Source organism: Granulicatella sp. zg-ZJ (assembly GCF_010892355.1).
In the GTDB taxonomy this organism is placed as follows: domain Bacteria; phylum Bacillota; class Bacilli; order Lactobacillales; family Aerococcaceae; genus WM01.
In genome coordinates this window covers 1-42617 of record NZ_WNJY01000016.1, presented here as the reverse complement: position 1 = coordinate 42617, position 42617 = coordinate 1, and the positions used below count along the sequence as shown (strand labels likewise).

The following is a 42617-nucleotide window of genomic DNA, read 5'->3' as shown; positions in this document are numbered from 1 at the left end:
AGACGTTATGGTACGAATGGCTTCGTTCTCACACGTAGTAGAGAACGAGCGATGTATCGTGTACATCGTGGTAAGCCGTACAACTTAACGTCTGATACGAAAAAAGACTGTCGACATTTTAATTTGTGCTATTGATTATAGAGCAATTCGTATATAAGAATAGCTGAATTTATGATACAATATCAACAATATGGAAGAGTAGGTGAGAAAGTGCAAAAAGTATTATCAAAGATTCGTAAAGGACAATTAGAACCGGTATACTTTGTTCAAGGTACAGAAACATATTTGATGAATTTAGTCAAACAAACATTTTTAAATGATGTGTTAACGCAAGAGGAAAGAGAGCTAAATATTTCCATTTATAATGCACAAGATACAAGTTTAGAATATGTTGTGGAAGATGCATTGAGCATGCCTTTTTTTGGAGAAAAGAAAGTTATTCTATTAGAGCAACCTACCTTTTTATTACAAGAAAAAACAAAATCTGTTACAGACGGAGCGTTAGAAACTTTTTTAACTTATTTAGAAGAACCAAATCAAGATACAATTTTAGTTGTTTTGGCTCCTTTTGATACAGTTGATAATCGTAAGAAAGTCGTAAAACAATTAAAAAAAGTTGCAGAATACATTGATGTTAATCCACTGTCTGAAAAAGAAACGTCACATTTTATACAAGATGTTATTTTAGCAGAAGGATATGCTATTGATAAACAGGTTTTGACGTTGTTGTTAGAGAGAGTCGATTATCAATTATCTTTAGCAATGAATGAAGTGGATAAACTATTTTTAGCAACAATGGATACAAAGAAAATCACAAAAGATAGTGTATTATCCCTAGTGCCCAAACATTTGGAAAGTAATGTCTTTACACTTGTTGAGGCTGTTTTGAAAAAAAATGTGGAACAGGCATTATTGATTTATCGAGAACTGATTTTACAAAAAGAAGAACCGATTAAGTTACTTGCTTTATTATTAGGGCAGTTTCGATTATTGATGCAAGTCACAATTTTAGAAAAAAAAGGCTATCAACAACAAGATATTATTAAACAATTAAAGCAGCATCCATATCGTGTTCAACTAGCGATGAAACAGTCGAATGCTTATCATTTAAAGGATATGATTGTTTATTATCAAATATTATCAGAAACGGATTATGCATTAAAAACAAACACAACGGATAAACACCTATTACTTGAATTAGCGTTGTTAAAAACAATGATACAGGAGTCAGAAAATGAAACAGAGAATTTTACAAAAACAATTACAAGGTCTTTTTAAACAAGCAACATTTGGTATTGAAAAAGAAGGGCAACGTGTAACAAGTTCAGGACATATTGCCAAAACATTGCATCCTAAAAACTTTGGAGATAGAGCATATCATCCATATATTCAAACGGATTTTGCAGAATCACAACTTGAATTGATTACAGCAACAACCCAATCAGAAACAGATGCATTGAGATATTTAAGTGCCATTCATGAAGTGACATTACGACAATTACCAGAGGATGAGTATATTTGGCCTTTAAGTATGCCGATGTTGCTGCCACATGAAACAGATATTTTAGAAGCACAATTAAATGAAACGGATACTGCCTATCGTGAGTATTTATCTAAAAAATATGGTAAATATAAACAAATGGTATCAGGCATACATTTTAATATGGGGTTTTCAACAGCCTTTTTAGAACAACTCAAACAAGATACCGAAACCCTTTCAGATATTCAAAATAATGTTTATATGACAGTCGCTCGACGGTTTATGCGTTATCAATGGGTATTGGTTTATCTATTGGGAGCGTCCTCTTTAGTAGATGAAAAATATTACGACCATCATGAGCATTTAAACAAACCCGTAAAAAGTATTCGAGCAAGCCGATATGGCTACGTGAATAGTGACGATATTCAAGTATCTTTTGATAGCTTGACAGACTATGTGACGTCGCTTAGACAACTTGTAGATACGAAAAAACTAATTGCCGAAAAAGAATTTTACTCAAGCGTTCGCTTTAGAGGAGCATCGTCTGTTGTTGAATTTTTAGAAAAAGGCATTCAATATGTCGAATATCGCTTGTTTGATTTAAATCCTTTTGCACCTTACGGTATTTTGGAAAAAGATGCACGTTTTATTCATCTATTTATTATGTTAATGTTGTGGTTAGAAGAAAGCGATGAAAATATAATGCTAGGTAAAGAAAAAAGTGAAAAAACAGCATTATCACATCCACTTGATTTACCACTTTATATCGAAGAAGGACAATGGTTATTTGAACAATTTTTAGATATGGCACAGTACTGTCAGTTTTCTCAAAAAGATATTGATATTATTTGTGAAAAACAGCATCAACTTCTATATCCAGAGGAAACAGTCGGAGGAAAATTATGGATGTTGTATGAAGAAAAAGGAGATATGCTCGAAGTAGGTTTGTCATTGGCAAAACAATACAAAAAAGAGGCAGTTGAAAAACCATTTGGATTGAGTGCTTTTTCAAATATGGAACTATCTACACAAGCCTTTATGGCAGATGCAATTCAACAAGGTATACATGTTGAGTTGTTAGATGAACATGATCAGTTTTTAAAACTAACATACAGAAATCATGATGAATATGTTAAAAATGGGAATATGACAAGTAAGGATAGTTATATTTCACCATTGATTATGGAAAACAAAGTTGTGACAAAAAAAGTTCTTGAAAAAGCAGGTTTTAAAGTTCCGCACAGCATTCAATGTCAAACGGTTGATGAAGCAATGGAACAATTTCCACTTGTGTCTGGAAAACCGATTGTTATTAAACCTAAATCAACAAACTATGGCTTAGGTATCACTATTTTCCAAAATGGGACGCGTGATAAAGAAGATTTTAAACAAGCTGTCACGATTGCCTTGAAAGAAGATAAAGAAATCATGATTGAAGACTTTATAGCGGGTACAGAATATCGTTTCTTTGTCATTGATGGTAAAACGAAAGCTGTTTTATTACGTGTACCAGCTAATGTAATTGGAGATGGGCTACATTCGATTAAAGAGTTAGTCGATATGAAAAATCAATCTATTTTACGAGGTGATGGGAAAACAACACCTCTGAAACAAATTGAATTATCAGATATTGAGCAACTTCAATTAAAAGAACAAGGGTTTACTGTGAATACTGTTTTAAATCAAGGTGAAATAGCGTATTTAAGAGCAAATTCAAATATTAGTACGGGTGGAGATTCTATTGATATGACAGATGAGGTGGATAGTAGTTATAAAGATATTGCACAGAATATTACAAAAGCGATGTTTGCAAGAGTGTGTGGTGTCGATTTAATTATTCCGGATATAAAAGTACCGGCTTCTTCTAACTCTAATTATGGCATTATTGAAGCAAACTTTAATCCAATGATGATGATGCATATTTTTCCAGCTAAAGGCCAATCAAGACGATTGACAACAGATGTGTTAAAAATGTTATTTACAGAAAAGGACGATTGGTATGAATAAGAAATATAAAACAGGATTTATGATTGTTCTAACAATTTTATTTTTTTTAACAGCTTTTTTAACAGGTTTTATTGCTGCTTCTTTAAAAGAATTACCTTTAGTTATCTTATATTTTTGTGTGTATCTTATAAGTTTAAATGTGTTTTATATCATACATGAATTAGGACATACTTTTTTTGGAAAAGTAACAGGTTATCGTACTCTAGTCATAGGAATAGGTTCATTTCAGTGGTTTAAAAAAGGTGGAGAATGGCATTTCATAAAAAAACCATCCATTTTTAGTGGTGCTGCACAATATGCAGGTATCGCAAAAGATAGACAGAACCACTCTTTATGGATGCTTCGTGGAGGACTAATCACACATATTTGTTTTTGTATTCTCTTTTTTGGCTTAGCCTACGTTCGTCAAAGTTTGTTATATGTTCCTTTTGCAATGATGCATGTCTTTTTATTTCTTATGAATAGTTTTCCAATGGGTATTACAGACGGTGCTCGTATTCAGGAGTTAAAAAAACATCCTGAACGTTTTGATTTATTCTATGAAAATAATCGACTATATGAAGCAGAATTAAACAGTGAAAAATTAACAAATTTTGAATTGGTATTACCCGAATTAGAAAAAGGGATTTTAGTAGAAGCAGCCTATATTCAGTATTATACTCAAGCGTTTTATAAAAAAGAATTTGATGAAGTAAAAACAGCTTTGGAATACTACGGTTCATTTACAGAAAATGATATTTTAAGAGCGATGTCCAATGCTATCTTACTAGAAACATATATCATAACAGGTGATATAGAAAAAGCAACAAATTTATATAAAGACAAAACATTGATGAAGTATTTGGCACAAAAACCATTGCTTCATGCAATGTATGTATTGTATATACAAAAAGATTTAAAAAAAGGCAAGAAATATGTACAACAAGCAAAAAAATTGTTGTCGCCTAATATGGAATTTTCTGATGTCTTTGAACATGATAAACAAAATCTCGAAAATTTAGAACAGTTATTAACACTTGATGTGTCATGGAAATAGGTGAAAAATATGATTTATTTAGACAATGCAGCAACAACAATACCACTACCAGACGTTATTAGTGCTATGACAGATACCATGATGAATGTTTATGGAAATCCGTCTAGTACATATCAAGCGGGCAGACAAGCAAAAAAAATATTAGATGAATCTAGAACGAGTTTGGCGATATCCATTGGTGCAACATCTGATGAACTCATTTTTACAAGTGGTGGAACAGAATCAAATAATTTTGCTTTGCATAGTTTGGCGTATCGTGATGTGACAAAAAAACATATTATTACAAGCATAATTGAGCATCCGTCGGTTTTAAATACAGTGGAAGAATTAGAAAAAAAAGGATTTGATGTGACGTATTTGCCAGTCGATAAATCGGGAGTTATTTCTATTCAAGATGTCAAAAATGCGATTCGACCAGATACAAGTTTTATTAGTGTCATGTACGTAAATAATGAAGTTGGGACAGTGCAGCCTATCGAACAAATTGCTGAATTATTAAAAGATAAAGATATTTTATTGCATACAGATGCTGTTCAAGCTTATGGTATTTTACCCATAGATGTTAAAAAATTAGGCGCAGATATGCTAAGTGTATCGTCGCATAAAGTACATGGGCCACGAGGTACTGGATTTGTATTTGTGAAAAAAGGTGTTCGTGTACAACCATTGCTACATGGTGGTGGACAAGAGCAGGGCGTTCGGTCTGGTACAGAAAATGTCGCAAGTATCGCTGGATTTGCTAAAGCTATATCACAACTGCATTTGACAGACAAACAAAAGCACATAGTACAACTTCAAGAAACGCTATTAAGTGAATTATCCAAAACAGAGATTGATTATGAAGTAAACGGTTCTATGGAAGAAACAAGAAAAGTCCCAACCATTGTGAATGTGTGGTTTAAAGGTATTCCTGCAAGTAAATTGTTGATTCAGCTTGATTTATCGGGTATTATGGTATCTGCAGGCTCAGCTTGCTCTGCAGGAAGTTTAAAACCAAGTAGAATTTTATTGAGCATGTTTCAAGATGAAAAAAGAGCAAGTGAATCTTTACGTATTTCTTTTTCAGAAATGAATACTTTAGAAGAAATAAAAACTTTAGTTGAAACATTGAAGAAATATGCAGTATAATAACACTAAAATAGGAAAAAAGGAGTTACTATGTCTTATAATAAAAGTGATTTAGAAAGACAAACACGAACGAGAAAGCAAAGATACGATCGTGAAAACCGTATTTCAAGAAAAATTGTCTTTATTATTGTAACGATTGTTTTATGTGTGCTAACGATAGGGGCTATTACAGCATACGGGGCTATTCAGTACAATTTACAGCCGTATGATACAAATAATAAAGAAAAAATTGAAGTAAATGTATCTGTTGGTTCTTCTATGAAAGATTTAGCTAAAACATTGGAAGAAATGAAAATTATTCGCAATGCAACAGTGTTTAATTTTTATTTAAAAACAAAAGATGTGGGGACTTTAAAAGCAGGAAATTATGCTTTATCTCCATCTATGACGCTTGACGATATTATCGGTGTATTGAAAAGTGGAGGAACATCTGACCATGCTGTTTTAGCAACGGTACTTGTACGTGAGGGAGATCAAATTTCACAAATTGCTGAAACGATTGGCAAATCTACACCTATTACAAAAGATGAGTTTTTAGAAGCCATTAAAGACGATACTTTTGTAAATGAATTAGTCCAAAAATATCCAAAATTATTGACAAGTATGTCTAAAATGACAGATTTAAAATACAAATTAGAAGGATACTTATTCCCTGCAACGTATGATTATGTTAAAGATGATACAGCAAAATCAATGATTGAAAAAATGGTCAAAAAAATGGATAGTGTGATGCAACATTATTATCAAGTGATGATTGATAGTAGTAAAGATGTGCATCAAGTCTTAACGATTGCCTCTCTAGCAGAAAAAGAGGGTGTTAAAACAGATGACCGTAAAAAAATTGTAAGTGTCTTTGATAATCGTTTACAACAAGATATGCCATTACAATCAGATATTAGTGTGTTGTATGCTTTAGGAGAGCATAAAGAATTGGTTACATTTAAAGATTTAGAAGTAGATTCACCATATAACCTATATAAATATAAAGGATATGGACCAGGACCATTTAACTCGCCAAGTGAAGATGCGATTTCTGCAACACTAAATCCAGATAAAACAGAGTATTTTTATTTTGTAGCGGATGTCAAAACAGGTATTGTGTATTTTGCGAAAACATTACAAGAACACGAAGCTTTAGTTGAAAAATATGTGAATAATAAATAATAAATTGCTTTTGACAAATCATATTTGTCAAAAGCTGTTTTTTAGAAAGGAATAACTTATGAATAAAAAGCCTATTGTCATTGGTGTAACAGGTGGATCTGGTAGTGGAAAAACATCTGTGAGCCGTAAGATTTTAGAATCATTTCCCGGATTGTCGATTTTATTATTAGAACAAGATTCTTATTATAAAAATCAAGATCACTTAACATTTGAAGAAAGATTAAAAACAAATTACGATCATCCAAATGCTTTTGACGGAGATTTATTAGTTCAAGATTTACAAAAACTAATCAATTTTGAATCTATTTCAAAACCAGTATACGATTATGTGAACCATACAAGAAGTTCGGAAGTGATTTTACAAGCACCGAAAGACGTCATTATTTTAGAAGGGCTATTTGTTTTAGAGGACGAGCGTTTACGTCATTTAATGGATATTAAAATATATGTAGATACAGATGATGATTTGCGTATTATTCGTCGTATTAAGAGAGATATTGAAGAAAGAGGACGTTCATTAGACTCTATTATTCAACAATATTTAGAAGTTGTTAAACCAATGCATCATCAATTTATCGAACCAACAAAACGACTAGCAGATGTGATTATTCCAGAAGGTGTTTCTAACCAAGTTGCACTTGATTTAATTATGACAAAGATTGCTAGTATTTTAGAAGGCTAGATGTGATGTAAACATAAGATATTCCAGTGGTGAAAGTCGTTTGCCGCTTATGAAAAATGATGTTGGTGGTCCCCGCCAACATCATTTTTTTGTATTATTAGAAAGAGATTTTAATATATTTTACTAGATTTTTTATAAAGAAATCTGTAACATAGAGTAGACGAGAAAAAAGGAGATATATATGATTATATTTGTATTTGCACAAGATAAAAATGGACTAATCGGAAATAAAGGAACATTGCCGTGGCATTTGCCTAATGATTTAGCATTTTTTAAAAAAACAACATTGCATCAAACCATTGTAATGGGTCGAAAAACATTTGAAGGTATGGGAAAACGATTATTACCTTATAGACATACCATTATTTTAACTACCGATAAATCTTATCAAGTAGAAGGTGCAGAGGTTTGTCATTGTGTGCAAGATATTATGGATTTAAGTCAGCAACAAAATATTTATATTGTAGGTGGTGCAAAAGTATTTAGTATGTTTGCTGATAATGTGGATATGATTTATCAAACAATTATTGATGAAACATTTGACGGTGATGCTTATATGCCTAAATTGGATATGACAAAATTTGAATTGATCGAACGCATAGAAGGGGTTATTGATGAAAAAAATGCCTATCCACATTACTTTTTAATTTATAAGCGTCATTCTAATAAGTGCTAATTTAGGTAAAATATGATAAACTAGATATATCAATAGTAGTAGGTGACGTATGAAAAAACGAATACAAAAAACAAATATATCGCAAGATACATTAAGACTTATTTTTAGCGTCTTTTTATTATCATTGCTACTCATCGTATCATCGTTATTAGATGCAAAACATGTTGAGAGTGTTAAAAACACATCAATGAAAAGCGAACAAATACAACCAGTAAAAAAATAAAGATATAAGGAGATCGTTATGGCATTTCAACAAACAGTAACCGTATCAGGATTAAACAAAACATATTCTATTAGTGATAAATGTAAAAAATATACATTACGTGATAATGGCTTTGAAGAAACAAAAGCAGGAAACTTTCAATTACAACGTTCACTTGATGTTATTGGAGCAGAAAAGAAGAACTTCAAATTAAAAATTACTGTTTCAAAAGATTTAAAAGAATTAAAAATCTCTACGACAACAGGCAATGGTTTAAATGCTGTTGATTTATACAAATTAAAAAATAACGAGATGATTATTGAAAAATTTGAATTTACATTGGACGGTTTAGTTGATCGTGATGTCTTAGTTGAAGTAAACAATTAATAGGATGCATTCATCTTTGATGAGTGCATTTTCAATATAGTAGGTGTAGAAAGAGGTAAGAAAATGCCGACGAAACATGAACTTATTATTCAATTTATCGATAGTTTGGCTGTAGGGGAAAAAGTATCTGTACGCTCCATTGCCAAAAATATGAAAATTAGCGAAGGAACAGCGTATAGAGCGATAAAAGAGGCTGAAAAATTAGGGTTAGTTTCTACGATTGAACGTGTTGGAACGATTCGTGTCGAAAGAAAAACAAAACGTAATTTTGAAAGTTTGACGTATGAAGCCGTCGAAAAAATTGTTGAAGGACAAATTTTAGGCGGACATAGTGGTATCACAAAACAATTAAATAAATTTATTATTGGTGCCATGCAAGAAGATGCCATGCTTCGTTACATTACACCTGATTCTTTAATGATTGTCGGAAATAGAACGAGTGTGCAACGCTTAGCATTAGAAAGTGGTGCAGCAGTTTTAATCACGGGTGGTTTTGAAACGACTCCAGATATTATTTCTCTAGCCAATCAAGTAGGTTTACCAATTATTACAACATCGTACGATACCTTTACTGTAGCAACGATAATTAATCGTGCTATGTCGGATCAACTTATTAAAAAAGAAATTGTCCTTGTTGAAAATATTTATACAGAATTACATAATAGTGTTTATTTAACAACAGATGATACCGTAGCAAAATATCGTGAATTAACACAAACAACAAACCATACACGTTTTCCTGTTATTACACCACAAGGACGACTAGTAGGTATTGTTGCTGCAGCAGATGTTATGAGAAGACCCGATTATATGAGCATTGAAAAAGTAATGACCAAATCGCCCGTTGTTGCTAAAACATATATGAGTATTGCGAGTGTGTCCCATATTATGATTTGGGACGGGTTAGATGTATTGCCTGTTGTTGAAGATAATATGCAATTTATTGGCATTATTTCACGGCGAGATGTTATGAAAGCTATCCAACTATCTCAACGACAACCACAAGTAGGCAATACCATTGAGGATCAAATTGTTTCCAATTTAAATAGTGTTGATGAAAGTGGATTTGAACAAAAAGAATATATTTTTCAAGTTGAACCACAAATGTTAAACAGTGTCGGAACAATTTCTTACGGTGTTTTAGCAGAAATTATTACAGAAAGCTCCCAAAGAATGATTTATGAAATGTATCAACAAGGAGCTATTTTAGAACAACTCCAACTTTATTATTTTAAACTTATACAAAATGAAAATAAATTACATATTTTATGTGATGTTTTAGATGCTAATAGACGTTCTACAAAAATAGATGTCGGTGTCTATAATGAAAATAGACTTGTGGCAAAAGCGGTTGTTTCTTATCAAGTCATTAGTAAAACATAAAGGAGATAGGCATGTTTTTTAAACAATTATCCACATATATTCATGAACATGACACGATTATTATTCATAGACATACAAATCCGGATCCAGATGCTCTTGGTTCACAATTAGGATTAGCAGGTATTATTACTGAAAATTTTAAAGACAAACACGTTTATTGTGTGGGTCGAGATATAGATAGCTTAGCTTTTATGGGACAAATGGATCAGATTGACGACTCATGTTACAAAAACGCATTGGTTATTGTGACAGATACAGCTAATACACCTAGAATTGATGATAAACGATTTACGCTTGGGAAAACTCTCGTAAAAATTGATCACCATCCTGATATTGAACCTTATGGTGACATCTCTTATGTGGATACAAAAGCAAGTAGTACGAGTGAAATGATTACACAATGGGTTTATGAAGAACGTTTGATGATAACATCTGAAACTGCAAGGCACTTATACGCGGGTATTGTAGGTGATACAGGACGATTTTTATATGAATCAACATCTAGAAAAACAATGCAATTAGCAAGTTTTCTAAGAAATTATGATTTTTCAGCGACAGATATTCAATATGCGATGATAACGCAGTCTATCCAAACAGCAAAATTATCCGGCTATGTATTACAACATTTAAAATATACAAAACAAGGCGTCGCATATATTGTCCTATCTCAAAAATTATTAACCAAATATGGACTATCAGATGAAGACACAGCCGGGATAGTATCTTTACCGGGTACTATTGAAAATGTGTGTTGTTGGGGCATTTTTGTAGAACAGCCAAGCGGAAAATACAGATGCCGCTTACGCTCTAAAGGACCTGCGATTAACAGTATTGCACAAGAACATGATGGTGGAGGACATCCATTGGCGAGCGGAGCGAATGCACAGCATTTAGATGAAGTGAAAATTATTATTTCCAAATTAAAAAAAGCAGCTGAACACTATCAAAAATAAGAAAGGATTATCCAATGAGTGAACAAACAGAAACAATGACACCTATGATGGCACAATATTTTTCTGTTAAAGAAAACTATAAGGATTGTCTATTGTTTTATCGCCTAGGCGATTTTTATGAACTTTTTTATGATGATGCTAAAATTGCATCAGAAGTATTAGAAATTACATTAACATCACGCAATAAAAATGCACAAAATCCGGTGCCTATGTGCGGGGTGCCTCATCATGCCGCACAAGAATATATAAAAACACTCGTCGACAAAGGTTACAAAATTGCAATTTGTGAACAATTAGAAGACGCTAAGTTAACAAAAGGTATGGTCAAACGTGATGTGGTACAAGTTATTACACCGGGGACAGTGTTAGATCCTAAAAATAAAGATGATAAAAAAAATCATTATTTAGCATCGCTTATCTATGCACAAGGGTATCATTTGGCGTATGTAGACATTGCCACGGGTGAAATAAAAGTGACAAGCACCTCAAATGATGAGAGTTTATTGAATGAATTACGCAGTTTGGATATTTTTGAAATTGTCTACTATAACTTGCCAGATGCGATCATCAAACAATTGCAACAACATTTCTCTTATGTTCTTTCTAAGCAAGAGCAGAATATGGATAGTACAGCGTTTGAAACAATTTTGGAGCCAGTTTATCATAAACAACAATTAGAAGCTGTACAATTATTATTAGCTTATGTGAATAGAACGCAAAAAAGAAGTTTAGTTCATTTACAACCTGTTCAAGTATATGAAATCAATCATTTTTTGAAACTTGATTATAATGCTAAATACAATTTAGAATTAACGGAAAGTATTCGCACAAAGACTAAAAAAGGAAGTCTTTTATGGCTTTTAGATGAAACCAAAACAGCAATGGGTGGACGTATGCTTCGTCAATGGATGGAGAAGCCGTTGATTGATAAAAGTAAGATAGAAAGTCGTCAACAAAAAGTGGCGAATTTAATGAATCACTATTTTGAGCGAATGGATTTAGTTCAAGCCTTAAAATCGGTTTACGACTTAGAACGATTAGTAGCACGTGTGTCTTTTGGTAGTGTAAATGCAAGAGATTTGATACAACTCAAAACGTCATTAGAGCAAATTCCAATGATCAAAGAATATTTATTATTGATGAATGAAACAGGTGAATGGACAGATACGCTTGAACAAATGGATTCTTTAGATCATATTACTCATTTAATTGAAAATGCCATTATAGACGAACCACCGATTTCTACAAAAGAAGGGGGCGTTATAAAAAATGGATATGATGAGTTATTAGATAAATATCGTGATGCAATGGTTAATGGCAAACAATGGATTGCGAACTTACAACAGCAAGAACGTGAAAAAACTGGTATTAAAACATTAAAAATTGGGTATAATAGAGTATTTGGTTACTATATCGAAGTGACGAAAGGAAGTTTACATTTACTGCCCGAAGGACAATACGATCGTAAACAAACACTAGCGAATGCAGAAAGGTTTATAACTCCCGAATTAAAAGAAAAAGAACGTATTATTTTAGAAGCTGAAGAAAAATCTGTTCAATTAGAATACGAATTATTTGTATCTATTCGTGAACAAATCAAACAATACAGTGCTGCTTTACAATTATTGGCAAAACAAGTAGCCAGCATTGATGTGTTACAATCTTTTGCGTATGTCAGCGAACAATATCATTATGTGAAGCCAATCTTACATCAACATCAACAAACCATTTTTATTAAAAATGGACGTCATCCAGTCGTTGAAAAAGTTATTGGCATCCATAAATATGTTCCAAATGATTTAGTCATGTCAGACGATAATACATTATTATTGATAACAGGTCCAAATATGTCTGGGAAAAGTACCTTTATGCGTCAACTAGCACTGACGGTCATTATGGCACAAATGGGTTGCTTTGTTCCTGCTGATACAGCAGAATTACCAATTTTTGACCGTATTTTTACACGAATTGGTGCAGCAGACGACTTGATTTCTGGACAAAGCACATTTATGGTTGAAATGCTTGAAACAAATCAAGCTATACAATATGCCACAGAAAAAAGTTTGTTATTATTCGACGAAATTGGGCGAGGAACGGCAACATACGACGGTATGGCACTAGCAGAAGCTATTTTACGATATGTTCATCATCATGTGCACGCCATAGCATTATTTTCAACTCACTATCATGAATTAACTGTTTTAGATAAAGAACTAAAAGGATTAAGAAATGTTCATGTAGGTGCGATTGAAGAAAATGGAGAGCTTATTTTCTTGCATAAACTAATGGAAGGCCCAGCAGATAAAAGTTATGGATTACATGTTGCACAATTAGCCGGATTACCTAAGGAATTGTTATTGGAAGCAACACATATTTTAGAGCGATTAGAAGTGGGTCAAAAAGATGTACCGATTTCAAAAGAACCGATACAAGAACAAGTATCTTTATTTGAAGAGTTGGAGTTAAAAGAAAAAGATGTCCTACAAGAACTACGTACAATGGATATGTCACATTTAACTCCAATGGATGTGATGATAAAGATGAATGAATTACAAAAGAAATTGATGTGATAGTAACCCCCCTAGACGAACCAACATAATGGCAGTTCGTCTAGGGGGATTTTACGATATGCTTAATGTTTTTGGAAATTACTGTTTGCCCAATGGATAACACTTGATAGTAAAAATAAACTAATGATTGTCCCTTCTCTTACATATAAAGGAAGATGATAATAAAAAGATAATCCTAATGAGAGAATAACGGATACGACATCAATACTATATCTGTAAAAAGAAAAAGATAGTTTTGTCTTTGCTTCAAGTAATTGACATAGTGTTTCAATTGGAAATTTTAGTGTGCCGTAATATAAAACACGACCCGTTCCAATACCGCCAATAATTGTTCCTAGTATAAAAGTCAGAATTTGTAAAGGGTATATCGTTATATGAACATTCGCTAAAATCGAATAGAGTATGATATTAACGACATTCCCAAAACAGATTAAGGACACAATCATTAACACATATTTTTTAATTGTACGCTGTTTATCAAGAAAAACACACATACTTAAAAAGAAAAAGTTAATACCTGTCGTGACTGTTCCAACTTTAATCTGTGTCACATCTGACACAGCAACATTTAATGCATTGAAACTACTAACACCTATATTGGCTTTAATAGTCAAACTAATACCGAGTGCGGAGATAAGATAAAAAATAAGCGATTTAGCGAGCTGTTTATACATAGTTCCCTCCATGATGAGTTCTTACTTTACATAGTATGCTATTTATTATAAATAGGTCAAGTGAAAACGTATCAATCTTGCTTAATATCAAGGAATATAATAAAATATAAATAACAAAAATAAAACGTTTTAATGACAAAAAATAGAAAGAGGTTTTACTGTATGAGTTGGGAAACAACCTATGAACAATGGAAAAATTTTGATAATTTAGATGAGAAAGTAAAAGAAAGTTTAAATTGTTATGATGATAAACAAGCAGAAGATGCTTTTTATGAACCGCTTAGTTTTGGGACGGCAGGTATGCGTGGTGTTCTAGGTGCAGGTATTAACCGAATGAATATTTACACAGTTCGACAAGCAACAAAAGGGTTAGCCTTATTTATAGAAAGTGTTGGGGAAGAAGCAAAACAACGTGGTGTTGCCATTGCCTACGATTCTAGACATCAATCAAAAGAATTTGCGATTGAATCGGCTCGTGTATTAGGCACGCACGGTATTCCGGCTTATGTTTTTGAAGAATTAAGACCAACACCAGAATTATCCTTTGCGGTACGTGAATTAAAAACCTTTGCCGGTATTATGATAACAGCAAGTCATAACCCAGCTAATTACAATGGTTATAAAGTATATGGACAAGACGGTGGACAAATGCCACCACAAGATGCCGATGCATTAACAACATTTATTCGTTCTATTGATAATCCATTGACGATTGATGTGTTATCAGAAGAAGCATTACTGGAACAAAATCTATTACACTGGCAATCAGATGCACTGGATAATCGTTATTTAGAACATGTAGACACTGTGACAATCAATAAAGAGCTTGTAAAAGAAATGAGTCAAAAAATGACACTTGTCTTTACACCACTTCATGGAGCAGGACAAATGCTTGGTGAAAAAGCATTAAAACAAGCAGGTTTTGAATCTGTCTATCTTGTACCAGAACAAGCCGTAGCTGATGCTGATTTTTCAACAGTACGCTTACCAAACCCAGAAGATGCTGATGCGTTTGATTATGCTATTGCACTAGGAAAAGAAAAACAAGCGGATGTTTTAGTGGCAACTGATCCAGATGCAGACCGTTTGGGTGCGGCCGTTTTACTACCAAATGGCGAATACCAAGTAATAACAGGAAATCAAATTGCCGCTTTAATGGTCGATTACATTTTAAATGCACATCAACAAGCAGGTACTTTAAAAGAAAATAGTGTTATTGCAAAATCTATTGTATCTAGTGAATTACCAACAGCAATTGCAACATCTTATGGTGCAGAAATGGTTAATGTATTAACAGGCTTTAAGTTTATTGCTGATAAAATTAAACAATATGAAGCAGACGGAAGTAAAACTTTTATGTTTGGTTTTGAAGAAAGCTATGGTTATTTAGTCAAATCATTTGTTCGTGATAAAGACGCCATTCAAGCATTAGTATTGATTGCAGAAGTAGCTGCATACTATAAAAAACAAGGCAAAACATTATATGACGGTTTACAAGCATTATATGAAAAACACGGTTACTTCTTAGAAAAAACAATTTCTGTGACACTTGCTGGCATTGAAGGTATTGCTAGAATCAAAGCCTTAATGACACAATTCAGACAAGAACCTCTCCAAACATTTGGAGGTATTCAAATTGTCGAAACACAAGATTTTTCCACATCGGCAATCACGTTGGAAAATGGAGATGTGAAACCATTAGATATGCCAAAATCAGACGTTTTAAAATATCTTTTAGCCGACGGGACATGGGTTGCTATTCGCCCAAGTGGAACAGAACCAAAAATCAAATTTTATATTGGTGTAAAAGCACAAGATTTACAAACAGCAGAAACGACTTTGTTTACCATTAAACAAGACATTGATACATTGGTGAAATAATAGCGTGAAGTCAGATAAAATACAGTATTGGTATGTTTATCTGGCTTTTGCGTACAGTGATAATGAAATATAAAGTTAGAGGTAGGGGAATAAAATGAAAGTGGGAACAAAATGAAAAAAAGGTCTATGCAATAGTTTTAGTGATGTGTTTATGCGATATTTTCGCATTTATGAACGTTCAAATGTATCATCACTATATACCGTATTTATATATACTGGCTATTGTATCCAGTGTTGTATTGGCGATGAGTGCCTTGAGATGAAAACATCATCGCACGATATGTATATGTGGAGCATTTCTGTTTTTAGTCGTTCATATTGCATACTTTACATTTTTATATTCCTTCGTGTTTGCGACATAAAATACACCTAAAGTACGATTATTCACCTCCGTTTTATGCTATACTTATAGTGTAGAAAGTACGGGGTGAAGAAAATGAGAAAATATACAAAATGGGTTTTTATCTTTAGTTTATTTTTGTTTATAGTACCTTTTCAAGTGAGTTATGCAAGAGAACTAACGATAAAAGATTATCAAATTGATGCACAAATACAGGAAAATGGTGATGTCGATATAACGGAAAGTATTCTTTATGATGCTTATGGAAAATATAATGGTGTATTTTATAATTTAGATAAACGAGAAGATGGGTCAAATAAAACACAAATAGAAGATATATCCGTATCATTACTTGAAAATAATGAATTGATACCATTGACACAAAATAAGTCTGAAAATCCACAAACGTATTTATTAGATAATAACGGTGATTATTTGAAATTTAAAATCTTTCTACCAATGGAAGATACACAAAAACGTCTTGTTTTTAAATATAGATTAAAGCATTATATTATCAATTATTTAGATGCAGCCGAATTTAATCGAAAATTGATTGGGAAAAGATTTGAAATTCCTCAAGAAAACATACATATTCATATAACATTGCCACAGTCTTTAACGAAAGAAACTTTACGTGCATGGGCGCATGGTGGAAGTGGTAATGGAGAAGTGAAAATTGATGATGACTATAAAGGTGTCACAATAACGACAAGCCATAATTCAAGTGGGCAGTTTGTTGAAGCACATGTCTTATTTCCGCCTAGTGTTACAGCTAGCAATCTCCATTTAATAAATGAAAATAAATGGGACAAAATCATTGCTGAGGAAGCCTATTTAGCACAAGAGCCAATGAGAAGAGAAGCAGAGCGTCTTAAAAACAAACAAATGGCTGAAACGGTTTCACCTTATATTGCAGGTTTTTTAGGACTAACATTGATAGGTGTCTATCCTTTTGTGATTAGACCATATAAAAAATGGAAAGAAAGCATCCCTTATGTACCAAATCATCTATATGATATTCCAAAAGATATTACACCTGCTATTATGACAGATAAAATTTATCATGATTATATAGCAAGTGAAGATGTTGGGGCAACTCTATTAGATTTAGTTCGTAAAAAATGTGTTCGCATTATAGATGGTAGAAATGGTTATGGATTTACCTTAGTGAAAGAACCAGATACATTGTACGAACATGAAGAAGTGTTGATTGATTTTATTTTTAATGATATTGGTAGAGGGAAATCCGTTGTTTATTTAGAAGATATTCAAGACTATGCCGATGAACATCCAGAATTTTATAATGACTCTATGGATTTATTTGAAGATGCTGTACAAGAATATCCATTCGAATATACAGATACAAAGACACGTTTTAGCTCTGCATACACAGTTATTTCCAATGCCATTGTTGTCTGTGTATTAGCTGCAACACTTTTTATTAGTCTTAAATATTTGCTCTTTGGTTTTGTAGGCTTTGTGTTATTGGCAAGTGCTGGTGTTGTTTTGTTAAATCGTACATTTAGTGTAAAACGAACAAAACAGCAAGAATATGAACTTGCACAATGGAATGCTTTTAAACAGATGCTTCTTGATATTAGTTCATTAAATCGTGCTGAGATTGAATCCATTGTCATTTGGGATCATATTTTAGTATATGCAACGTCTTTAGGCGTAGCTACAGAAGTTATTGCTCATTTAAATAGAGTGTTTCCAGAGGGCATACCTAGTACGATTGGTAACCCTAGCACAACACCACTTTTCTATGATCATATTTTTATGAATGATTTTACATCATCTATAAATGAAGCAAATACAACTGCAGCATCTATCAATTCACACGGAGAAGGTGGCAGCTTTAGTAGTGGTTCATCAGGTGGATTTGGTGGTGGATCTAGTATGGGTGGGTTCTAATTCAAAATAAATAAACATCAATAAAGCAGTAAATGAAGTGGTAAATTGACATCTTAGCGAGTCGATTTACCACTTTTTATTGGTTCTTTACTAAATTGTATTGATAGATTTTACTTCTGCTAACACAATTTATTATAGGCACAAGGTAGCGAAATGGTTTGCTCTAGTATTTTATATGAAAATTTAGTAAAATAAGGCGAAAGTGAGTAAATGAGTAAGGAGGTTATGATGCATAAATACGCAGTTGTTGACCTAGAAGCAACAGGTATTTCTTCTGGGCAAGTAGGACATATTATTCAAGTCGGTATAACGCTTGTCGAAGAACATAAAATTGAACAAGCATTATGTTTTGACGTACAACCTCCAGTATCCATTCAATCTCATATTACGGAATTAACGGGTATTACAAATAAACAAGTGAAAGATGCGCCTTTATTTAGTGATATTGCGGATTATTTATATACATTACTTGAAGGATGTATTTTTGTAGCACATAATGTTCATTTTGATTATGGCTTATTAAAAAAAGAATTTGAACGAGTAGGTATTATGAATTTTTCAATGCCTCGTATTGATACAATTGAACTTGCAAAAATTATTTATCCAATGGAAAAATCGTATGGGTTGAAGCGATTGACGACAGTACATGGTATTTTATTAGAGCATGAGCATAATGCTGGTGAGGATGCATTCGCAACGGCACAGTTATTTGTAAAAATGCAAAGCGATTTTGGAAGATTAGATGATAAAACCCGTACAACAATTTCCGATTTACTAAAAAGAAAACAAGACACCATGTCTTTGTTTTTTGACGATATAAAAGACCATGAAGCAGATAGTTTCTTTCCGCAGACTGATGTGATAAAGCCAGAATCTCATACAATACTTACAGAAAATACAGTATTAAAACAACAGCTATTGGACTATTTATTAGATGAAACAGACAATAAACATAAATTATTAGAACAACATGAAGCAAATCGCATGTGGGACGATGTATTTTCGATTTTATCATCTTTAAATAAAAAAACCTTTGTTTTGGTACATCACAAAGAATTGGCTCAAAGTATTTCACAACTTTATCAGGTGCCTTATTTTAAAACAAAAGAATATTACCTAGACTTAAATGCTTTAGAATATTTATTGACGATACCACAAGACTTGACTTTTCAAGAAGTACGCTATTTATGTTGTGTGTTAGTGTGGTTAACTCAAACACAAACAGGTGATTTAGAAGAACTGGATTTTCCCAATAAATTTCTTTATCGATTAACGCACGCTTATCCTGAAAATACTTATTTTTTTGATAGAGCAGTACAAAAAATAAAACAATCGACATGTGTCGTGTCGACGCATCTTGATTTTCTGGCGTATCTTGATACTTTAAAAGAAATTGAAAAAGTAAATGTATTTATTGACGATGTGCAATATTTTAATGATACATTAACACAGTATTTTAAAACCAAACTATATGACACACGTTATTATCAAGAAGTAAGACGCTATATGCATACATATCAACATGAATTAGACGCTGGTAAACAAGAAGCAATGGATATTGTGCTTATGCTCGATAAAGTGCTCGCTGGTTTCCGATCATTCATGACATTACTAAAAAAACAATATCCAGTTATGCCTTATCCAGAAGATGATATGATTAAAACCGTTTATATTGATAAACTAAGTCAAATAAAGAAAGAAATTTTGTATTCTTTAAAAGAAAGTTTTGATACATTAAAACAAGTCATTGCTAATGCAAAAATAAAACAAGGTTCGGGGCTAATGAAAATTGTTGAAGGAGCACAATATCTTGAATCTGTTCTAGAAACTGAAATATCCGATGACTATATGACGATGTTGATAAAAAAACAAGATATATATATGCACTATGAATGCATTTGTCAAAAATATACGAGTGCTCACTTTATGCAAGAGCATGTGTATCCCTTTGTTGATAAGTTGATTTATACAAGTATTAGCATGGATAATAAAGCGACATTTGATTATTTAGAAAAACAGCTTGGCGATACTCAGCTGGATAAAAATGTCATGAAAACAGCACATACAAATCCATTAGTTCCTTTACATGTCCTAACTGATTATGTGCCTAAAATATATGTGAAAGAAAATTTATTAGTGCGTAAAACCATACGTCTTTTAGAAAAATTATCCATCAAAAATACAGTTATCATCGTCCCTTCAACGAGCTTTTTAGAAAAAGTAAAAGAGATGGAAACACAGGCTTTAATCATTGAGCATGCCAATTCTAAAAAAGTATGGCTACAATTAGGTGAAACATCTCATGCTGTTTATGTCACATGGCATCAATGGCAACTCATTCAACCAAAATACGACTTGATTGAACGTGCGATTATTGTTAGATTACCATTCGAAGCACCAGATTCTATACAGGCACAAGTTAGCAAACATTTTTTATTAAATGGAACAGAGCATTATTTTAAAACAATAGCATTACCAAAAATGATTATGACGATGCGTTATTTTATTCGACAAATGGCACAGAGCACTGGAGAGATGATTGTGCTAGATGAACGTATGATAAATAGTCCTTATCAAGATGAAATTAAAGAAAATTTAGTGCAAGATTGTCAAATCACAGCTGCAACGCTAGAAACATTGTTAAATCAATGATAGAATAGATGTAGCACATATATTAAAGAGGATATGATATGAAAAAAATATTGATAGGTGTAAGTATTGTTTTTGTTGTCGGGCTGATTTTAACAGTATCTACCATAGAAACATTATTATCACCGTATAATAAAGCCAAACAAGAAGCAGCTCAGCTTGTTTTCAATGATGGTATTATGAAAAAAATTGATGATTTTTATTTGTATCAGTTTGATAAAACGGTATACGGTTTATACGGTGATAGTCAAGATAATAAAAAAATATATGTTGTCATTGACGTAGAAAGTAGTCAAGCACAAATTTACGAAACATCTGAATTAATTGATAAAGACAAAGCAAAAGAAGTGGCAATGAACGAAGAAAATACCATTCAAATCTTAAATGTCACATTAGGCTTGATGAAAAATGAACCTATTTGGGAAGTGTCATATAAATCTAGTCAAGTGTCACTTGGTTATATGCGTATATCTGCAAAAACTGGACAGATTATCCAACATATTAAAACAATATAAAGGGAGATATTCATGGTTATATCAAATCGAGCAAAAAATATCCAAGAATCTGCAACTCTAGCAAGTGCACAACGTGCTAGAGAGTTGATTGCACAAGGGATAGATGTCATTCAATTAACGCTAGGAGAACCTGATTTTAGTACACCACAACATATTAAACAAGCTGCTATTCAAGCGATTAAAGAAGGTAACTCAGATCATTATACGAATGCTACTGGTATTTTACCTCTAAAGCAAGCCATTGTTGATTTTCATAAACAGTATGACGGTGTTACATATCAACCACAAGACGTTGTGGTAGGTACAGGTGCAAAACATATTTTATTTGTTTTGTGCCAAGCACTGCTAAACAAAGATGATAAAGTGATTATTCCAACACCGTACTGGGTAAGTTATAGTGAACAAGTTAAATTAGCAGGTGGTGTTCCATTATTTGTAGAAACAACTTTTGAACAACAGTATAAAGTAACAGTGGAACAACTAAATGCCTTAGACTTAACGCATGTAAAAGCTATCATTATCAATTCTCCAAATAATCCAACAGGTAGTGTTTATACAAAAGAAGAGTTATTGCAAATTGGAGAATGGGCTGTTCAACATGATTTATTCATTATTTCTGATGAAATTTATTATCGTTTAGTTTATGGGGATACTCAGGCTATTTCTATGGCAACTCTGTCAGAAAGCATAAAAAGTCGAACGATTATTGTAAATGGAGTCGCAAAAAGTTATGCGATGACAGGTTGGCGTATCGGTTATGCATTGTCAACAAATAAAGATATTATTGGTGCAATGGGACAAATTATTAGTCATGAAACGAGTAATTTAACGGCTGTTAGCCAATATGCAGGTGTTGCAGCTTACTCAGGTACACAAGAACCTGTGGAAGAGATGAGAAAAGTATTTGAAGAACGTTTGCATTTGTTTTATAATTTGATTAGCCAAATCGAAGGGTTTAAATTAACAAAACCACAAGGTGCTTTTTATTTGTTTCCAAATGTAAAAGAAGCAGCACGTTTAACAGGATATGACTCTGTTAAAGAGTTTGCAGATGCATTATTAACGAAGGCTCATGTTGCGGTAGTATCGGGTGATGCATTCGGTATGGATGACTGTATTCGTTTGAGTTATGCAGGAGATAGTGAACAACTCATCGAAGCAGCACGCCGTATAGCACGTTTTATAGATGAACATAAAAGAAACATATAAGAAAGCAATGTTAGAAGGAGTATACAATGGAAAGAATTACAATGAATCATGCCAAAGATTTCGTCGGTCAAACCGTTGAAATAGGTGCATGGGTAACGAATAAACGTAGTAGTGGGAAAATAGCGTTTTTACAATTACGTGATGGAAAAACATATTTTCAAGGGATTGTTGTAAAACAAGATGTCGGTGAAGAGGTTTTTGACATCGCAAAAAACTTAGCACAAGAAACATCGGTTTTAGTAACAGGAATTGTCCAAGAAGATACACGCTCAAAATTGGGGTATGAATTATTAGTGACCGGATTAACTGTTGTTGGTGAAAGTGGAGATTACCCAATCACACCGAAAGAGCATGGAACAGATTTCTTAATGGATCATCGCCATTTATGGTTACGTTCAAGTAAACAACACGCTGTGATGCAAATTAGAAATGAAATCATTCGTGCAACATACGAATTTTTCAATAAAGAAGGTTTTATTAAAATTGATCCACCAATTTTAACAGGAAGTTCACCAGAAGGCACAACAGAATTATTTGAAACAGATTATTTTGATCAAAAAGCATATTTATCACAAAGTGGTCAATTATATATGGAAGCTGCAGCTATGGCATTTGGTAAAGTATTCTCATTCGGACCAACATTCCGTGCAGAAAAATCAAAAACACGTCGTCATTTAATTGAATTTTGGATGATGGAACCAGAAATGGCATTTACAACACATGAAGAAAGTTTAGTTATTCAAGAACGCTATGTTGCTTTCTTAGTTGAAAATGTCTTAGAAAATTGTCAGTTAGCTTTACACACATTAGAACGTGATGTAGAAGTATTGAAAAAATATACACAATTACCTTATCCACGTATTTCTTATGATGAAGCTATTACTTTATTAAATGATAATGGTTTTGATGATATCACATGGGGAGAAGATTTTGGTTCACCTCATGAAACATTTATTGCTAATCATTTTGAAAAACCAGTCTTTATTTTAAATTATCCAAAAGGTATTAAACCATTCTACATGAAACTACATGAAGAACGTGACGATGTAGTGATCAATGCAGATATGATTGCTCCAGAAGGATATGGTGAGATTATTGGTGGTAGCGAACGTAATATTGACTATGATAGTTTAAAAGAAAAAATTCAAGAATTTGGTTTAAGTTTAGAAGAATATGGTTGGTACTTAGATTTACGCAAATACGGAACAGTACCACATTCTGGTTTTGGATTAGGTTTAGAGCGTATGGTAACATGGATTAGTGGAACAGAACATATCCGTGAAGCCAGCCCATTCCCAAGATTATTAAATCGTTTATACCCATGATGAAAAGAGAGTAGATTTTACTCTCTTTTTTCTTACACATTGACAAATATCTTAAAAAAAGATATACTTCAACTCATGCGACGGGTCGAGGCGTAACCGTGATAGGCATATCACAAAAAGGTTACAAATCAAAGTAGCGTGCACGTGAGGCAACTCACACTGTCGGATACAGGCACGAGTTAAGGAGTATGTGAACTGCTCTTTAACGTCTACTAGCTGATTAGAGTTTTTCTAATCGGCTTTTTTTGTTATACTAGTTTTATAAATAGAGTTGAATGTTATATGAGAAAAAGATAAGATAAATAGGCATAAAAAGAGGTGGATAATGAAAGTCATTGGGTTAACAGGAGGTATTGCGACAGGGAAGTCAACAGTCACTAACATACTTTTGGCACGAGGTGTTCCTGTGTGTGATACGGATAAAATTGCTAGAGAAGTCGTAGAAAAAGGTACACCGGCATTACAAGCATTGACAACTGCTTTTGGTACAGAAATTTTAACGCCTGAGAAAACACTAAATCGTCAAGTACTAGCGACGATTATTTTTCAAGATGAACAGAAAAGACATCTTGTTAATAGTATTGTTCATCCCTATGTGTTTGAGGCTATTTTAAATTGGAAAAAAGAGCAAATAGCATCGGTTGTCTTTATTGATATGCCTTTATTGTATGAAGTCGGTTATGATACACAAGTGGATTCTGTTTTAGTCGTCTATATACCAAAAGAAAAACAATTAGAACGATTGATGAAGCGAAATGGGTATACGTTAGAGGAGGCATCTATTCGGATTGAAGCGCAAATGCCTATCGAGAAAAAAAGAGTATGTGCGGATGATGTGATTGATAATTCTGGAACAATCGAAGAAACAGAAAAACAAGTCATTGCATATTTAGAAAAACAGAAAATGTGATATAATAGACATAATATTAGTCATTTATAAGGAGAAAATTCATGCAATGTCCACGTTGTAAATATACAGGTTCTAGAGTAATTGATAGTCGTCCGGCTGAGGATAATACGGTCATTAGACGTCGTAGAGAATGTGAGGAATGTAAACATCGTTTTACAACATTTGAACGACTTGAAAGAACGCCACTACTCGTTGTGAAACGTGATGGGAACCGTGAAGATTTTAATCGTGAAAAATTGTTACGAGGATTGGTACGTTCGTGCGAAAAACGTCCGGTTTCATTGGAAGTTTTGGAAAAAATTGTGAGTGAAGTTGAGTTTGAAGTGTATAATGTTGGTGAAAGTGAAGTATCTACGACTGAAATAGGTGAATTGGTAATGGATAGATTAGCGAAGATTGATGAAATTGCCTATATTCGTTTCGCAAGTGTTTACCGTCAATTTACAGATAAAAGTCGTTTTTTACAAGAATTAGAAGAATTAGCAAGAAGATTACAACAATAATAGGGAGAAAAGCAGATGACGTATTTAGGAAAAGATATTAGTCCAAGAGATTATATTTTTATACAAAAATTAAATACTATCACGGATATAGATAAACAAGTTGTGCTATCTTTATATCAACCAATTATTGGAGCATCTGCAACGGCTTTATATTTATTTTTAGTGAATTGCCCACAAAGAATACAGCATAAGACGATTTTTGATATGTTGCATTTTGGTACACAAATACTATATGATGCACGTATTCGTCTAGAAGCTATTGGTTTATTGAAAACGTATATTACTCAAGTAGAGCAGCAAGATAAATATATTTATGAAGTGTGTACACCAGTATCACCAAAAACATTTTTTAGTGACCCGGTTTATTGTGGTTTATTAGTAGCGCAAGTTGGGGAAAATCAATTCAATGTTTTAAAAGATATGTACATGATTAAAAGTGTATCTACAAAGGACTATCAGGATATTTCATATTCTTTTCATGCACTATTTGGTAAACAGTTAAAGGTGTATACAAGTGATTTTCATAGTGTGATTGGTCAGGAGAAATCACAACTCGTTTTAGATGACAAAGATTTTGATTGGACATTTTTTCATCAATTATTACAAGGGTCATATATTTTACCAACACAATTAACAGCTCAAGTCAAATATGCTATTCAAGGATTACATCATATTTATGGCATTCAGCCACTTGATATGAGAGATTATGTTTTACAATCTCATGATATGGTAACAAACAAGATTGATGTTGATAAATTATATCAAATAGTTAGAAATGCGATGCAAAACCAATCAAAGAGTAGCACTCAAATAGAAATAACACCTTTAAGTGAAACTGCCGTGGGGCATACGGATAAAAAAAGTGCGTTGATGACTTTGTGTCAAAATACGGTTCCGGCTGAGTTTTTAAAACACATTAAACATGCAAAGAATCAGCAAAATGCGTCAGGATTATATTATCAAGTATCTCAAAATGAATTAAAACTTATTGAACGGTTAATGACACAGTATGGTTTTCATCAAGAGGTTGTTAATTTATTAGTTCATTATATATTAGTTGTTTTAAATCACGATACATTATCTGCTAGTTATGTTGATAAGGTAGCAAATGATTGGGTAAAACAACATATTACAACAGTAGAAATGGCGATGGCTTATTTACAAACAAGAGAACAAAAACGGGATGTACCGTCTTCAAAATCTGTACGTTCAAAAAAAGGCAATGTGAAGCAAATTAAGATGACCGAAGAAGAAAAGAATGCTTTAAATGATGAAGACACGCCGATTGATGATGAAGAGTGGAACAATATTTTATCCACATTGAAATAGGAGATGACAAATGGATTCTATACAAAATCATTTAAAAAAATATGTTTATTCAGATAAATTCAAACAACGATATAATGATTTAATTCAAGACATTCAAAAAGATGCTGAGATTCAAGCGTTTATTTTAGAAAATAAAGAAATATTATCAGAAGATATTTTACAAAATAGTTATGCTAAATTGTATGAATTTATGAAAGAAAAACAACGCATTAAAGAAAGTGGCTACTCCCAAAATCCAGGTTTTGAACCAAAATTAGTCATGAATGTTGGATTTATTGATGTTGCCTATCAACCGACAGCTGATTTTTTAGCACAAGAAGAAAGACGAGAACTATCGAATCGTATTCAAACATTACAAATGCCTAGAAATATAAAAAATATTACATTTGCATCACTAGACAAAACGAAAGCCCGAGCAGATGTATTAAAATATTTTATTGATTTCTGTAATGAATATACACAAACAAAAAATAACTTTATAAAAGGAGCGTATTTATACGGTTCTTATGGTGTCGGTAAAACGTATATGATTGGTGGTCTGGCTAATGAATTAGCAAGTAGAGGTGTTTCTAGTTATTTAGCACATTTTCCTAGTTTAGTTGTGGAATTAAAAGCAGCGATTGGAGATAATTCTGTCCAACAAAAATTAGATGTCATTAAAAAATCAACGATTTTAATGTTAGACGATATTGGTGGAGAAAGCATGACGCCATGGGTAAGAGATGATATTTTAATGACAATTTTAGATTATCGCATGCGTGAACAATTACCAACATTTTTTACATCAAATCTATCTTTTGCTTTATTAGAAGAACATTTAAAAGGTGTTACCATTGAAGATGAAAGAAAAGCTAAACGCTTAATGGAACGTATTAAATATTTAAGTAAAGAAATCAACATCGTCGGTAAAAATCGCCGAGAGATGTAAAGTTTATGGTTGCATTTTATTGCATAACATGATACTATATAGCAGATGTTTAAATACATTTGTATTAGACAGATTATAACTCTGTTTTAGCAAATAATTCAGGGCAAAAGGAGAGAAAATAAATATGAAAAAAGATATTCATCCAAATTACCAACCAGTTGTATTCATGGATACAACAACAGGTTTCAAATTCTTATCTGGCTCAACAAAATCATCTTCTGAAACTGTTGAGTGGGAAGACGGAAACACATACCCATTGATTCGTGTTGAGATTTCTTCTGATTCTCATCCATTCTATACAGGACGTCAAAAATTCACTCAAGCAGACGGACGTGTGGACAAATTCAACAAAAAATACGGTTTGGGACAAAACTAATCTATGTAGACACCTTCGGGTGTCTTTTTTAGTTTCCATGATAAATCGAGTTGTTGGTGATAAAATCCACCAACAACTCGATTTAATGAAAACCATAGTGATATTTAACCGATCTAAAATGTTAAATAAATGAGTACAGTCCATAACTTTATACTAAAGATGTATCCATTTTTCTTTATCAATACAATTTAATGAAGTGTATGTTAAAAAGTGGTGAACGAATATGTTGAGTATTCGTTCACCACTTGATGTTAATACTATCAAATAGCGTTGATATGTAAACGTATGAACTCGATTACGTATTAAGATTATAGAATGTGTCAATTATTTTGTGCACTCATCAAATCCTTTACGTAACTGTTCTTCAGGGAGATTTTTTCCAATAAAGACAAGTGTAGATTTACGTTCTGTTGGACCCCAATCACGTCCTTTTGAAATATCGAAACTCATTTGAACACCTTGGAAAATAATTTGATGTTCAATACCTTCAACGTTTAAAATACCTTTATAACGATATAATTGTTCGCCATAATAGTATACTAGTTCATTTAACCATTGATTGATTTTGCTTAAATTTAATGGTTTCTCTGCTTCAAATACAAAGGACGTAATGCCGCTATGATGAGGGTGTCTATGATGATGTTTATGTTCACCGTGATGTTTGCAATGACCGTGTTCGTCATGATGATCACAGTCGCAATCACAATCATGTTCGTCATGATGACAATGTTCATGGTCATGACAATCGCAGTCTTCATCATGATGACAACATTCACCGTGTTCGTGGTGGCAGCAGTGTTCACCGTGTTCATGATGTTCATGACAATGAGGGCATTCGTCTTCTTTTGCACGTTCTTCCATTTCAAGAACTTTTTCTTCACTAGCGTAGAAAAGTTCTAAATTAAACATATCTTTTAATGTCACTTCTTTTTCGCTTAAATCTTGAATCGGTGCAAAAGCATTGATAGAACGAACTGATTCGATAACATCATGATATGTTTGTGAATCAACAAGTTGATGTTTTGAAATAAAAATTTTATCAGCAAAGCCAACTTGTTTAGCAGGTTCTTCTTGTTCTTTGGTTTCTTTTAAGAAGTTTTTTGCATCAACAACAGTTAATACAGCATCTACAATAAAGTTTTCATTTAAAAATGGAACATTGATAAATGTGTGTGCAATTGGGGCAGGGTCGGCTAACCCTGTTGTTTCAAATAAAATACGGTCAACTTTTACACCCATTTTTTCTTTTGCAGATAGAATAGATTCTAAAGTTGAAGGAATATCGTTTCTTAATGTACAGCATAAACAGCCATTGTCCATTTGATAAATATCTTCTTTAACATCTAAAACAAATTGATGATCCACACCAACAGATCCAAATTCATTGATAATAACAGCAATATGTTCTTTATGCTCTTCTTTTAATACTTTATTGATTAAGGTTGTTTTTCCGGCTCCTAAAAATCCGCTTACAATGGTTACTGGAATTTGTTTCGGCATAATATATCCTCTTTTCTTTTAGTATGTTCTTATTATAAAACGAATAGTTTCATGTGTAAATGTATATGGTTTACAAAAGTAAACCGAAATAATACATATTTGTACGAATAATGCTTGACAATGAAATAGGGGGTATAATAGACTAAACAGATAGGAGGATGAATTATGTCGTATCGTGCCATTGTATTCGCAGCAGATAATAAATATACTGATCCATTATTAACAGCAATAAAATCTGTTTGTGTTTATAACCAACATATTAAGTTTTATATTTTAAATGATGATATTCCAAAAGAATGGTTTCTCTCTGTTGAAAAACATCTTGAACCGTTAAATTGTACTATTCAAGATGTTAAATTAGTAGACTATACATTAAGTAAATTTAATGGTCCTTATGCCCATATCAATTATGTGACTTATTTTAGATATATGATACCCGAAGTTGTAGAAGAAGATAGAGCTCTTTATTTGGACGTGGATTTGATTGTCACAGAAAATTTGGATGAGTTGTTTGCGATAGATCTTGAACATTATACTATTGCTGCTGTAAAAGATTGGGATCAACAACGTTATACTGGACATTTTAATGCGGGTGTATTACTCTTAAATTTAGTTAGATGCCGTGAAGAAAAATTCATGGAGAAAACGATAGCTTATACAAAAGAGCATATCGGTCAGTTAGAAGTAGGCGATCAAACGGTATTAAATACATTGTATCCTGATTATTTTGTTTTGCCACAATGTTACAACTATCAAATAGGTGCAGAGTGGGTTGGAACTGTTGAGCGTGAATCAGAAAGACAACCGATTATTTTTCATTATAGTACGCATCATAAACCGTGGAATTCAGTTAGTTACAATGGTATTCGAGAGTTATGGTGGTTCTATCATGATTTAGATTGGTCTGACATAAAATCCCATTGGAAAATAAAAAATGTCGATACAAATACATTCACACAATATCATCAAAAAAATCATTGCTTTATTTTAACGAATACACAATACATTGAGCATATCGAATATTTAATTCGTTCTTTACCAAATTATCGATTTAGTGTAGCTGCTCATACAATGATGTCTTCTACTTTATTAAATTTAGCTCAATATAAAAATGCCTTTATTTGTCCACTTGCGATAGATGCAAAAATAGAAGATCTATTAAATCGATGTTCGGTTTATTTAGATATCAATCATTTTAATGAAGTGGATAATATTGTACAAAGAGCATTACATAAAGGAAAACCAGTTATAACATTCCAGTGTACAAAACATAAAGAGGATGATGTATACACACATATTATTTCAGAACATGAACCAGAGAAAATGGTAGAAGTGTTAAAAGAGTTGGAAGTATAAAAGAAAGGAGATGGCATAATGGATTTTGAAAAATTAGCAAAACAAGCTGAAGAAAAAGTATCAGAAGTCTATAAAGATGTTGAGAAAAAAGCAACAGAAACATTTGAAAATGTGACTGAAACAGTGACAGAAAAAGCATCTGAAGTTGTTGGAAAAGTAAAAGATACATTCAATAAATAAAAAAGTGGGTTTACCCGCTTTTTTTATTTGTTGAATAATTCACTTGTTTTTTGTTAGTTTTATGTTATAATTTTCACATCACTTTTAGGAGGTATATAGATGACATCATCATTAACATTTATAGGGAATACACCCGTTTATCAAATAGACGGAACAAATATTTATGCTAAATTAGAAAAATACAATTTAAGTGGTAGTGTAAAAGACCGTGCTGTATTAGGTATGTTTGAAGAAGCAGTACGTCAAGGTGCTATAAATGAAAACACCGTTTTAGTAGAAGCAACAAGTGGAAATACAGGAATCTCAGTAGCGTTAATTGCAGCGATTCATGGGATAAAAGCCGTTATTGTGATGCCAGATAGTATGAGTATTGAACGTCGTACAGTGATTAAAGCATACGGAGCTCAATTAGTTTTAACACCGAAAGAATTAGGAACAAAAGGTGCTATTGATAAAGCCGCTGAATTAGTGGCAAATAATGAAAATGCTATTTCATTAGGCCAATTTGATAACCCGGCTAATCCAAATTACCATTATAAAACAACAGCAAAAGAAATTTTAGAACAAGTGCCAAATATTGACTTATTTGTTGCAGGAGTTGGAACAGGTGGTACATTTACAGGTGTTACACGTTATTTAAAAGAAGAAAAACCAGAAATCAAAGCCATTGCATTAGAACCAACAGATTCGCCAGCAATTTCTAAAGGAATTGGCGGACCACATAAAATCCAAGGAATTGGAACAGGATTCATTCCTGAAAACTTTGATCGCTCACTTATGGATGATGTTTTAACTATTACAAATGATGAAGCAATCGAAGAAGCAAAAAACTTTATGCGTACAACAGGTATTGGTATCGGTATTTCATCTGGTGCAGCGCTTGTAGGTGCTAAAAAAGTTGCTGAAGAATATCCTGATAAAGTGATTGTTACCGTTTTGGCTGATGGAGCAGATAAATATTTCTCTGTTTTTGATTACCAAGATGTAACCTATTTAGAGGTATAATGGGATTTTTTAAACAATTAAACAACAGTATTGAACGTGCAATGACTATTGACCCAAGTGCTAAATCAAAATGGATGGTATTATTAACATATCCACATATAAAAGCATTAAATTACCATTATTTTGCACATAAATTATATAATAAAAAGCATTATCTGTTAGCACGTCTTTTATCAAAAAGAGCAAGACGAAAAACAGGTATTGAAATACATCCGGGTGCAAAGATTGGAAAAGGGTTGTTCATTGATCATGGTATGGGCGTTGTGATTGGTGAAACAGCTATAGTTGGTGATAATGTTTTGATGTATCACGGTGTTACCTTAGGTGGAACGAGTTTAGGGCATGAAAAAAGACATCCAACGATTGAAAATAATGTATTAATTGGTGCGGGTGCTAAAATTTTAGGAAATATTACTATCGGAGAAAACACAAAAATTGGTGCAAATGCGGTTGTAAAAAAAGATGTTCCAAAATTTTCAGTTGTCTTTGAACCACAACCTACTGTTATGACACATAAGGATTTCGAGTAAATTAGAATAAAAAAGTGAGGCAACATATTGTCATGTTGTCCTCACTTTTTGTTTTTTAGTATCTAAAAATATCCACTTTACGATGCTCTTTGTCTTTTTGTTATTAAAGCAATCCTACTATAATTGTACTGTTTTTCTAGCAAACATATCAAATTCTTCTTTATGAGTAATAATAATGGTTGTGATGTGGTGTGCTTTTGTAAAATGAATAATCTTTTTGGCTATTTCTTGGCTCAAAGATTTATCAAGAGCACTTGTTGGTTCATCTAAAATAAGTAATTGGGGTTTTCTAATTAAAATTCTTGCTAAACCAATTCGTTGTTTTTGTCCACCACTAATATTTTGTCCACTTTCTAATAGATTAAATGATAAACCTTTTTCTTTTACAAACTCTTCTAGACCAACTATATGTATAATAGTATCTATTTCTTCTTGTGAAAATATATCGCCTAATGATATATTTTCTAAAATACTTCCCTCAAAAATGAACGGATCTTGTGTTGTTTTTAGTATACTAGAAAATCGATTATATATGACTGCTTCATTAAGCAAAATATCGTTCCACATGATAGTACCATTCAGTTGATGAGTATCTATTGTGTTCATGATGAGATGACTAAGTGTTGTTTTACCGATCCCACTTTCTCCCTTTATGATTAAAACATCTCCACTATTTAAAGAAAAGAAAACATCGCAAAGAATGCTTTTATTGTTATAGTTAAATGATTGAATAGCAATGTTTAATGTTTTTAGTTCGGGTAATGATTGATAAGATATTTTTGGAGTAGGGGAATATATATGATGCAAATTTTTTTGAGTTTGTAAAGCAATATCTCGTTCATTTAATTTATCCGCAATCACACGTATCGGTTCATGTAATAATCGAGTTAAAGAATACATAGCAATAGCAGCCCCTAATGTCATTTGGCTATTTAGAATAAATAAAACAGATAGCAATAAACTAATCATAGGCAACACAAAAGCAACGAAAGAAGAGATACTGACATAAAGTGAAAAATAAACAGCAATTTTTTGATTAATATATTTTTGTTTTGTTAGTTTATGTGACATGTAATTCGTAAAGTAGTTTTCTTTTTGGAGTTGTTTAATATGAAATATACCATCAAAAGATTCTGAAATAGCTTTATGAATATCTGCAAATAAATGTTGGCTATCGGATGTTAAACGTGCTATTTTTTTGTAATCATCTTGACGATAAAAAAACAAGTAAGAATGGTTGTGAATATAATCACTGTAATAATACCGTGATAAAAGCTCATTAGACAAAGCGTTGTCACTAATATAATGACTTGTGTGAGAAAAATAATAATACCTTGAGAATACCAGTCCGATATTTTGTTACTATCAATGGTAATATTAGATACTAAATGGCGGTGAGAATATTTTTGAAAAAAGGAAATTGGTTTATTTATGGTAAGTTGATACAGATTTTCTATAATAGACAATTTACCAATATAGAATAATTGTCTAAGAAAATATTGAGCAATGAACAAAACAATGCCGTAAAAGCCTAAAATAATAGTGATGTGAATGAGTGTTTCATTAAGTTGAGTATGCTTTTTTTCAGCAATATAATCAATTGTTTTTTGAATATTAACAACGAGCAGCAAATTCAATGCTGTTCGTATTAAAATAAAAAGTAGCGTTAAAACTTGAATTTTGGTAACTTTTTGAAATTTTTGACTAGTTTTATAGAACATTTGTCAATTCCCCTTTATATTTTATTTTTTTAGGATAATACCAAAAATATAGCTGAAAATCAATGGAAGAATAACATGGAATGCTTTGAATAAAATAAATTTCTTATCAAATTCTACAACAACTTGCATATATAATAAGTGAGGTGAAAAATTGTGTTAAATAAAGACGTCATTATAAAATGGGCGAGCACTTATAAATATATATATATAGTATTTTTTATAGTTGTATCTATTAGTATAGGGATAGGGTCTGCTTTTTTTATACAAGCTCCTAAACCAACTTTAATCTCTCAAGAAACAACTGATATACAAACAGAAAAAAAGATTTATGTAGATATTAAAGGTGCTGTAAATCATGAAGGTATTTATGAAATGGCAAAAGATTCCAGAGTAAAAGATGTAGTAGAGCAAGCAGGCGGATTTACAGATAATGCAGATAGGAAAGCAGTTAATCTCGCTCAGCTTGTTTATGATGAAATGATGATTATTATTCCAAATATTGATGAACAGAATGATTTACAATCAACTAAAATCAATTTAAATACAGCAACAAAATCACAACTTATGACAATTGCGGGAATAGGTGAGAAAAAAGCGGATGCTATTTTAGAATATCGTAAACAAAAACGTCTAACGAAAATAGAAGATTTAAAACAGATAAAAGGCTTTTCCGATAGCCTCATTGAAAAAATAAAACCCTTGGTTAGTCTTTCATGCAAGGAAAATGGATATTTCTTAGTTTAACAGCCGTCATAACGGTTGTATCCTTCTTGTATGGAGGTGTATTTTGGTTTATTTTTGCGATATGGTGGGTTAGGTTATTGTGTTTTAGACATAAACAAGTATTATATCTATCTTTCATTACTGTACTTATTTTTGCATATATTTCTATACACCATCAACATAAACATAGTTCTCTTTTTGCAAATCAAACACACTATTCAGTAACATTATTTGCCAATACAGTGCGTGTGAATGGAGATACTGTGACAGCTAAAGGTGTTATTCAACAAGAGAAAATTTATTTAAAAATAAAAGCTAAAACACAAAAAGAGGCTATGTTTTGGCTGGATTTAACAGATGATATTGTGATAGAGGCAACAGGTACCTTAGAAACACTGCCATCAGCTCGTAATCCATATCAGTTTGATATGGCAAAATATATGAAAGAACAGTATTCTATTTTTTGGTCTTTCAATATCAAGGCGTATCATCTCATATCTCGTCACTTTAATATCGAAAGATTTATACAAAAACAATTAGAAGAGTATCTTCCCAATCCTTTACGAGCGTTTTTAAATGCTAGTCTATTTAAAGATGTGGAGCGTGATATTCTGGAACCCTTTCAAGAAAGTGGAATGTTATTTTTAGTATTATTATCAGGCGTACACATTCAATATATATTGATATGTCTGAAAAAATGTCTTTATAAATGTGGTTTTACACGAGAAACGGTTCAATTATTGATGATGATTTGTAGTGTTTTCGCTTGTTTAAGTCAAGTGACACTCGGTATCAAGCGTGCTTTTTTAAATGAAACAATCACAAAATCTCGTTTAGATACTCTATCGGGTTTTATGCTTATAACGATATTTATTAATCCTTACAGCGTTTTTACACTCGTTTTCCAATTAGGATTTGGTATCCCCGTTTTGTATCAAATATATCCCCATCAAAAGATGCTCAATTTCCTTTTTTCTATTCCTTTCATGAGTGCGCACTATTTTGGTGTTTTTCTATTTCCGTTCCTTTTACCTAGAAAATGGTTCAGCATCACAATGTTATGGATATGGCTAATGTCTTTAATTCCTGTATTGCTTGATCCTCTAAATACTTGTGTTAGTCTACTATTAGCATGTGTACAATGGATAAGCCGACAACCGTTCGTATTTTTTGTGACAGGACGCCTATTTGATATACAGTATGTGGCTTTAGGTATTTGTCTTATTTTGTATACAAAAGTTAAGAAAAAGTATCTCGTTTATGTACTGATGATATGTATTTTATTTGTGCAGCTACCAAAAGAGCAAGTAACAGTGCTTGATGTAGGACAAGGGAGTAGTTTATTACTTCAAACAAATGGTCAAACAGTTCTGATTGATACAGGAGGAGATGTTTTATTTCGTCCTAAACAAAAATGGAAAGAGAAAAAAAGACAATCACTAGCCCAGCGAACATTGATACCAACATTAAAAGCTTTAGGTATTTCAAAAATAAATACTGTATTTATCACGCATCAAGATAAAGATCATTGCGGTGCATTAGAAGAATTAAGAGAAAAAATACCTATTGAAAAAATTGTGTTTGGAAAAGGAGCAACTATTCGAGGAACGGATAGTGTTGTTGCCCCAAAAACATTTGATGTAGGGCATGCAACGATACAGTTACTTTACCCATTTGAAGAGGGGATAGGAAACAATGACCATTCTTTAGTTTTTTTAATGACATTCAATAAGAAAAAGTGGTTGTTGATGGGGGATGCAAGTCAACAAGTAGAGCATTCATTGTTAAGTATGTACCCATATTTACAAGCAGATATTTTAGTCGTTGGGCATCACGGGAGTAAAACATCAAGTAGTAAAGCATTTATCGAGCATATTAGACCAAGTGTCAGTATTATCTCGTGCGGAGTGAATAATCGCTTTGGTCACCCTCATCAAGAGGTACTTGATAGATTAGAAAAAACATTGATTTATCGAACAGATAAACAAGGGACAATTATGTATAAAGAAGAAAAGCAAGGGTTTGAAATAATGGTACACGATACGACAGAATGAAACAGTTTTATTTTCTGTTTTATAACACATTTCTGTAAAATGAGAAAAAAGAGTATGATTTTAATAGTGCTAAAAATCACAATAAAAATAAGGGTTATACAATTAACAACTTTTATAATAAATACTTGCTAAACTTGTTTAATAGTGTTAAAGTTGTAGATGAAGGGTCGATAAATGAATACAGTTTTGAAGTGTGTTTTATCGCCTGTAATAAACGAGCAAAGAGAGGAATAAAACATGGTAGCAAAAAAAGCAAAATTTAGTGTTGAATCATTGTTTGATACAAATAATACTGATTTTTCTATGGTACAAGTTTTAGATGAAGAAGGAAAAGTTGTAAATCCTGATTTATTACCTGATTTATCAGATGACGAATTAGTAGGATTGATGACAGATATGGTATGGTCACGTATTTTACATGAGCGTTCAACAGCATTGAATAGACAAGGACGTTTAGGATTTTATGCACCAACTGCAGGTCAAGAAGCAAGTCAATTAGGAAGTATTGCTGCGATTGAAAAAGAAGACGTATTATTACCTGGATACCGTGATGTACCACAGTTGATTAAACATGGTTTACCTTTACATCAAGCATTCTTATGGTCAAGAGGTCACGCAGCAGGAAATGTGTATCCAGAAACATTAAAAGCATTACCACCACAAATTATTATTGGTGCGCAATATGTACAAGCTGCAGGTGTCGCTTTAGGTTTAAAAATGCGTGGTAAACAAGCTGTTGCTGTTACATATACAGGAGATGGAGGTTCTTCACAAGGTGACTTCTATGAAGGAATTAACTATGCTGGAGCATACAATGCACCTGCTATCTTCTTTATCCAAAATAATGGTTGGGCAATTTCAACACCACGTTCTTTACAAACAAAAGCAACAACATTAGCACAAAAAGCTGTTGCAGCAGGTATTCCAGGTATCCAAGTTGACGGAATGGATATTTTAGCTGTATATGCTATTACGAAAAAAGCACGTGAATATGCAGTAGCAGGAAATGGTCCAGTATTGATTGAAACAATTTGTTATCGTTTTGGTCCACATACTCTATCAGGAGATGATCCAACACGTTATCAACCAGAAGGTGTTCAAGATGAGTGGCAAAAGAAAGATCCACTTATCCGTTTCCGCAAATATTTAGAAGCAAAAGGATTATGGTCTAAAGAAAAAGAAGACGAAGTTATCGAAGCAACAAAAGAAGAAATTAAAGAAGCTGTTAAATTGGCAGATCAAGAGCCTAAACAAAAAGTTTCTGATTTCTTGAAAAATATGTTTGAAACACCAACAAGAGATATTCAAGAACAAATTGAAAAATTTGAAGCAAAGGAGAATAAATAATCATGGCACAAAAAACAATGATTCAAGCGATTACGGACGCTTTAGCACATGAATTAGAACGTGATCCAAATGTATTGATTTTTGGGGAAGACGTTGGTAAAAACGGTGGGGTTTTCCGTGCTACTCAAGATTTACAAGATAAATTTGGAGAAGACCGTGTTTTCAATACACCATTAGCAGAATCAGGTATTGGTGGTTTAGCCATTGGTTTAGCATTAGAAGGATACCGTCCAGTTCCTGAAATTCAATTTTTAGGTTTTATTTTTGAAGTAATGGATTCAGTTGTAGCACAAGCGGCACGTACACGTTACCGTATGAGTGGCACACGTACAATGCCAATTACTTTCCGTGCACCTTTTGGTGGTGGTGTGCATACACCAGAATTACACTCTGATAATTTAGAAGGATTATTAGCACAATCTCCAGGGATTAAAGTTGTTATTCCAAGTAATCCGTATGATGCAAAAGGATTGATGATTGCTTCAATTCGCGATAACGATCCAGTTATTTTCTTAGAACACATGAAATTATACCGCTCATTCCGTGAGGAAGTGCCAGATGAAGAATACATCGTACCAATCGGTAAAGCATCTGTTCCAGTTGAAGGAACTGATGTATCTGTTATTACATACGGTGCAATGGTACGTGAAGCAATGAAAGTAGCAGAAAAATTAGCAAAAGAAAATATTTCTGTTGAAGTTGTAGACTTACGTACAGTATCTCCATTGGACTTAGACACAATCTTAACATCAGTTAAGAAAACAGGACGTGTTGTTGTTGTTCAAGAAGCACAACGTCAAGCAGGTATTGGTGCAATGGTTATGGCTGAAATTGCAGAGCGTGCTGTTCTACATTTAGAAGCGCCAATTGGTCGTGTCGCAGCTCCAGATACAATTTTCCCATTTGGTCAAGCAGAGCATGACTGGTTACCAAATGCGAACGATATTGAAGAAAAAGTAAGAGAAGTTTATAATTTCTAATTCAGAAAGAGAAAGATGTGCAAACATTTTTCTCTTATCTATTAATAAATGTCTAAAAAAGAAAGGATAATAAACATGGCATTCCAATTTAAATTACCAGATATTGGTGAAGGTATTCATGAAGGTGAGATTGTGAAATGGCATATTGCTGTTGGCGATACAATCAACGAAGATGACACCTTATTAGAAGTACAAAATGATAAATCAGTTGAAGAAATTCCTTCTCCTGTAACAGGGAAAGTATTAACTATTTTAGTTGAAGAAGGTGTTGTTGCAACTGTTGGACAAGTTTTAGTTGAAATTGAAGCAGAGGGACATGAAGGTGGCGAAACAGCATCAGCACCGGTTGAAGCAGCACCTGCTCCAGAAGCACCAAAATCACAAGAACAAGTAAAACCATCAGCTCCAACTGGTGCTCCAAGTAAAAATGTATTAGCAATGCCATCTGTACGTCAGCATGCACGTGAGTTAGGTGTAGATATTACATTAGTAACACCAAGTGGAAAAGGTGGACGTGTTACAAAAGCAGACGTAGATGCCTTTGCACAAGGTGGAACAGTATCAGCTCCAGTACAAGAAACAGTAGTAGAAGTAGCACCAGTGCAAGAAGTTAACCAACCAGTACAAGTGGCTCAAGCAGCACCTGCTCCTTATGTATCACAAACACCTGAAGCAGAAACTCGTGAAAAATTAACACCAATCCGTAAAGCTATTTCTAAAGCAATGGTTAATAGTAAACATACAGCACCGCATGTAACATTATTTGACCAAGTAGAAGTAACAAAATTATGGAATCATCGTAAAAAATTCAAAGACGTTGCAGCTAGCCAAGATGTTAAATTAACATTCTTACCATACGTTGTGAAAGCATTGGTTGCAACTGTACGCAAATATCCGGTATTAAATGCTTCTATTGATGATGCAGCTCAAGAAATTGTGTACAAAAACTACTACAATGTAGGTATTGCCACAGATACTGATCATGGTTTATATGTACCAACAATTAAAAACGCTGATGCAAAAGGTATGTTTGCTATTGCGAATGAAATTAATAGTAAAGCAGCTTTAGCCCATGCAGGACAATTAAAACCAGCTGATATGTCAAATGGTACAATTACAATTAGTAATATTGGTTCAGTAGGCGGCATGTGGTTCACTCCAATTATTAACTATCCAGAAGTTGCTATTTTGGGTGTTGGTACAATCGCAACAGAGCCAGTTGTAAATGCAGATGGCGAATTAGCTGTTGGTCGTATGATGAAATTATCATTAAGTTTTGATCATCGTATCGTTGATGGAGCAACTGCTCAAAAAGCGATGAATGAAATCAAACGTTTATTAGCAGATCCAGAATTAATGTTAATGGAAGGCTAATTAAGAAAAGAGAAAAGAGGATAAAAACATGGTAGTAGGAGATTTCGCCATTGAGCTAGATACAGTCGTTATCGGTGCTGGACCTGGTGGATATGTTGCTGCAATTCGTGCAGCACAAATGGGACAAAAAGTTACTGTTATTGAAAAAGGTAATTTAGGTGGCGTTTGTTTAAACGTTGGTTGTATTCCATCTAAAGCATTGATTGCTGCTGGACATCGTTATCAAGAAGCTCAACACTCAGATATTTTTGGTGTAACTGCTGAAAATGTTAAAATTGATTTTACAAAAACACAAGAATGGAAAGACAATCAAGTTGTCAATAAATTGACATCTGGAATTGGCATGCTTTTGAAAAAAAATAAAGTTGATGTTGTTTATGGAGAAGCATTCTTAGTTGATTCAAACACACTACGTGTTGTTACAGAAGAATCTGCTCAAACATACACATTTAACAATATGATTTTAGCTACTGGTAGCCGCCCAATCGAAATCAAAGGCTTCAAATTCGGTAAACGTGTCATTGACTCTACTGGGGCATTAAATTTAAAAGAAATTCCTAAAAAATTCGTTGTTATCGGTGGAGGTGTTATCGGTTCAGAATTAGGTGGTGCTTATGCCAACTTAGGTTCAGAAGTAACTATTTTAGAAGGTTCACCAAGTATTTTACCGTCATTTGATGCAGATATGGTTAAATTAGTGGAAGCATCATTTGCGAAAAAAGGTGTTAAAGTTGTGACTAAAGCAATGGCTAAAGAGGCTATTGATAATGGTGACAGTGTTACTGTGAAATACGAAGTAGACGGTAAACAAGAAGAAGTAACTGCTGACTATGTAATGGTTTGCGTAGGTCGTCGTCCAAATACAGATGATGAATTAGGCTTATCAGCAGCAGGTGTTAATACAACAGATCGTGGTTTAGTTATTGTTGATGAACAATGCCGTACATCACAACCAAATATCTATGCGATTGGCGATATTACAGCTGGTCCTGCATTGGCACATAAAGCAAGCTATGAAGCAAAAATTGCGGCAGAAGCTATTTCAGGAAAAGCAGTAGCCGTTGATTACAAAGCGATTCCAGCTGTAAGCTTTACAGACCCAGAATTAGCAACAGTTGGTTTAACAGAAAAAGAAGCAAAAGAAAAAGGCTTATCTGTTAAAGCTGTTAAATTCCCATTAGCAGGAAATGGCCGTGCATTATCACTAAATGCAACAGAAGGTTTTGTACGCTTAGTTGTGACAAAAGAAGATCAAGTGATTGTCGGTGCTCAAGTAGCAGGTATCAGCGCTTCAGATATTATCGCAGAATTAGGCTTAGCAATCGAATCAGGTATGAATGCCGAAGATATTGCATTAACAATCCATTCACATCCATCACTATCAGAAACAGTTATGGATGCAGCAGAAATGGCATTAGGCCTACCAATTCATGCTTAATTAAAACAAATAATATAGAAAACAAGGAAATTCTGTTGAAATAGAATTTCCTTGTTTTTATGGCTCTATAATAAATCGTGTTGGTGGGAATAATCCACCAACACGATTTTGTATATAAAAGTGGACAAAAAAAGAGAAATACCTGTATGATTAAATCACCACAATTAAACAAGGAGGTATTTCTCATG

The 42617-nt window shown here is 32.9% G+C and carries 36 protein-coding genes and 1 pseudogene; 33 read left to right on the top strand and 4 right to left on the bottom strand.

Annotation, left to right across the window (positions count from 1 at the left end; translation table 11 throughout):
* Positions 1-171 precede the first annotated feature (171 nt).
* From holA to mutS, 12 genes are all read left to right on the top strand, one after another.
* A complete protein-coding gene (holA, locus tag GMA11_RS05735; RefSeq protein WP_163546267.1) occupies positions 172-1278 on the top strand; it encodes a DNA polymerase III subunit delta in 1107 nt (368 codons plus the stop codon).
* Entirely contained in the window at positions 1235-3487 is a 2253-nt protein-coding gene (gene gshAB / locus GMA11_RS05730; protein ID WP_163546266.1) for a bifunctional glutamate--cysteine ligase GshA/glutathione synthetase GshB, read from the top strand. The genes holA and gshAB overlap by 44 nt, the downstream gene beginning before the upstream one ends.
* On the top strand, positions 3480-4523 hold the full coding sequence (locus tag GMA11_RS05725; protein WP_163546265.1) for a hypothetical protein: 1044 nt from the start codon (positions 3480-3482) through the stop codon (positions 4521-4523). The genes gshAB and GMA11_RS05725 overlap by 8 nt, the downstream gene beginning before the upstream one ends.
* A 9-nt stretch (positions 4524-4532) precedes the next feature.
* Positions 4533-5651, top strand: a complete 1119-nt coding sequence (locus GMA11_RS05720) for a cysteine desulfurase family protein (protein ID WP_163546264.1) — start codon at positions 4533-4535, stop codon at positions 5649-5651.
* 30 nt (positions 5652-5681) lie between these two features.
* Positions 5682-6815, top strand: coding sequence for an endolytic transglycosylase MltG (gene mltG / locus GMA11_RS05715; RefSeq protein ID WP_163546263.1), 1134 nt, complete (start codon positions 5682-5684; stop codon positions 6813-6815).
* A 58-nt stretch (positions 6816-6873) separates the two neighbouring features.
* Entirely contained in the window at positions 6874-7497 is a 624-nt protein-coding gene (gene udk, locus GMA11_RS05710; RefSeq protein ID WP_163546262.1) for a uridine kinase, read from the top strand.
* Between the two features lie 181 nt (positions 7498-7678).
* A complete protein-coding gene (locus GMA11_RS05705) occupies positions 7679-8173 on the top strand; it encodes a dihydrofolate reductase (RefSeq protein ID WP_163546261.1) in 495 nt (164 codons plus the stop codon).
* 49 nt (positions 8174-8222) lie between these two features.
* Positions 8223-8396 carry a hypothetical protein gene (locus GMA11_RS05700; protein WP_163546260.1) on the top strand — a complete coding sequence of 58 codons (174 nt, stop codon included), beginning with the start codon at positions 8223-8225 and terminating at the stop codon, positions 8394-8396.
* Positions 8397-8414: 18 nt separating this feature from the next.
* Positions 8415-8762 (top strand): DUF1831 domain-containing protein, encoded by a 348-nt coding sequence (locus GMA11_RS05695; RefSeq protein ID WP_163546259.1) that lies wholly within the window; start codon positions 8415-8417, stop codon positions 8760-8762.
* Positions 8763-8825: 63 nt separating this feature from the next.
* On the top strand, positions 8826-10145 hold the full coding sequence (locus GMA11_RS05690; RefSeq protein ID WP_163546258.1) for a DRTGG domain-containing protein: 1320 nt from the start codon (positions 8826-8828) through the stop codon (positions 10143-10145).
* 11 nt (positions 10146-10156) lie between these two features.
* Positions 10157-11098, top strand: coding sequence for a bifunctional oligoribonuclease/PAP phosphatase NrnA (locus GMA11_RS05685; protein ID WP_163546257.1), 942 nt, complete (start codon positions 10157-10159; stop codon positions 11096-11098).
* A 14-nt stretch (positions 11099-11112) separates the two neighbouring features.
* Positions 11113-13668 carry a DNA mismatch repair protein MutS gene (gene mutS / locus GMA11_RS05680; protein ID WP_163546256.1) on the top strand — a complete coding sequence of 852 codons (2556 nt, stop codon included), beginning with the start codon at positions 11113-11115 and terminating at the stop codon, positions 13666-13668.
* A 62-nt stretch (positions 13669-13730) separates the two neighbouring features.
* Here mutS and GMA11_RS05675 read toward each other — a convergent pair whose 3' ends face one another.
* Positions 13731-14342 carry a YitT family protein gene (locus GMA11_RS05675; protein WP_163546255.1) on the bottom strand — a complete coding sequence of 204 codons (612 nt, stop codon included), beginning with the start codon at positions 14340-14342 and terminating at the stop codon, positions 13731-13733.
* A gap of 162 nt (positions 14343-14504) precedes the next feature.
* Here GMA11_RS05675 and GMA11_RS05670 point away from each other — a divergent pair, with 162 nt between their 5' ends.
* The 11 genes from GMA11_RS05670 (at position 14505) to GMA11_RS05620 (ending at position 28221) form a co-directional block, all read left to right on the top strand.
* A complete protein-coding gene (locus GMA11_RS05670; protein WP_163546254.1) occupies positions 14505-16223 on the top strand; it encodes a phospho-sugar mutase in 1719 nt (572 codons plus the stop codon).
* A gap of 436 nt (positions 16224-16659) precedes the next feature.
* Entirely contained in the window at positions 16660-18477 is a 1818-nt protein-coding gene (locus GMA11_RS05665) for a DUF2207 domain-containing protein (protein ID WP_163546253.1), read from the top strand.
* 228 nt (positions 18478-18705) lie between these two features.
* Positions 18706-21129: an exonuclease domain-containing protein gene (locus GMA11_RS05660; protein ID WP_163546252.1), complete on the top strand. Its 2424-nt coding sequence runs from the start codon at positions 18706-18708 to the stop codon at positions 21127-21129.
* Between the two features lie 38 nt (positions 21130-21167).
* Positions 21168-21641, top strand: a complete 474-nt coding sequence (locus GMA11_RS05655; protein ID WP_163546251.1) for a DUF5590 domain-containing protein — start codon at positions 21168-21170, stop codon at positions 21639-21641.
* A 12-nt stretch (positions 21642-21653) separates the two neighbouring features.
* Positions 21654-22850 (top strand): pyridoxal phosphate-dependent aminotransferase, encoded by a 1197-nt coding sequence (locus GMA11_RS05650; protein ID WP_163546250.1) that lies wholly within the window; start codon positions 21654-21656, stop codon positions 22848-22850.
* A gap of 26 nt (positions 22851-22876) precedes the next feature.
* Positions 22877-24175: an asparagine--tRNA ligase gene (gene asnS / locus GMA11_RS05645; RefSeq protein ID WP_163546249.1), complete on the top strand. Its 1299-nt coding sequence runs from the start codon at positions 22877-22879 to the stop codon at positions 24173-24175.
* A gap of 322 nt (positions 24176-24497) precedes the next feature.
* On the top strand, positions 24498-25085 hold the full coding sequence (gene coaE, locus GMA11_RS05640) for a dephospho-CoA kinase (protein ID WP_163546269.1): 588 nt from the start codon (positions 24498-24500) through the stop codon (positions 25083-25085).
* A gap of 41 nt (positions 25086-25126) precedes the next feature.
* Positions 25127-25588 carry a transcriptional regulator NrdR gene (gene nrdR, locus GMA11_RS05635; RefSeq protein ID WP_163546248.1) on the top strand — a complete coding sequence of 154 codons (462 nt, stop codon included), beginning with the start codon at positions 25127-25129 and terminating at the stop codon, positions 25586-25588.
* A 15-nt stretch (positions 25589-25603) separates the two neighbouring features.
* The gene (locus GMA11_RS05630; protein WP_163546247.1) at positions 25604-26917 is read left to right on the top strand and encodes a DnaD domain protein; all 1314 of its coding nucleotides are present in this window, start codon (positions 25604-25606) and stop codon (positions 26915-26917) included.
* Between the two features lie 10 nt (positions 26918-26927).
* Positions 26928-27845: a primosomal protein DnaI gene (gene dnaI, locus GMA11_RS05625; protein ID WP_163546246.1), complete on the top strand. Its 918-nt coding sequence runs from the start codon at positions 26928-26930 to the stop codon at positions 27843-27845.
* A 124-nt stretch (positions 27846-27969) separates the two neighbouring features.
* Positions 27970-28221 carry a type B 50S ribosomal protein L31 gene (locus GMA11_RS05620; RefSeq protein ID WP_163546245.1) on the top strand — a complete coding sequence of 84 codons (252 nt, stop codon included), beginning with the start codon at positions 27970-27972 and terminating at the stop codon, positions 28219-28221.
* 324 nt (positions 28222-28545) lie between these two features.
* On the opposite strand, the gene GMA11_RS05615 is transcribed toward GMA11_RS05620, so the two are convergent.
* Positions 28546-29721, bottom strand: a complete 1176-nt coding sequence (locus GMA11_RS05615; RefSeq protein WP_163546244.1) for a GTP-binding protein — start codon at positions 29719-29721, stop codon at positions 28546-28548.
* A gap of 165 nt (positions 29722-29886) precedes the next feature.
* Here GMA11_RS05615 and GMA11_RS05610 point away from each other — a divergent pair, with 165 nt between their 5' ends.
* The 4 genes from GMA11_RS05610 to epsC all read left to right on the top strand — a co-directional run bounded on the left by GMA11_RS05610 (position 29887) and on the right by epsC (position 32792).
* Positions 29887-31077: a glycosyltransferase family 8 protein gene (locus GMA11_RS05610; protein WP_163546243.1), complete on the top strand. Its 1191-nt coding sequence runs from the start codon at positions 29887-29889 to the stop codon at positions 31075-31077.
* Between the two features lie 18 nt (positions 31078-31095).
* Entirely contained in the window at positions 31096-31257 is a 162-nt protein-coding gene (locus tag GMA11_RS05605; protein ID WP_163546242.1) for a hypothetical protein, read from the top strand.
* Positions 31258-31356: 99 nt separating this feature from the next.
* Positions 31357-32262: a cysteine synthase A gene (gene cysK, locus GMA11_RS05600; RefSeq protein WP_163546241.1), complete on the top strand. Its 906-nt coding sequence runs from the start codon at positions 31357-31359 to the stop codon at positions 32260-32262.
* A complete protein-coding gene (epsC, locus tag GMA11_RS05595; protein WP_163546240.1) occupies positions 32262-32792 on the top strand; it encodes a serine O-acetyltransferase EpsC in 531 nt (176 codons plus the stop codon). Before cysK ends, epsC begins: the two co-directional genes overlap by 1 nt.
* A gap of 117 nt (positions 32793-32909) precedes the next feature.
* Here the strand turns inward: epsC and GMA11_RS05590 are convergent, their stop codons facing one another.
* Both GMA11_RS05590 and GMA11_RS05585 read right to left on the bottom strand, forming a co-directional pair.
* The gene (locus tag GMA11_RS05590) at positions 32910-33692 is read right to left on the bottom strand and encodes an ATP-binding cassette domain-containing protein (RefSeq protein WP_370516579.1); all 783 of its coding nucleotides are present in this window, start codon (positions 33690-33692) and stop codon (positions 32910-32912) included.
* A 36-nt stretch (positions 33693-33728) separates the two neighbouring features.
* Positions 33729-34513, bottom strand: a pseudogene (locus GMA11_RS05585) (ABC transporter transmembrane domain-containing protein); the annotation flags it as partial.
* A gap of 153 nt (positions 34514-34666) precedes the next feature.
* Here GMA11_RS05585 and GMA11_RS09520 point away from each other — a divergent pair.
* The 6 genes from GMA11_RS09520 to lpdA all read left to right on the top strand — a co-directional run bounded on the left by GMA11_RS09520 (position 34667) and on the right by lpdA (position 42429).
* Entirely contained in the window at positions 34667-35257 is a 591-nt protein-coding gene (locus GMA11_RS09520) for a helix-hairpin-helix domain-containing protein (RefSeq protein WP_370516578.1), read from the top strand.
* On the top strand, positions 35227-37290 hold the full coding sequence (locus tag GMA11_RS05575) for a ComEC/Rec2 family competence protein (protein ID WP_163546237.1): 2064 nt from the start codon (positions 35227-35229) through the stop codon (positions 37288-37290). Before GMA11_RS09520 ends, GMA11_RS05575 begins: the two co-directional genes overlap by 31 nt.
* Before the next feature lie 237 nt (positions 37291-37527).
* Positions 37528-38637, top strand: a complete 1110-nt coding sequence (gene pdhA / locus GMA11_RS05570) for a pyruvate dehydrogenase (acetyl-transferring) E1 component subunit alpha (protein ID WP_163546236.1) — start codon at positions 37528-37530, stop codon at positions 38635-38637.
* A 2-nt stretch (positions 38638-38639) separates the two neighbouring features.
* Positions 38640-39617: an alpha-ketoacid dehydrogenase subunit beta gene (locus tag GMA11_RS05565; RefSeq protein ID WP_163546235.1), complete on the top strand. Its 978-nt coding sequence runs from the start codon at positions 38640-38642 to the stop codon at positions 39615-39617.
* A gap of 75 nt (positions 39618-39692) precedes the next feature.
* Complete coding sequence (locus tag GMA11_RS05560) at positions 39693-40991, top strand: 2-oxo acid dehydrogenase subunit E2 (RefSeq protein WP_163546234.1); 1299 nt, start codon at positions 39693-39695, stop codon at positions 40989-40991.
* Between the two features lie 28 nt (positions 40992-41019).
* Positions 41020-42429 carry a dihydrolipoyl dehydrogenase gene (gene lpdA, locus GMA11_RS05555; RefSeq protein WP_163546233.1) on the top strand — a complete coding sequence of 470 codons (1410 nt, stop codon included), beginning with the start codon at positions 41020-41022 and terminating at the stop codon, positions 42427-42429.
* Positions 42430-42617: the final 188 nt, after the last annotated feature.

Excerpts from the sequence above, each read along its gene's own strand:
- holA (WP_163546267.1), top strand. The coding sequence starts at position 172 with ATGATACAATATCAACAATATGGAAGAGTAGGTGAGAAAGTGCAAAAA.
- gshAB (WP_163546266.1), top strand. The coding sequence starts at position 1,235 with ATGAAACAGAGAATTTTACAAAAACAATTACAAGGTCTTTTTAAACAA.
- GMA11_RS05725 (WP_163546265.1), top strand. The coding sequence starts at position 3,480 with ATGAATAAGAAATATAAAACAGGATTTATGATTGTTCTAACAATTTTA.
- GMA11_RS05720 (WP_163546264.1), top strand. The coding sequence starts at position 4,533 with ATGATTTATTTAGACAATGCAGCAACAACAATACCACTACCAGACGTT.
- mltG (WP_163546263.1), top strand. The coding sequence starts at position 5,682 with ATGTCTTATAATAAAAGTGATTTAGAAAGACAAACACGAACGAGAAAG.
- udk (WP_163546262.1), top strand. The coding sequence starts at position 6,874 with ATGAATAAAAAGCCTATTGTCATTGGTGTAACAGGTGGATCTGGTAGT.
- GMA11_RS05705 (WP_163546261.1), top strand. The coding sequence starts at position 7,679 with ATGATTATATTTGTATTTGCACAAGATAAAAATGGACTAATCGGAAAT.
- GMA11_RS05700 (WP_163546260.1), top strand. The coding sequence starts at position 8,223 with ATGAAAAAACGAATACAAAAAACAAATATATCGCAAGATACATTAAGA.
- GMA11_RS05695 (WP_163546259.1), top strand. The coding sequence starts at position 8,415 with ATGGCATTTCAACAAACAGTAACCGTATCAGGATTAAACAAAACATAT.
- GMA11_RS05690 (WP_163546258.1), top strand. The coding sequence starts at position 8,826 with ATGCCGACGAAACATGAACTTATTATTCAATTTATCGATAGTTTGGCT.
- GMA11_RS05685 (WP_163546257.1), top strand. The coding sequence starts at position 10,157 with ATGTTTTTTAAACAATTATCCACATATATTCATGAACATGACACGATT.
- mutS (WP_163546256.1), top strand. The coding sequence starts at position 11,113 with ATGAGTGAACAAACAGAAACAATGACACCTATGATGGCACAATATTTT.
- GMA11_RS05675 (WP_163546255.1), bottom strand. The coding sequence starts at position 14,342 with ATGTATAAACAGCTCGCTAAATCGCTTATTTTTTATCTTATCTCCGCA.
- GMA11_RS05670 (WP_163546254.1), top strand. The coding sequence starts at position 14,505 with ATGAGTTGGGAAACAACCTATGAACAATGGAAAAATTTTGATAATTTA.
- GMA11_RS05665 (WP_163546253.1), top strand. The coding sequence starts at position 16,660 with ATGAGAAAATATACAAAATGGGTTTTTATCTTTAGTTTATTTTTGTTT.
- GMA11_RS05660 (WP_163546252.1), top strand. The coding sequence starts at position 18,706 with ATGCATAAATACGCAGTTGTTGACCTAGAAGCAACAGGTATTTCTTCT.
- GMA11_RS05655 (WP_163546251.1), top strand. The coding sequence starts at position 21,168 with ATGAAAAAAATATTGATAGGTGTAAGTATTGTTTTTGTTGTCGGGCTG.
- GMA11_RS05650 (WP_163546250.1), top strand. The coding sequence starts at position 21,654 with ATGGTTATATCAAATCGAGCAAAAAATATCCAAGAATCTGCAACTCTA.
- asnS (WP_163546249.1), top strand. The coding sequence starts at position 22,877 with ATGGAAAGAATTACAATGAATCATGCCAAAGATTTCGTCGGTCAAACC.
- nrdR (WP_163546248.1), top strand. The coding sequence starts at position 25,127 with ATGCAATGTCCACGTTGTAAATATACAGGTTCTAGAGTAATTGATAGT.
- GMA11_RS05630 (WP_163546247.1), top strand. The coding sequence starts at position 25,604 with ATGACGTATTTAGGAAAAGATATTAGTCCAAGAGATTATATTTTTATA.
- dnaI (WP_163546246.1), top strand. The coding sequence starts at position 26,928 with ATGGATTCTATACAAAATCATTTAAAAAAATATGTTTATTCAGATAAA.
- GMA11_RS05620 (WP_163546245.1), top strand. The coding sequence starts at position 27,970 with ATGAAAAAAGATATTCATCCAAATTACCAACCAGTTGTATTCATGGAT.
- GMA11_RS05615 (WP_163546244.1), bottom strand. The coding sequence starts at position 29,721 with ATGCCGAAACAAATTCCAGTAACCATTGTAAGCGGATTTTTAGGAGCC.
- GMA11_RS05610 (WP_163546243.1), top strand. The coding sequence starts at position 29,887 with ATGTCGTATCGTGCCATTGTATTCGCAGCAGATAATAAATATACTGAT.
- GMA11_RS05605 (WP_163546242.1), top strand. The coding sequence starts at position 31,096 with ATGGATTTTGAAAAATTAGCAAAACAAGCTGAAGAAAAAGTATCAGAA.
- cysK (WP_163546241.1), top strand. The coding sequence starts at position 31,357 with ATGACATCATCATTAACATTTATAGGGAATACACCCGTTTATCAAATA.
- epsC (WP_163546240.1), top strand. The coding sequence starts at position 32,262 with ATGGGATTTTTTAAACAATTAAACAACAGTATTGAACGTGCAATGACT.
- GMA11_RS05590 (WP_370516579.1), bottom strand. The coding sequence starts at position 33,692 with ATGTATTCTTTAACTCGATTATTACATGAACCGATACGTGTGATTGCG.
- GMA11_RS05575 (WP_163546237.1), top strand. The coding sequence starts at position 35,227 with ATGCAAGGAAAATGGATATTTCTTAGTTTAACAGCCGTCATAACGGTT.
- pdhA (WP_163546236.1), top strand. The coding sequence starts at position 37,528 with ATGGTAGCAAAAAAAGCAAAATTTAGTGTTGAATCATTGTTTGATACA.
- GMA11_RS05565 (WP_163546235.1), top strand. The coding sequence starts at position 38,640 with ATGGCACAAAAAACAATGATTCAAGCGATTACGGACGCTTTAGCACAT.
- GMA11_RS05560 (WP_163546234.1), top strand. The coding sequence starts at position 39,693 with ATGGCATTCCAATTTAAATTACCAGATATTGGTGAAGGTATTCATGAA.
- lpdA (WP_163546233.1), top strand. The coding sequence starts at position 41,020 with ATGGTAGTAGGAGATTTCGCCATTGAGCTAGATACAGTCGTTATCGGT.